Origin of the sequence: Nitrospirillum goiasense (genome assembly GCF_034427435.1) — a bacterium.
Classification (GTDB): domain Bacteria; phylum Pseudomonadota; class Alphaproteobacteria; order Azospirillales; family Azospirillaceae; genus Nitrospirillum.
Genome location: NZ_JAXQNP010000002.1, coordinates 1,232,501 through 1,290,171 on the forward strand (window position 1 = coordinate 1,232,501; position 57,671 = coordinate 1,290,171).

Below are 57,671 nucleotides of genomic sequence, written 5' to 3' on the forward strand. Positions count from 1 at the left end.
CCATTTCGGCAAGTCCGGACCTTGGTACCACGCCATCGCCCATGGCGAGGATCATCGACCCGTGGTGTCCGACCGCCCGCGCAAATCCTCCGGGTCCGAAACCACCTTCCTGGAGGATTTGACGGAGCCGGCGGCGGTAGAGCAGGGCGTGCTGTCCATGGCGGATGAGGTTTGGGCCTGGTGTGAGAAGGCCCAGGCCTTCGGCCGCACCGTGACGGTGAAGATCAAGTACGGCGACTTCCGCCAGGCCACGCGCAGCCGCACCCTGGCCGCCCCCGTGGTGTCGCAGGAGACGTTGCGCACCGTCAGCGTCGATCTGGTGCGCACCGTCTATCCCCTGCCCACCGGCGTCCGCCTGCTGGGTGTCACGGTATCCAGTTTCGAGGCGGCGGGCCCCCCGGCGCAGTTGGAGTTCGGGTTCTGACCCCCGCGCGTCCGCCCGCGCTGGGCGGGGCTTAGCCGGCCACAGCCGCGACCGCGTCCCCGATGACCTGGGCCACCGCGTCCGGCATCGACAGCAGGGACAGGTGGCTGGCCTTCAGCTCCGTGGTCTTGGCCTTCATCTGCAGGGCCAGCGTGCGCTGCAGTTCGACACTGACGATGCGATCCTCGCTGGAGACGATGTACCAAGTGGGACGGCTGGACCAGGCGGCCTGGGTGATGGTGTCGGTGAAGGTGCGGCCTGCCAGCGGCGGCTGAAGCACGGCCAGCACCCGGGCCTCCTCCTCCGGCAGGTCCTGGCCCACATCCTGCACCCAGCCGTCGACGCTCAAGGTCAGGAAGCCGGTGCCGTCATCAATGATCTTGCCCAGGGCTGGTGGGGCGGCATGCGCGCCGACCAGGTCGCCGGTGCTCTGGCCCACCCCCGGGGCGAAGGCGGCGACATAGACCAGCGCCTTCACCTTCGGGTCGTTGCCGGCTTCGGTGATCACCGTCCCGCCCCAGCTGTGCCCAACCAGTACGACGGGGCCGGGAAGGGTGTTCAGCACCCGCCGCGTCGCGGCCACATCGTCGGCGAGGGAGGTGGTGGGGTTCTGGACGGCCACGACGGGCAGGCCAGCCTTCAGCAGCCGACGGATGACAGGCTGCCAGCTTGAGCCGTCGGCCCAGGCGCCATGCACCAGCACGACGGTGGGGGCGCCAGTGGGGGTGGCGGCGGAGGAGGGGGGGATGGCCATGGGCGTCAACTCCTGGTCAAGGGCACCGCTTGGTGCGGTCGCCCCATCTCTAGGCGGAGGGTCGATCCCGGTATTGTCGAATCCTCAAGGCGTTGGTGTTTTCGTTTGCAATTTCGCGGGCGCAGGCTTCCTGGCGGATTATTACGCTGCTGACACTAATGAAGTGTCGAGTGTGGGAATTCTCCTCAAGAGCCGATTGAACGACCCTCTGGTCGTCAGCCCGGGAATGGACCCGGGCGCGAAATCGGGAACCAGATCATGAAGCTCTATCATCATCCCCTGTCGGGTCACGCGCACCGGGCGCGCTTGTTCCTGTCGCTGCTGGGCCAACCCCATGATCTGGTCGAGGTCGACCTGATGGCGGGCGCGCACAAGACGCCGGAATTCCTGGCGCTCAACCCCTTGGGCCAGGTGCCGGTGCTGGTGGATGAGGACACCGTCGTCTCCGACTCCAACGCCATCCTGGTCTATCTGGCCCGCAAGCTGGGCCGCACCGACTGGCTGCCGGAGGATGCCCAGGGGGCCGCCGCCGTCCAGCGCTGGCTGTCGGTCGCGGCGGGCGAGGTGGCCTATGGTCCGGCGGCCGCACGCCTCGTGACCCTTTTCGGCTCCAAGCACAATCCGGAGGAGGTCATCGGCCGGGCGCACGCCCTGTTGACGACGCTGGACGCCTGGCTGACCACCCGCGACTGGCTGGCGGCCAGCCATCCCACCATCGCCGATGTGGCGCTTTACAGCTACGTGGCCCGCGCGCCGGAGGGCAATGTCGACCTGTCGCCCTATCCCCGCGTCATCGCCTTCCTGCGCCGTATCGAGGCGCTGCCGGGCTTCGTCCCCTTTGCCGAGTCGGCGGTGGGGCTGTCGGCGGTGAAGTGATGGGGGCCAAGTGACGGATACATCCCGGGCGCGCCATCCGGCGCGCCCTCGGCGAGAGGGGGAGGCGACCATGGCTGGCAGGGCGACTGAGGGGGCGACTGACGGGACGTTGACCAAGCTGGCGGTTTGGCATGCCGGCGAACGCGCGATCCAGGAACGGGTGGGCGTGGCGGAGAGGATGGCGGCGGTGGGGCAACGGGTGATCCGCGACCACCTGCCCGACCAGCATCGCGACTTCTACGCCCAGCTCCCCTTCATCGTGGCGGGCAGTGTCGACCATCGTGGCGACACCTGGGCCACCCTGCTGGCCGGGCGGCCGGGCTTCATCACCGCGCCGACGCCCCGGTCGCTGGTGATCGACGCCCGCCCCGACCCCACGGACCCGGCCGCCGACGGTATCAGGGACGGGGAGGCCATCGGCCTGCTGGGCATCGAGCTGCACACCCGCCGCCGCAACCGGGTCAATGGCATTCTGCGGTCCGGCCCCGGCCCCTTCCATTTCCAGGTCGACCAGAGCTTCGGCAATTGCCCGCAATACATCCAGCTGCGCGACTATCGTTTCGTGCGCGACCCGGTCGACATGTTCACGGGCCCGGTGCTGGAGAGCGACGCGCTGGATGCCGAGGCACGGCGCATGATCGCGGCGGCCGACACCTTTTTCGTGGCCTCCTACGCCGAGCGGGACGACCGCCGTCAGGTTGACGTCTCGCATCGTGGCGGCAAGGCGGGCTTCGTCCGCGTGGCTGAGGACGGCACGCTGACCATTCCGGATTTCGCCGGCAATTTGTTCTTCGCCACGCTGGGCAACATCCTGGCGAACGGCAGGGCCGGGCTGGTGTTCATCGACTTCGACACCGGCGACATGCTGCAATTGAGCGGCGATGCCCAGGTGATCCTGGACGGTCCCGAGGTCGCGGCCTTCCAGGGGGCGGAGCGTTTGTGGACCTTCCGGGCCCGCCGGGTGGTGCGGCGGCCCGGCGCCTTCCCGCTGCGCTGGGATTTCCAGGAGGACGGCTGGTCGCCCAATGCGCTGATGACCGGCGACTGGGCCCAGGCCGCCGACCGGCTGCGCGCGGTGGACCTGGCCACGCGCTGGCGGCCGTTCACGGTCACCCGCATCGTGGAGGAGAGCGCCAGCATCCGCTCCTTCCATCTGATGCCGGCCGATGGCGCCGGCCTGATCCCGCACGCGGCGGGGCAGCACCTGCCCATCCGGCTCAGCCTGCCGGGCGCGGACAAGCCGGTGATCCGCACCTACACCCTGTCCGTGGCGCCGTCCGATACCGTCTATCGCATCAGCGTCAAGCGGGACGGCCTGGTTTCCAGCCACCTGCACGATCACGTCCAGGTGGGCGACATCATCGAGGCGCGGGCGCCCGCCGGTGCCTTCACCATCGACGCCCGGCAGACGCGACCCGCCGTGCTGCTGGGCGGCGGCGTGGGCATCACGCCCATGCTGGCCATGCTGCGCCATGTGGTTTACGAGGGCCTGCGGATGCGGGGCGTCCGGCCGACGACCCTGTTCCATGCCGCCCGGTCCAAGGCGGAGCGCCCCTTCGACACCGAACTGGCGGAGCTGGCGGCGGTGGCTCGCGGGGCGGTGCGCGTCGTCCGTGTGCTGAGTGACACCGCCGACGCGCAAGAGGGCGTGGACTATGACGCCGCCGGCCGCATCGACATGGCCCTGTTGGGCCGTGTCCTGCCCTTCAACGATTATGATTTCTACCTGTGCGGCCCGGGGCCCTTCATGCAGGCGCTCTATGACGGCCTGCGCGGCCTGAACGTCGCCGACGAGCGCATCTATGCCGAGGCGTTCGGCCCGTCCGCCCTGGTGAGGACGACGCCGGTCACCGCCCCCGTTCCGCCGCGCGCGCCGCCGGCGACCGCGCCCGTGCCGGTGGTCTTCACCCCGTCGGTGAAGGAGGCCCGCTGGACACCGGAGTCGGGGACCCTGCTGGAGTTGGCGGAGGCGCGCGGCCTCAGCCCCGCGTTCAGTTGCCGGTCCGGAACCTGCGGCAGTTGCCGGACCAAGGTGCTGTCGGGGGCGGTCAGCTATGTGACGGAGCCCACGGCGCCGGTGGCGGCGGATGAGGCGCTGATCTGCTGTTCCGTTCCGGCCGCGCCGGCCGAGGGCGCCGGGCCGCTTGAACTGGCGCTTTGATGCGCGGCTGGAGAATCACGAAGCTTTTCCTGCCGACGCCGGATGCCTCTAATGGAGCTGGCTTTGGTTCGGTTGATGGGGCGGCGGAGGACGGGGGCTATGGATCGCTGGCAGGCCATGCGTATCTTCGTGAGGGTGGCGGAGGCGGAGAGTTTCGCCGCCGCCGCGCGTGCCCTGCATCTCAGCGCCCCGGCGGTGACCCGCACCGTGGCGGCGCTGGAGGAAGCCATCGGCACCCGGCTGTTCGTGCGCACCACGCGGTCGGTCAAGTTGACGGAGGCGGGCGGCCGCTATCTGGATGATTGCCGGCGCATCCTGGCGGACATCGTGGAGGCGGAGGCCGCCGCCGCCGGGTCCTATGCCACACCCTCCGGAATGCTGACCGTCACGGCGTCCCTGCTGTTCGGGCAAATGTACGTGCTGCCCATCGTGACGGAATACCTGGACACCTATCCCGCCATGACGGCGCGCACCTTCTTCGTTGATCGCCCTGTGAACATCGTGGAGGAGGGCATCGACGTGGCTGTCCGCATCGGCCGCCTGCCGGATTCCGGTTTCACCGCCATCCGCGTGGGATCAGTCCGCCGGGTGATCTGCGGCGCGCCCGCCTACTTCGAAAAGCACGGGGTGCCCCGGACGCCGACCGACCTGAAGGACCACCGCATCGCCGCCTCCACCAGCGCCTGGGCGTCACCCGAATGGCGCTTCGCGGGGGACCAGCGCGTCCTCCTGCATCCCGTCCTGTCCTGCAACACCAACGAGGCGGCGATCACCGCCGCGACCGAGGGCTGGGGCCTGACCCGGGTGCTGCACTATCAGGTGGGGCCGGCGCTGCGGGAAGGCCGGCTGCGCACCGTGCTGGACGAGCATGAGGAGCCGCCACTGCCCATCCATGTGCTGCATCCCGAGGGGCGGCACGCGCCGGCCAAGGTCCGCGCCTTCATTGACCTGGCGGTGGACCGCCTGCGCGGCAATCGCCTGTTGAACTGATCCGGCACCTCAAAGCCCGCCGCGCCGCCGCAGTTCGTCGCGCTTGGCCGCCACCTCGGCGCGGGCGCGCTGCACAGCCTCCATCTCGGTCGCCGCCAGCAGCCCTTCGATGACGCGGCCCAGATGGTCGCGCATCGCGGCGCGGGCGGCTTGGCCATCGCGGGCGGCCAGGCTGTGCAGGATGCGCTGGTGCTCCTCCACCCTAGGCTGGTCGCCCACGGTGCGGGCGCGTTCCAGCATGGCCATGCACAGCGGCGACTGGTAGCGCATGTCCCACAACTGCTCGACCACCCCGACCAGCGCGGTGTTGCGCGTGGCGCGGGCGATCGCCAGGTGGAAGCGGCGGTCGGCCTGCTCCCCCACGGCGTTGCGCGCGTTCTCCTCCCCAATCTCGGCCACCAGGGCGGCGAGTTCCGTCAGCTCCTGGTCCGTGATGGTGGTGGCCGCCAGGGCGGCCACCTCGCCCTCCACCAGGCGCCGCGCCTCGGTCAGTTCGAAGGCGCCGATGTCCAGTTCCGCCGCCGCCTCGCTGGCCGGCGCCTGGTCGGTGACATAGATGCCGGAGCCGTGCCGCGCCTCCACCAGGCCCAGGATTTCCAGGGCGATCATGGCCTCGCGCACCGTGGGGCGGCTGACATCGAAGGTTTCCGCCAGGTCGCGTTCGGAGGGCAGGCGCTGGCCGGGGGCATGGACGCCCTGGCGGATATCGGCGGCGATGGCGTCGGCGACCTGGCGGTACAGCCGCGGGCCGCTGGCGGGAAGGGGCAGCATGGGGACGCTCTGACCGGATGAAGGACGGCGGAGGCCAGGATAGGGCAGGGGGCGTCCCCGGCGCCAGTCCAATTTCGCCATATTGACAGGCCTCTTTCCCTATGAAAGACATGATTGGTCAGGCCAATTTGCCGCTGAAGGGTGGACCCGATGTTGAAGATCAAGGACGCGCGGGTGGTGGTCACCTGCCCGGGCCGGAATTTCGTGACGCTGCGCATCGAGACGGCGGACGGCGTCTACGGCCTGGGCGACGCCACCTTGAACGGGCGGGAGCTGGCGGTGGCCAGCTATCTGACCGACCACGTCATCCCCTGCCTGATCGGCCGGGACGCCCACCAGATCGAGGACATCTGGCAGTACCTGTACAAGGGGGCCTATTGGCGCCGCGGTCCCGTGACCATGTCGGCCATCGCCGCGGTGGACATGGCGCTGTGGGACATCAAGGCCAAGGCGGCCAACATGCCCCTGTACCAATTGCTGGGCGGCGCCTGCCGCACCGGCATCATGGTCTATGGCCATGCCAACGGGCAGACCGTCGAGGAGACGGTGGAGGAGGCGCTGAAATACCGGGCCATGGGCTACAAGGCCATCCGCCTGCAATCCGGCGTGCCCGGTCTGCCGTCTACCTACGGCGTGTCGAAGGACAAGATGTTCTATGAGCCGGCGGACGGGGCGCTGCCGACCGAGACGGTCTGGTCCACCGCCAAGTACCTGCGCGCGGTGCCCCAACTGTTCGAGGCGGCGCGCCTGGCCCTGGGCGAGGATGTGCACTTGCTGCACGACGTGCACCATCGCCTGACGCCCATTGAGGCGGCGCGCCTGGGCAAGAGCCTGGAACCCTATCGCCTGTTCTGGATGGAAGACCCGACGCCGGCGGAAAACCAGGAGGCGTTCCGTCTCATCCGCCAGCACACGACCACCCCCCTGGCGGTGGGGGAGGTGTTCAACAGCATTTGGGACGCCAAGGATCTGATCCAGAATCAGCTGATCGACTATATCCGCGCCACGGTGGTGCATGCCGGCGGCATCACCCACCTGCGCCGCATCGCCAACCTTGCCGACCTGTACCAGATCCGCACCGGCTGCCACGGCGCCACCGACCTGTCGCCGGTGACCATGGCGGCGGCCCTGCACGTCGGCCTGTCCATCCCCAACTTCGGCATCCAGGAATACATGCGGCACACGGCGGAGACGGATGCCGTCTTCCCCCATGCCTACACCTTCCAGGATGGCTGCCTGCACCCGGGTGATGCGCCGGGCCTGGGTGTGGACATGGATGAGGCGTTGGCCGCGAAATACCCCTATAGCCGCGCCTTTCTGCCGGTGAACCGGCTGGAGGACGGCACCCTGCACAGCTGGTAAGGTCCTGGCGCCCTTTCCTTCGCCCCCCGGCGTTCTATCCTTTTAGCGGCGCGCCGAATGACAGGGGGGCACAAGGCGGTATCATCTGGTATGACCACTTCGCCGGCGCCGCCGTGGCGGCGATGGGCCGGCCGCCCGTTGGGAAGATGCCTGAGGAAGCAACCATGTCGTCTCGTACCCTCCGCCTGAATGCCACGCGCCTTCGCCGTATCCCGGCGGTGGCTGCCATCGTCCTGGGGGTGGTGAGCGGGGCGGCGAGCGGGGCCTGGGCGGCGGACCGGGCCGACCTGCCGCTGGGTGCCGGGTGGCGGTTCCATCAGGGTGACGTCGCACCGGGGAAGCAGGGGGGGCCAGAGGCGCCGGCCTTCAACGACAAGGGCTGGGCCACCGTCTCGCTGCCCCACACCTGGAACCATCTGGGAGGGACCGCGCGGCGCACGGCCGACTACAACGCCACCCGGGGGGCGGGCTGGTACCGCCTGCGCTTCACCCCGCCGGCCAGTTACGCGGGCCGCAAGGTCTGGCTGCAGTTCGACGGCGCCAGCATCAATGCCGAGGTTTGGCTGAACGGCGTGAAACTGGGCGCGCACCAGGGCGCCTTCGGCCGCTTCCGCTTCGACGCCACGGCGGCGCTGAAGCTGGGCAAGCCCAACGTCCTGGCCGTCCGCACGGATAACTCCAGCCCGGCGGTGGCGGGGTCGCCCACGGCGGAGGTCATTCCCATGTCGGGTGACTTCTTCCTGTTCGGCGGCCTGTACCGCGCGGTGTCGTTGATCGCCACCGATCCGGTGCACATCGACATGATGGATTCTGGCGGGCCGGGGGTCTATGCCCACACCGCCTCCCTCGATGGGGCCGCCGGCATTGAGGTGAACAGCCGGGTGAAGAACGACGGCGCCAAGCCGCAGCCGGTGGTGATGAAGACCGCCATCGTCGATGCCGCCGGCGCCACCGTGGCCAGCGACAGCCAGCCCTTGACCGTGGCGCCCGGCGCGGTGGCGGAACCGCAGCAGACCCTGACCGTGCCCAACCCGCACCTGTGGGACGGCCGCGGCGACCCCTACCTCTATCATGTGGTGACGCGGGTGGAGACGGCGCAGGGCCAACTGTTGGACCAGGTGACCCAGCCCCTGGGCATCCGCAGCTTCCGCTTCGACCCGGACCAGGGCTTTTTCCTGAACGGCAAGCATGTGGCGCTGCACGGCGTCTCGCGCCATCAGGACCGGCCGGGCAAGGGCTGGGCCATCAGCCCGGCCGACCAGGCGCAGGACATGGACATCATGCTGGACCTGGGCATCAACACCCTGCGACTGGCCCACTACCAGCACGACCAGGCCATCTACGACCTGGCGGACAAGGATGGGGTGGTCGTCTGGGCCGAGATTCCCCTGGTGAACCGCACCGCGCCGGAAACGCCGGAGGGGGACACGGGCGTGACATCGCCCGGCTTCGCCGCCAACGCCGAGAGCCAGCTGCGTGAGCTGATCAAGCAGAACTACAACCACCCCAGCGTCGTCACCTGGTCCATCGGCAACGAGGTGAACCTCATGGCCGCCGCCGGCCATGGCGTCAGTAACGCCCGGCCGCTGCTGACGCGCCTGAACCAGGCGGCGTATGAGCTGGACCACACCCGTCCCACCACCATGGCCGACTGTTGCGAGCCGTGGCCCGACCAGCCCAAGCCGGGCGTGGACGTGGTGGCGGAGATCACCGACCTCCTGGGCTACAACCGCTATCAGGGCTGGTACTACGACAAGGCGGAGGATTTGGGCCCGGTGCTGGACCGGCTGCACGCCCTGCACCCCCGCCTGCCGCTGGCGGTCAGCGAATACGGTGCCGGTGGCGCCCTGTCGCAGCATACCGACCAGGTGCAGGCCGGCGCCAGCCAAGGGGGCGTCGTCTATCCCAAGGGCCATTTCCATCCCGAGGACCTGGAAAGCCGCCTGCATGAGATCTGGTGGGCGCAGCTCAAGGCGCGTCCCTACCTCTGGGGCACCTTTATCTGGACCATGTTCGATTTCGCCAGCGACAGCCGGACGGAGGGCGACATGATCGACACCAACGACAAGGGCCTTGTGTCCTATGACCGCACGGTCAAGAAGGACGTGTTCTTCTTCTACAAGGCGGATTGGAGTGACCAGCCGGTGCTGCACCTGAACGGCCGCCGCTATGTCGACCGCGCCTATCCCGTGACCGACGTCGAGGCCTACAGCAACGCGGCGACTGCGCGCCTCACCCTGAACGGCCGCGATCTGGGGGCCGCGGCCTGCCCCGACCACGTCTGCCGCTGGCCGGCCGTACACCTGGACGCCGGCGACAACGTCTTGACCGCCATGGCCGAGATCGAGGGCCAATCGGTGAGCGACAGCATCACCTGGCGCTTCGCCGGCAAGCCGGACGAAATCCACATCCGGGCCGGCGCGTCGGCCGGTCTGACCAGTGCCACCGGCGCCCGCTATGGCTCCGACGCCTTCGCGACCGGGGGCGAGCCGCATGACCGCAACCCGGCGCCGGAGCAGGGACGGCCGGACAAGACCATTCCCCCGGTCACCGGCACGTCCGATCCTACGCTGTACGAAACCTATCGGGCGGGCGCGTTCGGCTATCGCGTCCCGGTGCCGGCCGGCCGCTATCAGGTCACGCTGCGCTTTGCCGAGCCCATGCTGGCGCCGGGTGCGCGCGTGTTCGACGTGGCCGCCAACGGCCATGTCGTGCTGCAGCACCTGGACGTGGCGGCGGAGGCCGGCGGCCCCCTGGCGGCGCTGGACCGGACCGTGACGGTCGAGGTGACGGGCGACGACGGCCTGGCCCTGGACTTCCGCCCCGTCACCGGCCCGGCGCTGGTGTCCGCCATCGACGTGGTGCCGGCGCGGTGAGCGGGGTGGAGACGCCCAGGCCCCGCCGGCGGCGGGCGGTGGCGGGCGACGGCCGGCTGGCCGTGGCTTCGGCCGTTCCAGAGGCTGGTGTCCCGGACATTCCGGCCTGGACACTGGCCCGGGCGCCCACCATCAACGACGTGGCGCGCCTGGCCAAGGTGTCGAAGAAGACGGTGTCGCGGGTCATCAACCAATCGCCCCACGTCCACGACGCCACCCGGGCGGTGGTGGACGCGGTGGTGGCCCGCATCGGCTATGTGCCCAGCCCGCAGGCGCGGGGTCTGGCCATCAACCGGTCCTTCCTGCTGGGCCTGATCTACGACAACCCCAACGCCCAGTACATCGTGAACGTCCAGGGCGGCATCCTGGAAGCCTGCCACCGCGAGGGGTTCGAGCTGGTGGTCCATCCCTGCCGCCAGGTGGCGCCCGGCTTCCTGGCGGAGGTGAAGACCTTCGTGCAACGGCAGAACCTGGACGGCGTCATCCTGGTGCCGCCCTTGTCGGAGGATGCGGCCCTGGTGGCCCTGCTTCGGGCCATCGGCTGTCGTTACATGCGCCTGATGTCGGTGCCGCTGGATGAGCCCGAGGCCATGGTGCTGCACACCGACCGCACCGGTGCCGCGGAGGTGGGCGCCCACCTGGCCCAGCTGGGCCATACCAAGGTGGCGCTGATCACCGGACCGCAGGGCTATCGCTCAACGCACGAGCGGCGCGAGGGCTTCCTGGGCGCCCTGGCCCAGCACGGCGTGACGGTGCCCGATCCCTGGATCGTGGAGGGCCTCTACACCTTCGAGACGGGAGAGGCGCGCGGGGTGGAACTGCTGGCGGGCCCCAACCGACCCACCGCCATCTTCGCCAGCAACGACGAGATGGCGGCCGGCGTCTACAAGGCCGCCTATCGCCTGGGCATCAGCATCCCGCGCGAGCTGACGGTGGTGGGCTTCGACGACACGCCCTTGGCGTCGCGCATGTGCCCGGCCCTGTCCACCGTGCGCCTGCCCATCCACGACATGGGCCGCCTGGCGGCGGAGCGCCTGATCGGCCGTATCAATGCGGCCGGAGAGGGCGGTGCCAAGGCTAAGCTGGCCCAGCCCCTTACCGTGACCCCCCGGCTGGTGGTGCGCGAGTCCTCGGCCAGCCCGATCTAAAAGTCGGTGCCCGGCAGGTCCACCGGCAGGCTGGCGGTGTCGCTCAAGTTGACGCGCAGGGCGCCGGACAGGGACGGGGCGGCCAGCGCCACCTCCGACTGGCCTTCGGCACGGGCGGTGGCCAAGGCGGCCTGGTTGAAACGGCGCACGCTGTCGCTGGCGGCATCCACCTGGGCGCCGCTGACGATGGGTCGGATATATTCCGCGCCGACGAGGACCTGCAGCGCCTGGATCTGGTCGGCGGCCGTCCACTCGTTCAGGGGCGGCACGCCCACCAGGTCGTCGTAGGTGGTGGCGCCGGCCGCCAGGCGATCCAGCAGCGGCCCGAAGATGCCTTCATGCAGGGCCACATCGCCGAAGGACCGCGGCACCACCATCGGGCAGTCATCCCGCCGGCGGGCCAGGGCATAGCGTGTCTCGCGGTGGGCGGCGACCAGGGCGTTCAGGCTCAGGGGCGCCAGGTCGCAGGCGTAGATGTCGCGGCGGAACTGGCGGTTCAGCGCCATGTCGCGCACGCCCTCGCGCAGCAGGGCCGTGGGCATGGCCGCCATCAGGGCGCGTGGCTTCTCCGGCACGGCCAGCAGGGGCACGTTGTCGGCGGCGGTGCCGGACCCGATGAAGCCGGCGCCATGGTTGGCCATGAAGGTCGCCATCTCCTTATGATAGAAGACGCGCCAGTATTCGTTCAGGTACTCGTGCACCACATAGGCGGCGTCCAGGGTCTCAATGGACTGCAACTGCTGTTCAATCGCCGGGTTGGAGTCGAAGTAGAGCGCACCCGTGTCGGCCAATTGCCGCAGGAAGGCGCGAACCTTGTTCACCCGTTCCTCCACCGTGCCGGTGGTGACGGCGTAAGCGTCCACCATCAGGGCGCGGATGGGCATCTTGCCGGCCCAGCCCGGCTGGCAGTTGTAGCTGGCGTAGACGATGCCGCCGGGCTTCAGCCGCCGGCGGATGACGGCGCCGATCTCCCGCCGCACCGTCTCGCTGACCCAGCTCATGATGCCGTGCATGACGATGAAGTCGCAGTCGGCGATGGGGCCGTTCTCCTCCGTCGCCAGGTCCTGGAAGCTGGAGGCGCTGAAACCGGCGTTGTCGATGCCGGCGGTGCGACGCAGGTTCTCGGCGCTGTGGATATGCACCGGGTTGAAGTCCACACCCATGAAGTGGCCCTGCGGGAACAGGCTGGCGAACAGCAGGGGGCTGTAGCCGTGGCCGCAGCCCAGGTCCAGGTAGCGGAAGGGCCGGTCCAGGCGGGGCGCCTGGTAGCCGCACTGCAGCGCGGCGTAGGCGATCGAGGCCGGGTTCAGTTCCTGGTAATAGCGGCGCAGATAGGCGATGCCCGTTATGTAGCGATGCACGTCGTCCTGCACGACGCCCTCGGGCGTGCCGCCACCGGGGATGGCCTTGTTGCCGCTCATAGACCGCGGTCCTTCGCGCTTAATGTTGATTCTTAAGGCAGACCTTGGCCCCAGGCGTTGGCGCTGTCGAGAATAAAAAGAGACCACCGCTCCAAAGCGCACCCGAAACATGGCCGGCCAGCGGATTCGGCGTATCACGTCAAAGGGTAACAGAGCGCTTATAAACTGTGACCCTATGGTTGAATACTGCGAGCTCGATAGCATTTACGGTGAATTTTATGAATCTCGCCCTCCGCCCCAAATTGTTGGCCGCCTTCGGTGGCCTGTTACTGCTGACCATCGTCATCAGTCTGCTTTCCTTGTGGAAGATCGGCACCATCAACAGCGCCGCGGTGGAGATCCGCACCCTGTGGCTGCCGTCCATCGACGCGATCGGTGACATGAAGGCCTACACCGCCCGCCAGCGCATCGCCGCCAGCCGGGTGGTGGTCGCGGCCGACGACGCGGCGCGGGGAGAGGCCATCAAGCTCTACGGCAAGCAGACGGCGGACCTGGCGGCGGCCCTGCAACGCTTCGACGCCATCGGCGTGACGGGAGAGGCGGCCGCCCTCTATGGCAAGTACCAGGCGCTGCGCGGGCCTTACGAAGCGGCCATGACCGCCGCCTTCGAGATTGCCAAGCAGAACCGCGAGCAGGCGGAAAAGGTCATGAACGGCGAGATCGTCCAGACCTTCCGCAAGGTGCAGGAGGCGTTGGAGGCGCTGGCCACCTACGACCGGCAGGGGGCGGCCAAGGCCAACGAGGTGGTGCAGACGGCCTACAGCCACGCGCTGTGGAGCATCGTGATCGCGGCGCTGGTGGCGGTGGCGCTGTCCATGGCCGCCGTGCTGTGGCTGGACCGGGATGTGGCGCAGCCGCTGGCCCGGCTGGCCAGAATCATGCGCCGCCTGGCCGACAAGGATTATGGTTTCGCCCTGGAGGGCACGGCCCGTGGGGATGAGGTGGGCGACATGGCCCGCGCCATCGACGTGTTCCGCACCGGCATGCGGCAGGTGGATGAGCTGGCCGCCGCCCAGGCGGCGGAGGCCGCGGCCAAGACCGAACGGGCCAACCGGGTGGACGCGCTGGTGCAGACCTTCGACACCGATGTCGCCCACACCCTGCAGTCGGTCAGCCAGGCCTCCACCGGCCTGCATGAGACGGCGGAGAACCTGACCCGCATCGCCGATACCGGCGCCCGCGACGCCGTGGCGGTGGCCAGCGCCTCGGAACAGGCGGCGGCCAATGTTCAGACGGTGGCCGTGGCGGCGGAGGAATTGGGCGCCAGCATCGGGGAAATCGGCCGCCAGGTGGCGGTGTCCGCCACCATCGCCGCCAAGGCGGTGGCGGAGGCGTCGCGCACCAACGTCGCCGTCAGCAGCTTGACGGAGGCCGCGCAGCAGATCGGCGCCGTGGTGGCGCTGATCAGCGACATCGCCGGCCAGACCAATCTGTTGGCCCTGAACGCCACCATCGAGGCGGCCCGCGCTGGCGAGGCGGGCAAGGGCTTCGCCGTCGTGGCCAGCGAGGTGAAGGCCCTGGCCAACCAGACGGAGCGGGCCACCAGCGACATCCGCCAGCAGATCGAATCCATGCAGGCCGCGACGGGGCAGGCCGCCGGCGCCATCGCCGCCATCGGCCAGACCATCGGGGAAATCGACCACATCACCACCACCATCGCCGCGGCGGTGGAGGAGCAGGGGGCCGCCACCCAGGAGATCGCCCGCAACGTGGCCGAGGCCGCCCGGGGCACCAGCGAGGTCAGCGCCGGCATGAACGGCGTGCGCGAGGTGGCCGGGGAAACCGGCAGCGTGGCGGGTGAGGTGCTGATGGCCGCCGACGACCTGTCCGCCCAGGCGGAAACCCTGCGCACCCGTGTTTCCACCTTCCTGGCGGCCCTGCGCGCCGCCTGATGAAAAGTCGGACCTTGAAAGGCCGGCGCTCCGGGTGGAATGGTTCGGCGACAACAGGATAAAGGCCCCCGCTTGCATTGCGGGGGCCTGGCAGAAGGATCAACGATGAAAGCCTGGCTCTCCACCCTCGCCCTCACCGCCGCCCTGTCGGTGGCGGGCGTGGCCGGTGCCGCCGACAGCACGCCCCCCAATCATCCCGGCTATCCCAACCAGATGGAGGGCGACGTCGTGGTCCGCGACTTCGCCCTGACCAATGGGGAGCATCTGGCCAACGCCAGGTTCCATTACATCGCGCTGGGCACGCCCCAGCGTGACGCCGCGGGCGCCATCACCAACGGGGTGCTGCTGCTGCACGGCACCACCGGCAGCGGCCGCAATTTCCTGAACCCCAGCCTGGGCGGGGAACTGTTCGGGCCGGGCCAGCCGCTGGACGCCGCCAAGTATTTCATCATCCTGGCCGACGGCATCGGCCACGGCGGCTCCTCCAAGCCGTCGGACGGGTTGAAGGGCCACTTCCCCCACTACGGCTATGTCGACGCGGTGGAGGGGCAATACCGCATCGTGACCGAAGGCCTGGGCATCAAGCACCTGAAGCTGGTCGCCGGCACGTCCATGGGCGGCATGCAGACCTGGATCTGGGGGGAACGGCATCCGGACATGATGGACGCGCTGATGCCCATCGCCTCGCAGCCCGTGGCCATCTCCGGCCGCAACATGCTGTGGCGCCAGCTCATCATCGAAGCCATCCGCAACGATCCGGAGTGGAAGGGCGGCGACTACGCGGCCCAGCCCACCGCCTATACCCGCGCGCTGCCCATTTTCCAGATCATGGTCAACAACGCCTCGGTGCTGCAACAGCAGGCCCCCAGCCGGGCGGCGGCGACCACCCTCTATGACCAGTGGGTGGCCGACTACGCCAAGACCGTGGACGCCAACGACTATCTCTACTGGTTCGAATCGTCCTACGACTACGACCCCAGCCCGGACCTGGAGAAGATCAAGGCCAAGCTGGTGGCCGTGAACTTCGCCGACGATTTGCTGAACCCGGCCGAGTTGGGCGTGATGGAAGCGGCCATGAAGCGCATTCCCCACGGCCGCTACGTCCTGATCCCGGCATCGGACCAGACGCGCGGCCACCAAACCCTGACCCAGGCCAAGGTGTGGAAGGGCGCCCTGGAGGAAGTGCTGAAGTAAGCGCCGGGGCGCGTCAGACTTTCCCGGCGTAGCGGTCCGTGGCGCGGATCAGCTGGTCCAGGATGCCGGGTTCGGCGTGGGCGTGGCCGGCGCCCTCGATCAGGTGGAAGTCCGCCTCCGGCCAGGCCTTGTGCAGGGCGTAGGCGTAGCGCGCGGGGCAGGGCATGTCATAGCGGCCGTGGACGATGGTCGCCGGGATGGAACGGATGCGGCCGACGTCGCGCACCAACTGCCCTTCGTCCAGCCAGGCGCCATGGACGAAGTAATGGTTCTCGATGCGGGCGAAGGCCAGGGCGAAGTGCCCATCCTTGAAGGGGGCCGAATACTCGGGATTGGGCAGCAGGGTGACCGTCTCGCCCTCCCAGATGGTCCAGGCCTTGGCGGCCTCCAGCTTGGCGGCTTCGTCATCGCCGGTCAGGCGGCGGTGATAGGCCGCCATCATGTCGTGGCGCTCCGCCTCCGGTATCGGCGCCTGGAAGCGCTCCCACTTGTCGGGGAACAGTTCCGACGCACCGAACTGGTAGTACCAGAGCAGCTCGCCCTTGGTCAGGGTGTAGATGCCGCGCAGCACCAGTTCGCTCACCCGCTCAGGATGCGTCTCGGCATAGGCCAGCGCCAGGGTCGACCCCCAGGAGCCGCCGAACACCAGCCACTGGTCCACGCCCACCTTTTCGCGCAGGCGCTCGATGTCCGCCACCAGGTGCCAGGTGGTGTTGGCCTCCAGGCTGGCATGCGGGGTGGACTTGCCGCAGCCGCGCTGGTCGAACAGCAGCACGTCGTACAGCGCCGGATCGAACAGCTGCCGGTGCCCCGGGCTGATACCGCCGCCGGGGCCGCCGTGCAGGAAGACGGCGGGCTTGGCGCCGGGGGTGCCGCACCGCTCGTAATGGATCACATGCCCGTCGCCCACATCCAGGGTGCCGGTCTCATAGGGCTCGATGGCGGGATACAGGGTGCGCAGCGCGGTCGCGGTCATGAGTGGGGCGCGTCCTCAGTTCGATGAGCCGCTGGTGGCGGCGCTGGCGGGCGGCTCGGCGTCCGCCGGAATCCAGCCGGTCTTGGGCGCGGTCGCCTCCGGCACCGGCTGGGCCGTGGGGGCGGGATCGGCCTTGGGCGGCTCTGCGGGCGTATCCGGCTTGGGCTCCACTGGCGGCTGGGCGCTGGGCTGCGCAGGGGCCTGTGCGGCGGGAGGTTGGGCAGCGGCGGGCTGCGGTGTCGGCTGCGCGGCGGGCATGGGCACCTGGGGCGCGGTCGATGGCGGGGATGCCGGGGGGGCCTCCGCCGGTGTCGTGGGTGCGGGCTCCGGCGTGGCGGTCGGGGCTGTGGCCGGTATGGCGGGCTGGGGCGCGGGGGCCTGGGGAGCTGACGTCACAGGCGACGGTGTCACCGGGGCCGGCGTCACTTCTGGGGCTGGCGCCACGGGCGCGGGGGCGGCCGGTGTCGGGGCGGGCTTGGCCGGCTTCTCCCGCTTCGCGTCGGCCTTGGGCTCCGGCTTCGGTTCAGGCTCGATGTTGACGGTATAGTCGGGAACGATGCGCGCCTGGCTGCCGGTGATGACCAGCACCTTCTGCCCCAGCGGGATGGGCGTGGGCTCGCGCTGGGTCACCGAGAGCAGGTCGCCGTTGGGCTTGCGCACGATGTATTCCCAGCCGGTGGTGTCGCCGGTCATGTGTTCCGCGCTGGTGCCGACGATGGTGCCCACCACGGTGCCGCCCACGGCGCCCAGGGCGCTGTTGGGGCCGATCTGGGAGCCCAGGATGCCGCCGGCCGCCCCGCCCGCCACGGCGCCCACCGTGCCGCTGGCGCTGATCGACACCTGGCGGAATCCGATGATCACGCCCGGCTCGGCCTTGTTGGCCTGCTGCACGGCGGTGGCGTTGTAGGTGTTGGGCGAATAGTCGGCGGCGCACCCGGCCAGCAGGGCGGGGGCGACAAGGGCGACAGCGGCCGTCAGGCCGAAGCGGAGGGATCGCGACACGGGGGGAACCATTCCCTGGAAACGACCGGGGCAGGGGATTGCCCCGGAGATGCGGCATGGAATAGCCCCGTGTCATAGGAGATCCGCCCCCGGGTGTCACTTGGCAATTTCATGGCGGCAATGTGGTCGACTTGCCATCATGGCCGTGCCCGCCCCCGTCTCACGGTCCATCGGACGCCCGCCCATGAAGCAGATCCGCCTCAACGCCTTCGATATGAACTGCGTCGGCCATATCCATCAGGGCCTGTGGCGCCACCCGCGCGACCGTTCGACGCAATACACCGACCTTGCCTATTGGATGGACCTGGCCCGCACACTGGAGCGCGGCCTGTTCGACGGCCTGTTCCTGGCGGACATCCTGGGGGTGTACGACGTCTACCAAGGCGGGCCGGACGCCGCGGTGCGCGCGGCGGTGCAGGTGCCGGTGGGCGATCCGCTGCTGCTGGTCCCGGCCATGGCGGCGGCCACCACCCATCTGGGCTTCGGCGTCACCGCCAATCTGAGTTACGAGCCGCCTTACACCTTCGCCCGCCGCATGAGCACGCTGGACCACCTGACGGGCGGCCGTGTCGGCTGGAACATCGTCACCGGCTATCTCGACAGCGCCGCCCGTGCCTTGGGCCTGGATGGTCAGGCGGCGCACGATGACCGCTATGCCGTGGCTGAGGAGTATATGGACGTCGTCTACCGACTGTGGGAAGGCAGTTGGGCGGACGACGCCGTGCAGCGGGATCGCGCGGCCGGCGTCTACGCCGATCCGGCCCGCGTCCGCCCCGTCCGCCACCACGGCCCCCATTTCCGGATGGAAGGCGCGCATCTGTGCGAGCCGTCGCCCCAGCGCACGCCGGTCCTGTACCAGGCGGGGTCGTCGGACCGGGGACGCCGGTTCGCCGCCGCCCATGCCGAGTGCGTCTTCGTCAATGGCGGTCCCAAGCCGCATGTCGCCCGCCTGGTGGCCGATCTGCGCGGCCTGGCCCGCCGCCTGGGGCGCGATCCCGCCGACCTGAAGGTGTTCGTCGGCGCCACGGTGGTGGTGGCGGAGACCGACGCCCTGGCCCAGGCCAAGCGGGCGGACTATGACCGCTGCGCCAGTGTGGAGGGCGCGCTGGCCCACGCCTCCGCCTCCCTGGGCATCGACTTCGCCGCCCGGGACTGGGACGAACCCATCCATGCCGGGCAAAGCCAGGCGGTGACCTCGAACATCGAGAACCAGGCCGCCCGCCGGCCGGACAAGGTGCTGACCCGGCGCGGTCTGGTGGAGGGGCTGAGCCTGGGCGGCCGGCAGGTTCCCATCGTCGGCGGGCCGGCCACGGTGGCGGATGAACTGATGGCCTGGGTGGAGGAGGCGGACGTGGACGGTTTCATCCTGGCGCGCACGGTGACGCCGGAATGCTTCGCCGATTTCATCGACCTGGTGGTGCCGGAGTTGCAGCGGCGCGGCGCCTACAAGACCGCCTACGCCCCCGGCACGTTGCGGGAAAAATTGTCCAGCCCCGGTGGCCGGTCACGCAGCCCCCGGCTGCCCGACACGCATCCCGGCGCCAGCCGGCGCTGGCGGGGTTAAGCCAGCGCGTCCGTCAGGAACAGGCCGGCGGCGTGGACCAGGCCCGCCTGGGCCTCCCGCCCCAGCGCCAGGTCGGGCTCGTCGCCCAGGGCGGCGGCCCCCTTCATCATCTGCAACAGGGTGACGGCCATGGTGGCCGCCCGCTCCGCCGGCAGGGCGCGGGACTTGGCGCGCAGGACGGCGGCGATGCCTTGGCGCAGGCGGGCGCGCAATTGCCCTTGTTGCGCCACCATGTCCGGCCGGGCGTCGATCAGGGCAAAGGCGGCGGCGCGTTCCACCTTCAGGCTGGGCAGCACGGCCAGGAGGGCCGCCGCCAGCGCGGCGGGGGACAGGGCGGCGGCGCGCGACTCCAGATCCGCCAGCAAGGCCACCAGCGCGTCGGCGTACCGGGCCAGCAGGGCATCGGCCAGCACGGCCTTGGTGGGAAAGAATTGGTAGAGCGAGCCGATGGGCGCGCCCGCCCGGGCCGCGATCTCCGTCATCGTGGCGGCGTCATAGCCCTTTTCCGCGAACACGGCGCTGGCGGCGGCCAGCAGGGCGGCCACGCGGGCACGGCCCCGCTCGCGGCTTGGCATCTTGGGTCCGGCGGGGGGCGTGCCTTCCGGCGATGCGGCAATAGGCGCGGCGGTGTCGGTGGTTGACTTTTGTGAGGACATTCTCATAAATCTTTTCATGAGGGTGTCCTCATATTTGCATTCCCGACACCCCGCCGTCCATCCCCGCCCCCCGCGAAGAGGTTGCCATGAGCATCAATCTGGACCCGAAGACCACCGCCCTGGTGCTGATCGATCTGCAGCACGGCATCATCAACCTGCCCCTGGCGCCGCACACCGGCGCGGATGTGCTGGCCCGGTCCAAGGCGCTGGCGGAGAAGTTTCGTGCGGCCGACGCGCCGGTGGTGCTGGTGCGCGTGGCTTTCGCGCCTGATTTCAGCGACGCGCCGCGCCAGCCCACGGACCAGGCCATGACCGTGCCGCCGGGCGGTTTCCCGGCCAACTGGGCCATGCTGGATGAGGATTTGGTGAAGCCGGGTGACATCATCGTCACCAAGCGCCAGTGGGGCGCTTTCTACGGCACGGATCTGGATCTGCAACTGCGCCGGCGGGGCATCACCACCATCGTCCTGGCCGGCATCGCCACCAACATCGGCGTTGAATCCACGGCGCGCGGCGCCTGGGAACATGGCTACGCCCTGGTGTTCCCGACCGACGCCATGACCACCTTCAGCGCCGAGATGCAGGACTTCGCCCTGACGACCATCTTCCCGCGCCTGGGCCGCTGCACCACCAGCGACGCCATCACCCTGGGCTGAGGCTGGGGGGGGGCGGCCCGCCCCTGCGTCAGGCTGCGACCAAAAACGCGAAGAGAAGGGGGCAGGTCTCATGAACCAAGGTGCGGATCTCCCCCTCCGTCACCCGATCCCGCGCCATCATCAGGCGCACGATGGGCTCGGCCAGCAACTCATCCAGCGTCGCTTCCGTCATCTCCGGCATCGGCATGGCAGGTCCCCTTCCGCCTCGGTGGAAACAGTGAGGCCAGATTACTGATATTAAGAATGACTCGCAATTAGCCTTTTCGCCGCTCCCCCTCCGGCATATGCGAAGGGGACGGGATCACCCTGGCATAAAGGGTTTCGCGCCGCCGCTGGCCAGCGATGGCGCGGATTGGTTTTAGAAACCGGCTGAAATCTTTACCAGTCTGCCAAAGGGCGCCGTCCGTGGTGCCTAAGCCTTAGGCCGGGGCGAAGCCGGATATTGTTCGGCCTATGCGGTGCCTTGACTGTCACCACCGCCTCTTAAGTAAAACGAATAGGCAGCGACTGCGGTCGCCGGAGCATTGCGGGGAGCGTCAGCGGACTGAAATGCGAGGATAGACAAGCCGCCGGATGGCGGCGCCGGCGCTTGAGGAAAGCGAATTAAGCCGCCTCTTGCCCTTCCAGGAACACCACCAGCTCCTCCAGCGCGTGGGTCAGGTGGGTGCTCAGCAGGTCGACGGCTTCGGCGCCCTTGCCGTCGCGGCACAGGGCCACCAGGCGCTCATGCTCATCCATGGACCGATCATGGATGGCGGGGGTCATGGACAGGTGCAGGCGGACATAGCGGTCCAGGCTGTCGTGGATGCGCTTCACCATGTCCAGCATCACCGGGCGCTGGGCCGGCTCGTACAAAGACTCATGCAACTGCCAGTTCAGGGCGCCCCAGCGGCCGGGCTCCGCGGCGTGCATGTCCTTCAGCACGGCCTCCGCCTTCTTGATCTGCTTCGCGGTCAGCTGCGGGATGGCGCGGCGCAGCAGGTCGGTTTCCAACAGCAGGCGCACCTCGAAATACTCGCGCACCTCGGCGGGCGACAACTGGGCCACGACCGACCCCTTGTAGGGGATGGTGGCCACCAGGCCCTCCGCCTCCAACTGTTGCAGCGCCTCGCGCACCGGAATGCGGCTGACGCCCAGCTTTTGCGCGATCTCATCCTGGCGCAACTGTGCGCCCAGCGCATATTCCCCGCTCAGGATCATCTGGCGCAGGGCGTCAACCACCTGGGCCGACAGCGATTTCCGTTCAATCTTGGCGCGTGCGATCATTTGGTGGCTTCTTGGCGGGGGTGCGGATTTGGAAGGCGGCCCTGTGAATTCGCTCTGAACAGCCTGAAATCGGCTGTAAAAGCAATTGATTTTCTAAATCACGCTAGACTGTTCGCGTGTACTGCACCATGGGTAGTTGGCGCATAGCCCGGTCTAGTTGTCGCTAACCCTCAAGGGGTGGTGATGATGTCGGTCGCGGGGCGCCGGGCTTGACAGTTTGGATATCGTATCCGATACGCTATCCCCTTGCCAGGGTCCGCCGAACGGCCGGCTCATCATTCAACGATAACGGGGACGATCGGGCATGGGGATAGCGACAGCGGGGGCAGGCGGGCCGGAGCGTGCCGGAACGCGCGATGCCCAGGATCAGGCCGGCGGCCATCCCCCCGGCCTCTACCTGCTGTTCGCGGTCGAGTTCTGGGAGCGGTTCTCCTATTACGGCCTGCAATCCATTCTGATCTTCTTCCTGCTGTGGCACCTGTCCATGGACAAGGTGTCGGCCTATGCCGAGCTGGGGGCCTTCGGCGTCCTGGTCTACATGTGCCCGGTCCTGGGCGGCTTTATCGCCGACCGCTGGGTGGGGGCGCGCCACGCCGTGCGCGCGGGCGCGGTCCTGCTGATGATGGGCCACGGCCTGATGGCCTGGCAGCCGGCGCAGACGGTGGAGCGGCTGGTGACCCCGGACGCGACCTACGACCTGAAGCGTCCCATCCTCTACCCGGCGGAGGGGGAGGAGGGCGCCCGCCAGGTGGTGGTGAACGGCACCGCCCAGGTCATCACCAGCCTGAGCAGCGTCCAGGGCGAGGACGCGGACGCCCGCGCGCTGACCTATGTCGGCCCCGATGGCGCCCCCGTCACGCTGCGCGGCCGGCTGGAAAAAACGCCGGACGCCGGCGGCCTGCGGCTGTTCTACCTGTCGCTGGCCCTGATCGCCGCCGGCGTGGGCATGCTGAAGCCCAACATCTCCGCCCTGGTCGGCCGGCTCTACGGCGACCGTCACGCGGCGCGCGATCGCGGCTTCCTGATCTTCTACCTGGGCATCAACGCCGGCGGCCTGATGGGCAGCATCGTCTGCGGCTGGCTGGGCGCCGTGCTGGGCTGGGAATGGGGCTTCGGGGCGGCCGGCATCGGCATGGCGGTGGCGCTGGCCACCTTCAGCCTGGGCCGCCGCCTGCTGCCGGACGAACTGCCGGTGGCCCAGGGGGGCCCGCGGGCCGCCGCCGGTCTGCCGGGCGGTTTCGCCGCCCTGGCCGGTGGTGTCGCCCTGGCGCTGGCCTGCTGGCTAATCGTCGACCGTCCGGCGGTGGTGGGCCATGTGCTGGACATCGCCGCCGTGGCGGGCCTGGCCGCCGTCTTCTGGTTCGCCCGCACCTGCGACGCGCGCCAGCGCCGCCACCTGGCGCTGCTGCTGCTGCTCATGCTGGTGTCGGTGCTGTACTGGACGCTGTTCTACCAGGGACCGGCCTCGTTGAACGTCTTCGCCGCCGAATGGACGGACCGCCACATCGGCCCGGTGCTGGTGCCCGCCCCCGTGCTGCAGTTCCCCGATAAGGCCTTCGTCATCCTGCTGGCCCTGCCCCTGGCCGCCCTGTGGCGCTGGCTGGATGGGCGGCGGCGCGCCCCGGGCCCCGTCACCAAGTTCGGCTTCGGCGTGCTGTTCGTCGGCCTGGGCTTCCTGGCCCTGGCCTTCGGCATCGAGGTCACGCCGGCCGGCCTGCGCGTGGGCGTGGCCTGGCTGCTGTCCCTCTACCTGCTGCAGGAAGTGGGGGAGCTGTGCCTGTCCCCCACCGGCCTGTCGGCCATCACCCGGCTGTCGCCGCCCGCCATCACCAGCCTGCTGGTCGGCCTGTGGTTCCTGTCCACGGCCTATGGCCAGCGTCTCAGCGCCCTGGTGGCGCAGGCGACGGTGGTTGACGGCAGCCTGCCGGCGGCGGTGCAATTGGCCTCGTACCAGGCGGTGTACCTGAAGGCGGGCCTGTGGTCCTGCGCCGCGGCCCTGCTGCTGTTGCTGCTGGTGGTGCCGCTGCGCCGCCTGAATGATTGATGTGTGATCCTAGAGAAACGGGTTTGAAACCATGACCAAGGGTGTAGGGGGGCTGTCGGCCCCGGCGGTGCTGTCGACCTTGAAGTCCCGGCGGGCGGCGGTGCAGCCCATCACGGCGGAGGAGTACCGCGCCCGGATCGAGGCGGTGCGGGCCCACATGGCGGCGCGCAAGGTGGATGCCCTGCTGCTGCCGGCGTCCAGCAACCTCCTTTATTTCACCGGCCTGGACTGGCACCCCAGCGAGCGTCTGACGGCGGCGCTGATCCTGAAGGACGGCGACCCCGTCTACGTCTGCCCGACGTTCGAGGAGCCCAAGCTGCGCGGCCATATCACCGTGGGGGATGAGGTCCGCACCTGGCAGGAGGATGAAAGCGCCTACGCCCTGGTGGCGGACCTGGTGCGGGCGCAGTCGGGCGCCTCCGCCACGGTGGCGGTCGACGCCCTGGGCTATGCCGGCGTGTTCTTCGACCTGGCCGCAAGCCTGCCCCAGGCCACCCTGGTGGACGCCCGCCCCCTGACGGAGGCCTGCCGCCGGGTGAAGTCGGCGCATGAGATCGCGCTGCTGTCCCATGCCAAGGCCATCACGCTGGAGGTCCACCGCCTGGCCGCCGGCATCCTGCACCCCGGCATCACCCCGGCGGAGGTGGTGGCCTTCATCGGCCAGGCCCACCGCGCGCTGGGCGCCGACGGCGGCAACACCTTCTGCGCCGTGCAGTTCGGCGAGGCCACGGCCTATCCCCATGGCGCCCCCGGCGAGTGGTTCCTGAAGGAGGGCGACCCCGTCCTGATCGACACCGGCTGCGCCATCGAGGGCTACAAGTCCGACATCACCCGCTGCTACACCTTCGGCCACGCCACCCCCGAATACCGCCGGGTGTGGGAGGATGAGCGCGACGCCCAGATGGCGGCCTTCAACGCCGCGAAGATCGGCGCCCCGTGCGAAGCGGTGGACCAGGCCGCCCGCAGCTTCCTGGAGTCCCGCGGCTACGGCCCCGGCTACCAGGTGCCGGGCTGCCCCCACCGCACCGGCCACGGCGTGGGCCTGGACCTGCATGAGCCCGCCTACATCGTCGGCGGCAACAAGCAGCCGCTGGAGGCCGGCCTGTGCTTCAGCGTGGAGCCCATGCTGTGCCTCTACGGCAAGTTCGGCGTGCGCTTCGAGGACCATGTCTACATGACCGAGGACGGTCCCCGCTGGTTCACCACCCCGCCGACGGATGTGGACAACCCTTTCAGTCTGCATCACTGAGGCGGCCGCCCATGGCGGACGGGTATCCGGAAGGCATCGACTGTCTGTGGGTGGCGACGGATCGGGAAGGGAAGGTGGGGGCGTTCATCACTGCGGGGGAGGGCCCCATTCCCGCCTTAGCCTTCGGCTTCGAGGCGTTCACGGCATTCTCTCTGGAAGAGATGCTTCTTGCACTTGAAGTTTCGACGCTCGCCACGGTCCTGGTAGATGTCCCTAGGCCAGACAGTTTCCTGGCCTTGGCAGGCCGGGGTGTCTTCGTCTACGACTGGGGTGAGTTTCATTCCAATCCCGTCGGCGACCGTCATTCATATCGGCTGGTCGCTGTTCCGAGAGAGCCTATCGTCGTCGCAGCGCTTCCGCCTGAGGTTGCGGGGATTGCGTCCACCATTTGTCTTTCAGACGGTCCCTTTGGACTCGCGCTGGTGATTGACCCGAGGGGTGCCATGGCGTGTAAGGAAAAGTTGGCTTGGACGCCGACTTGAGGCGGGCGGCCTTCATTCTCCACGCATAAAAGAAGGGCCGGTCCTTGCGGGCCGGCCCTTGAGGATGTGCCTTGGGAGGAAAAACCAGGGTCTAAGTCAGGCTCGGGACTTAGACCTGGAAGCCACGCCAGAACGGATCCTGGGTGGGGTCGACGTAAATGGTGTTGAGGCCGGTCTGCACCGCCCAGCCCTTGATGGACGGGCGGATGCTGGGGAAGTCGCCGAGATTGCCGGCGCTTTCCACGCGGCCTTCGAACAGGCTGCCGATGATGCTCTCATGCACGAAGCTCTGGCCGACGCCGAGCTTGCCCTGGGCGGCCAGGTGGGCCATGCGGGCGGAGGTGCCGGTGCCGCAGGGGGAGCGGTCGATGGCGCGGTCGCCATAGAACACGGCGTTGCGGCCGTGGGCGTCGGGGTGCTTGGGCCGGTCCACCCACATCACGTGGCTCAGGCCCCGGATGGTGCTGTCCAGCGGATGGACGGGGGTGATCTTCTCGCGCACGAGCTGCCGCACCAGGCCGCTGTAATGGATGATCTTCTGCGCCCCCAGGTGGTCGATGCCCTTGTAGGCGCCCTGCGGCTCGATGATGCCGTAGAAGTTGCCGCCGTAGCTGATGTCCAGGGTCAGGGGGCCCAGCTCCGGCACCTCGATGGTGACGCCCTTGGTGAACAGGAAGCTGTCGATGTTGAACAGCCGCACCCAGGTCACCTTGCCGGCGGTCATCTCATACTCAACGCCGATCTGGCCGGCGGGCACGTCCAGCACCAGCTTGCCGGGCGTGCGCGGGCGGATGAGGCCGTGCTCCAGCGCGAAGGTCACCATGCCGATGGTGCCGTGGCCGCACATGGGCAGGCAGCCCGAGGTCTCGATGAACAGGATGGAGGCGTCGGCCTCCGGGCTGCAGGGCGGGTAGACGAAACCGCCCGACATCATGTCGTGGCCGCGCGGCTCGAAACACAGCGCCGTGCGGATCCAGTCGAAGCGCGACAGGAAGTCCTGGCGCTTCTCGCTCATGGTGGCGCCCACCAGGGGCGGGTGGCCGCCCATGACCAGACGCACAGGGTTGCCGCAGGTGTGCCCGTCGATGCAGGCAAAGGTCTGGCGGCCGGTGGGCAGCACGGGATCGCCGGTCGGGGCACTGGGGGCGGTGGTCATGGGATCGGGCCTTGAGGCAGACGGTGGAATTAAGGACTACGCGTACTAGGACCTAGGGACTTAAGGGGACTCGCGAGGTTGGAACTGGTTCCCCAGTTCCAACCTCGCTAGCCCGCGACGGCGGGCGCCGGAGCGAGTACCGAAGGGCGCAGCGAGGATAGCCAAGGGGCGGATGCCCCGCCGGCGCTTGAGGCAACTACTTAAAGACTCGGACGGGTGGCCGCCGCCTTCTCGACCATGGCGATCACGTCGGCGCGGGTCTTGCCTTCCAGGATGTAGCGCGGCGGACGCACCCGCTCGGAGCCACGGCCCATGACCTGCTCGGCCAACTTGATGCTCTGCACCAGGTCGTGGCGGGCATCCAGGTGCAGCAGCGGCAGGAACCAGCGGTAGATGGCGCGGGCCTTGGCCAGGTCGCCGGCGACGACGGCGTCATAGAGGGCCACCGACTCCTTGGGGAAGGCGTTGGTCAGGCCGGAGATCCAGCCCTTAGCACCCAGCAGCAGGCCTTCCAGGGCGACGTCGTCCAGACCGGCCATCAGCATCATCTTCGACTCGTCGATGGCATTGGCCAGGTCGGTGAAGCGACGGGTGTCGGGGGCCGATTCCTTCAGCGCCACGATGGTCGGGATCTCCGCCAGGCGCTGCAGCAGCGACACGCTGATGTCCACGCGGTAGGCCGGCGGGTTGTTGTACAGCATGATGGGCAGGGCCGAGGCGCCGGCGACGGCGGCGAAGTGGCGGAACAGCTCTTCCTCGGTCGGCACGTAGACCATGGCGGGCAGCAGCATCAGGCCGTCGGCGCCGATCTTCTCCGCATCCTTGGCGTAGGCGACGGCGCGCGGCGTCGTCAGTTCCGACACGCCGGTGATCACGGGCACGCGGCCGGCGGTCACTTCCTTGGCGGCGGCCAGGACCTGGCGCTTCTCTTCCGGTTCCAGCGAGTTGTTTTCGCCCACCGTGCCCATGATGATCAGGCCGTGCACGCCGTCGCGGATCAGCCCGTCGATCACCCGCTGCGTTTCCGCCAGGTTGATGCTGAGGTCTTCGTTGAACTGCGTGGTCACCGCGGGGAACACACCGCGCCAGTTGGGCAGAGCCATCTCTTAAAACCTTTCACGATTCCGCATACGCGCTTGTCGGCAAGCGCTCCTGGCGATATTATAATGGGATATTGTATCCAATCAAGGGGCTCTGAACATGTCCTCCGTCGATGCCAGCAACCCACCCATGCCGTTCCGGCCCGGTTCCGGCACCATCGCGGTGGTGGGGGCGGGCGTGGTGGGCACGGCGACGGCGCTGGCCCTGGTGCGCGACGGCCATGATGTCATCCTTGTCGATCGGGATCAGCCGGGCATGGGCTGTTCTTACGGGAATGCCGGCCACATCGCCACGGAACAGTTGTTGCCCCTGGCGTCCTTCGCCACGCTGCGCCGCGTGCCGGGCCTGTTGCTGGACGCGACGGGGCCGCTGGGCATCCGCAAGGGGGCGCTGCCCATCCTGGCGCGGGGATGGGCCCGTGACTTCCTGGCCGCCTGCCTGCCCCGGGCCCATGCCCATGGCACGGCCGTGCTGTCCAGCCTGATCGAAACCGTCATCCAGGACTGGCGCACCCTGCTGGTGGGAACGGGCGCCGAGGGGCGCTTCCAGACGCGCGGCCACCATAGCGTCTGGGAAAGCGCCACCCCTGAGGCCGCCATCGCCGCGTCCATGGCCGCCGCCCGGGCCCTGGGCGTGCCCGTCGCCGCCTGGGGGGCGACCCCGGCTGACTGGCCGGACCTGCCGCCGGCGCTGCGCACCCGCGTCACCGGCGGGATGACCTATACCGGAACTGGCCACGTCGACGACCCCCATGGCCTCACCCAGGATCTGGCCGCCGCCTTCGTCGCCCGGGGCGGGCGCATCGAAAAGGCCGAAGTGCGCGCGCTGGAAACCGATGGCGGCCGGTGGCGCCTGCGCCATGACGGCGGCGTCATCGAGGCCGGGGCCGTCCTGGTGGCCATGGGCGTGGACTCCGGCGCGCTGCTGGAGCCGCTGGGCTACCGCGTGCCCCTGATCGCGGAGCGTGGCTACCATGTCGTCGTCCCTGGCGGGGTGCCGGAGGGCGGCCTGGACCGCCCGGTGGTGTTCGAGAACCGCACCGTCATCGTCACCCCCATGGCCATGGGCCTGCGCGCCACCAGCTTCACCGACTTCAGCGGGCCCAACGACGCGCCGGACCCCCGCCGCCCCGCCCTGTTGCGTCATCATTTGCGGGAGCTGGGCCTGATGGCGCCAGGGGCTGACAGTACCGAATGGACGGGCTGCCGGCCCAGCCTGCCGGACTATCTGCCCATCCTGGACGCCAGCCGACGCCATCCCGGCCTGTACGCCGCCTGTGGCCACCAGCACCTGGGCCTGACCCTGGCGGCGGTCAGCGCGCGCCGCATGGCGGATATCGTGGCCGGCCGCACGCCATCCGATCCCGCCATGGCGCTGGACCGTTTCTCCTGACCGTTTCCACCACTTCCGTCCTAAGACCGGAGGCGTAGTTCCCTATGGTCCGATATCGTATATCGTATCCCAAAATCGACACTGAACCCCAATGGCAGTTGGGTCCCTTTGCGCCGCCGGCGTCGCTCGCGGTGCCGTCACGCTTTGATGCGTGCGCTGAAAACTCAAAAATCAAAAACAGAGGGGCTTGAGCATGGTGCGCGATCTGGGAGACGGCCGTGGGGTATCCTTCGGCACCCCGTCCCGGCGGACGATTCTGCGTGGCGCCGCATCGGCCGCGGCCTTGATGGCGATGCCGGCGGTTGCGGCCCCCCTGGTGCCGCCGCTGGGCGCCGATACGGCCCAACCCTTTCCCCTGTCGGCGGTGCGGCTGAAGCCATCGCCCTTCAAGGCGGCGGTGGACGCCAACCTGGCCTATCTGCACAGCCTGGAGGCTGACCGCCTGCTGCACAACTTCCGCAGCGGCGCCGGGCTTCAGCCCAAGGGCGAGGTCTATGGCGGCTGGGAGGCCGACACCATCGCCGGCCACACCCTGGGCCATTATCTGAGCGCGCTGTCGCTCATGCACGCCCAGACCGGCGATGCGGAGTGCCAGCGGCGTGTGGATTACATCGTCGCCGAACTGGCGGAGTGCCAGAAGGCCCAGGGCGACGGCTATGTCGCGGGCTTCACCCGCAAGCGCGGCGACATCGTCGAGGACGGCAAGGTCGTGTTCGATGAGCTGCGGCGCGGCGAGATCCGCTCCGCCGGCTTCGACCTCAACGGCTGCTGGGTCCCGCTGTACAACTGGCACAAGCTCTACACCGGCTTGTTCGACGCCCAGACCCTGTGCGGCAACACCCAGGCCCTGGACGTGGCCGTCAAGCTGGGCGGCTACATCGATGAGGTGTTCAGCCACCTGAATGACGACCAGGTGCAGAAGGTGCTGGACTGCGAGCATGGCGGCATCAACGAGAGCTTCGCCGAGCTGTACGCCCGCACCGGCGACCGGCGCTGGCTGAAGCTGGCGGAGCGCCTCTACCATGCCAAGGTGTTGGTGCCCCTGTCGGAGGGGCGGGACGAGCTGGCCAACATCCACGCCAACACGCAGATCCCCAAGCTGATCGGCCTGGCCCGCCTGGCGGAGCTGACGGGGGCGGAACGCCATGCCAAGGCCTCCGCCTTCTTCTGGCAGACGGTCACCACCAACCATTCCTATGTCATCGGCGGCAATGCGGACCGCGAGTATTTCCAGGAACCGCGCAGCATTTCCCGCCACATCACCGAACAGACGTGCGAGGGCTGCAACAGCTACAACATGCTGAAGCTGACCCGCCTGCTGTACGCCCGCCAGGCCGACGCGCACTACTTCGATTTCTATGAGCGGGCGCACCTGAACCACGTGCTGGCGCAGCAGAACCCAGCCACCGGCATGTTCACCTACATGACGCCGCTGATGTCCGGCTCCGCACGCGAATTCTCCACCCCCACGGAGGATTTCTGGTGCTGTGTGGGCACCGGCATGGAAAGCCACGCCAAGCATGGCGAAAGCGTTTATTGGCGCCGGGGGGCGGAAGACCTGGCCGTCAACCTTTACATCCCGTCCACCCTGAATTGGGCGGAGCGGGGGGCGGTGGTCGACCTCGACACCCGCTATCCGGAAGGGGAGACGGTGCTGCTGACGCTGAAGGCGTTGAAGCGCCCGGCCGCCTTCGCCGTCAGCTTCCGCATCCCGGCCTGGTGCGCCGGCGCCACCCTGGCGGTGAACGGCAAGCCCCAGGACCTGGCGCTGCGGAACGGCTACGCCGTCGTGCGGCGGGAGTGGAGGGCGGGCGACGCCGTCGCCCTGCGCCTGCCCATGGCCCTGCGTTTGGAATCAACCAACGACGACGCCGACACCGTGGCCTTCCTGCACGGGCCCCTGGTGCTGGCGGCCGATCTGGGCCCGGCGCCCAAGAGCGAGGCGCCCACCGGCTCGCCCCAGCCCAGCCCGGTGTCTGAGGCCTTCCAGGGCCCGGCCCCGGCCTTGGTGTCCGCCTCCGTCCTGGACGGTTTCCAGCGGGCGACGCCCGACGCCCTGGTGTGGCGCACCGCCGGCATCGGCCGGCCGGGCGACATGGAGTTCAAGCCCTTCTACCAGCAATACACCCGCCGCACGGCCGTTTACTTCAAGCGCTACACCGAGGCGCAGTGGAAGACGGCCGAGGCGGCCCTGGCGCAGGAGGCCGCCCACCAGCGCGACATCCAGGCGCGCTCCGTCGACGTCATGCACCTGGGTGAGATGCAGCCGGAACGCGACCATGGGCTGGAGGCCAAGATCTCCTACCCCGTGACCTACCGGGGCCGGAACGGCCGCGATGCGCGCACCGGCGGCTTCTTCGAGTTCAAGGCCAAGGTCCGGCCCGGCGCCCTGGTGCTGCAGGCCACGTACTGGGGTGATGAGCGCAAGCGCCTGTTCCACATCCTGGTCGACGGCACCCGCATCGCCACACAAAAGCTGGACGCCGAGCGGCCGGGCGCGTTCTTTGATGTGGAATACCCCATCCCCGCCAACCTGACGGCGGGCAAGTCCACCGTCGTCGTCCGTTTCGAGCCGGAGACCGGCTATTCCGCGGGCCCCGTCTTCGGGTGCCGCGTCGTCGCAGCGTCAGCCTCTCAGGGAGCGCCTATCTGATGTACCGCCTGCCTTTCAACCGTTTGGCCGCCCGCTTGCTGGTCGGCACCGCCCTGTTCGCCGGTGTCCTGACAGTCGGCCAAATCACGGCGACCGCCCCTGTCATCGGCGTGGCCCACGCGGCGGCGACCGCCGCGGCCAGCAAGGCCGACGCCCAGTTCAAGGCCATCTACACCAAGGAATGGAAGTGGCGTCAGGAGGAGTTCAAGGGCGAGGATGACGAGGACAGCAGCGACACCGCCGCCAACCGCCTGCCCAAGGTCGATGCCGCCACCCAGGAAAAGCGCCTGAAGGTTTGGGAAGGCGTCATGAAGGAACTGGACGCCATACCCCAGGCCGACTTGTCGCCCGAGGCCAAGGTGAACTACGGCATCTACCGCGACCAGGTGGCGGTGCTGCTGGCCAGCCAGAAGTTCAAGGACTATGAGAAGCCGCTGAACGCCGACAGCTCCTTCTGGTCCAACATGGCCGGCGGGGCCCGCCGCACCCTGCACACGGTGGCGGAGTACAAGGCCGCCATCGGGCAGATGAACGATATGCCGCGTTATTTTGGCGAGCAGATCGTGAACATGCGCGCCGGCCTGAAGCGCGGCTTCACCCCGCCCAAGGTGACCCTGGCGGGCCGTGACAGCGGCATCGTGAACGTGGTCGAGGCCAAGACGCCGGAAGACAACGTCTACTACACCCCCTTCAAGACGATGCCGGACACCATCCCGGCCGCGACCCAGGCGGAACTGCGCGCGGCCGCGGTGGCCGCCATCACCAAGTCGGTGGTGCCCGCCCACCAGGCGCTGCTGAAGTTCATGCGCGAGGAATACATCCCCGGCGCCCGCACCGAACTGGCGGCGGAATCCCTGCCCGACGGCAAGGCCTATTACCAGTCCAAAATCAAGGAGTTCGCCACCGTCGACCTGACGGCGGACCAGATCCACAAGATCGGCCTGGAAGAGGTGGCCAAGATTCACGCCCAGATGCTGGACGTGATGAAGCAGGCCAACTTCCAGGGCGACTTCCCCGCCTTCCTGAAGTTCCTGCGCACCGATCCCCAGTTCTACGCCAAGACGCCGGAAGAGCTGTTGATGCGGGCGGCGTGGATCGCCAAGAAGTTCGACGGCAAGGCCGACCAGTATTTCGGTTATCTGCCGCGCCAGCGCTTCGCCATCATCCCGGTCCCGGCGGACATCGCGCCCTTCTACACCTCAGGGCGGGGTGGCCCGGGCGTCTACCTGGTCAATACCTATGACCTGCCGTCGCGCGGCCTGTATGCCCTGCCGGCCCTGACCCTGCACGAATCCGCCCCCGGCCACGCCTTCCAGATGCCCATCGCGGCGGAACAGAAGGACCAGCCGGAGTTCCGGCAGAAGGTCTACATCTCCGCCTATGGCGAAGGCTGGGCCCTGTACTGCGAGAAGCTGGGCGATGAGATGGGCATGTATGAGACGCCGTATGAGCGCTTCGGCATGCTGAGCTACCAGATGTGGCGCGCCGCCCGGCTGGTGGTGGACACCGGCATCCATTCCAAGGGCTGGACGCGCGAGCAGGCGCAGCAGTTCCTGCACGACAACACCGCCCTGGCCGATCACGAGATCGAGACCGAGGTCGACCGCTACATCGCCTGGCCGGGTCAGGCCCTGTCCTACTACCTGGGCGAGATGGCCATCCTGAAGGCCCGGGCCAAGGCGGAAAAGGCGCTGGGCGAGAAGTTCGACCTGCGCAACTTCCACGACACGGTGCTGAAGCTGGGCAGCGTTCCCCTGCCGGTGCTGGAGGCCCGCATCGACCGCTTCATCGCCGAGGGGGGCAAGAGCCCGTACCCGGCGCAGTGAGGTGCGCAGCGGCGTGGGATGCCCACGCCGCTATAGGCCCCGGCGACTGAGGGACCACGAAAAGGCGGGGGCGGATGGCGACATCCGTCCCCGTTTTGTTCTTATGATGCCTTTCCCTCAAGGGAATGTGGGTGTATCAAACCATGGCCCCATCTTCTTGAGTAGGACGCCGTTCCATGCCGCTTGACCTTGTTTCCCTGGCCCTTGGCTTCGTCGCGGCGCTGGTCGTGGCCCTGGTGGCCGCCCGCCTGGTGGGGGCCGGTGCCCGCGCGGAACAGGCGGAGCGGCTGGCCCTGCTGGAGGCCGACCTGGCCGCCCTGCGCGAGGCGAAGGCGGATGTCGACCGCCGCCTGGCGGTGGAGGGGGAACGGGCGTCGCGCGTCCCCCTGCTGGAGCGGGACCTGGCGGCCCTGCGCGAAGAGGGCGCCCGCCTGTCCCAGGCGCTGGCCGCGTCGAAAGAGGCGCTGGCGCGCGAGCTGCGGCAGGCGGATGAGAAGCTGGCCCTGCTGACCCAGGCGCGTGAAACCATGGCCAAGGAGTTCAAGGTTCTGGCCGATGAGGTCATGACCCGCCACGGCGAGACCTTCGCCAAGCAGAACCGCACCCAGCTGGACGGCCTGCTGGCCCCCTTACGCGACCGCATGGTGGAATTCCAGCAGGGCCTGCAACTGGCCCATACGGAAAGCGCCAAGGACCGGGCGGCGCTGGCGCAGCAAATCCGCCAGCTCACCGACACCAGCGCCCGCATGACCAGCGAGACGCACAACCTGACCCAGGCGCTGAAGGGCAAGGCCCAGACCCAGGGGGCCTGGGGCGAGATGATCCTGTCCACCATCCTGGAACGCTCCGGCCTGCGCGAGGGCGAGGAATATGTGACCCAGGAAAGCCGGACGGACGCCGATGGCGGCCGCCTGCGCCCCGATGTGGTGGTGAACCTGCCCGGCGGGCAGCGGGTGGTGATCGACGCCAAGGTGTCGCTGACGGCGTTCGAGGCGCATGTGAACGCCGCCGATGAGGTGGAACGCATGGCGGCGCTGGCCCGCCACGTCGTCTCCCTGCGCAGCCACATCAAGACCCTGGGCTCCAAGGATTACACCGGCGCCGTGGGCAGCGGCCTGGATTACGTCCTGATGTTCGTACCCATCGAGGGCGCGCTGGCCGTGGCGGTGCAGGAGGATCCGGCGCTGACGGCCTATGCCGCCGACATGAACGTGGCCATCGCCACCCCCACCACCCTGATGGTCGCCCTGCGCACCGTGGCCAACGTCTGGCAGGTGGAGCGCCGCAACCGCAACGCCGAGGCCATCGCCGACCGCGCCGGCAAGCTGTACGACAAGTTCGTCGGTTTCCTGGACGACATGCGCAGCCTGGGCACCCAGCTGGACCGGGTGCAGAAAAGCTACAGCGGCGCCATGACCAAACTCAGCACCGGCACCGGCAACCTGGTGCGGCAGGTGGAGCAACTGAAGGACATGGGCGCCAAGACGTCCAAGGCCATTCCCGCCGACCTGCGCGAGGATGGGCCGGAGGAAAAGGCGCTGGCCCTGGATCCCGGCGGCACCCTGTCCCTGACCTGACAAAACCTGTCCTCCCGGCCGCTCGACTACCCGAAAGGTTCAGCGAATTCAGGGTTGACAACGTTGTCTGATCCTGGGAACCTCGATCTATCCACCGGGGGTTGCGCTGATGGTCGCGCGCCGTACCCGGAATGATAAGCAGGGACGGGATCGCACCATCATGGCACCAGGATCAAAACCCACGTTTCCTTGCGGCCGTTGACGGCGGCGGCGCGGCGTGCCCGCGCGTGAGGGCGAGGATCTTGGTGCTGGCCGAGTAGGGGGTTGTTCTCCCAGAGCCCCCCGCCAGGCGGCCGCGTCGATTTTGAGGATTTCAGTCTGGGCACCCTCAAGCGACGCGGCCGTCTTTTTTTGATGCCGGTGTTTTAAGGCGCAGGGTTGCGGTGTTTACGCCGTATTACCCATGCCGGAGCATCGTCCGGTGCCGACCGGGACCCACGTCCATGCCCATCCTCTTCGTCCGCCTGGCCCGTCGCCTGAACGACCGGGGCCGTGGTTTCGACCTGGCGGTGCTGGCGGCGGTATGCGCCTTTCTGACGGCCGTGGTCTTGAGTTCCCCGCCCGACGCGACGGTGGACACCGCCGGGGCCGCCACACCCTCCCAGGTGGCCGACGGTCAGGCCGGCCACTGAGCCTGAAAGCCCGCCATCGGGTGTGGGGCGACGCGGCGGCGCCGCGAATAGTTCCCCACCCCTTCGCCCTGGGCGTTAAGCTGGCGGTTCCACCCTTGGGGAACCGCCCGCATGACCGTGACAGCCCCTACCGTGACAGCTTCTCCGGCCCGCCTTTGGGACATCAGCCAGCCTTTGCGCCCCGGCCTGCCGGTCTGGCCGGGCGATACGGCTTTTGGTGAAGAGCGGACCTGGTCCATCCAGCCGGGCTGTCCGGTGAACGTCAGCCGCCTGGTCATGTCCACCCACAGCGGCACCCACGTCGATGCACCCCTCCACTATGATGCCACGGGCCTGACGGCGGGGGCGTTGGACCTGGCCCCATATCTGGGGCCGGCACAGGTGATCACCGTGCCGCCCGGCGCGCCCTTCGCCACGGCGGATCACGTGGTGCCCCATTGGCGGCCCGGCGTGCCGCGCCTGTTGCTGCACAGTTATGACCGCTTTCCCCATGAGGCGTGGCGGTCGGACTACACCGCCATCGATCCGGCGCTCATCGATTGGCTGGCCGGGCAGGGCGGGGTCTTGCTGGGCACGGACGCGCCGTCGCTGGACCCGCAGGACAGCAAGGATCTGCCGGCCCATACCATGCTGAACCGCCATCGCCTGGCGGTGCTGGAGGGCTTGGTGCTCGATGCCGTGCCGGACGGGATTTACGAGCTGATCGCCCTGCCGCTGCCCCTCAGCAACGCCGACGCCTCGCCCGTGCGCGCCGTGCTGCGGGAATGGCCTCAGAGATAGGCCTTGGCGAAGAAGTACACGGTCATGGCGGTGCCGGTGACGATGACGAAGCGTCGGACATAATCCCCGGGCAGGCGCCGCGCCACGTCGGCGCCCAGATAGCCGCCGGCGATGGCCGACACCATCATGGCCAGGGCGGGCGCCCACACCACGCGGCCGCTGAGGGCGAAGGTCAGGGTGGCGATCGCGTTCAGGCTGCCGCTCAGCAGGGTTTTCCAGGCGTTCATGGCGTGCATGTCGCGCAGGCCGAACAGGGTCATGGCCGCCATGGACAGGATACCCACCCCGCCGCCGTAATAGCCGCCATAGATGGCGATGACGAATTGGCAGCACAGCAGGGCCGTGGGCGTCAGGCGCACGCTGCCCTCCAGCAGCGCCGCCAGGCGCCGACCGAAGGTGAATACCAGGGTCGCCATCAGCAGCAGCCACGGCACCAGGGCGACGAACACCGACTCCGGCGTCCACAGCAGCAGCAGGGCGCCGGCGACGCTGCCCACCAGGCTGACCGCCACCATGGGCACCATGCCCACGCCCTGGATGGGCTGGAACTCCCGCCTATAGGCATAGACGCTGGCGAAAGACCCGGGAAACAGGGCCACGGTGTTGGTGGCGTTGGCGGTCACGGGGGGCAGGCCGGCGAACACCAGGGCGGGGAAGCCCAGGAAGCTGCCGCCGCCGGCGACGGCATTCAGGATGCCGGCCACGAAGGCGGCACCGATCAGCAAGGCCCAGGTCCAAGGATCCATTGGAAATGTCCGTTCGGGGCGGCGGCGGCGTCCCCGAAGGCTTCGTCAGGGGGCCGAGGCCGGGGGCACGTCGTGCAGCACGCGATAGAGTTGGAAGCCCTTGCCCTCATGGACCAGATCGGCCAGGCCCGTCAATTCCCGATGCCCGGCTTCGGTGTTCAGCACCATGACGTAGTCATAGTCCCGCTGCCAGTCCTGCCAGAAGTAGGTGCCGGCGGGGAAGGGGCTGGCCACCGCCTTCATCATCTCGCCCGTGCTGGGCGGGTCGCCGTCCTCGCGGTCCACCCGCTCGGTATAGGCGGGCTTCACGGTCAGGATCTGCTTGCCGGCCACGCTGAAGGCGGTGCTGACCAGGCTCTGCCGGTCGATGATGGCCAGGCAGGGGGCATGGCTGAAGGCGGCGTTGAAGTTGACGTCACCCGTGGGCACTGTCGCCTCCGCCACCAGGATGGTCGACCCCGGTTCCACCGCCGCCATGGAGGCGCGCATGTCCTTGTAGACCTGGCTCAGGGGCATCCAGTCGCCGACGATGACCACGCTGCGGGCCACGATGATGCCCAGGATGGCGGCCAGCGCCGTCATGCGGCCCAGGCGGCCCCGGAACTCGAACCGGACGAAGCCCAGGCACAGGAACAGCAGCGCCACCGGCAGCCGTTCGTCGGCATAGGCGGAGCCGAACAGGATGGTGGGCATGGCGACGTAGGTGACGGCGCCGGTGGCCAGCAGCATCCACCCGGCGGCGTGCAGGTGCATGCGCCGCGTCGCCAGCAGGGCGGCGACGACGGCCAGGGCCACCCAGCCCAGCGGCACCTCCCAATTTTCATGGAAGGTGGTGACCAGAAGGCGCAAGCCCTCGCCCTTGCCCACCCAACTCCACACCACCTGGTCGGCCAGGCCCAGGGTGGGGCTGGCGGCCAGCAGGGGGAAGACCAGCAGGAAGGGCAGGGCCATCAGGCCCAGGTGGCGCAGGGCCTGGCGCCAGGGGCGGCGCAGCAGGCCGGGCGCCTCCAGGCAGAAGATGGCCATGCCATAGAGGCCGACGGCGAACAGATGACAGACGAACAGCACCAGCACGGTGGCCGTGGAGGCCAGCAGGCGCTGCAGGTGCGATCGGTTGCGCAGCGACAGGCGGATGGCCGTGCCCCACAGCGCCAGCCCGATGCCGAACAGGAAATTGGTGAAGCCCAGCAGGAAGATGCCGTTGTACATGAACGCCATGGCCAGCAGGGCGTTGGCGCCGCCGGGTCCGTGCTCCGTGCGGTGCAGGGCGCGGTGCAGGGCCCAGGTGCCGCTGACGATGCTGATGATGATGGCGGCGATGAACAGCTTGCCGGCCACGAACACGCCCACCAGGCGCACGAAGGGCGGCACCACCAGGTCCATGGCCAGGTTGGGGATGACCTGCCAGTCAATGGCGTAGAACCGCTGCAGCAGCGGCTCCTGCCCCAGCCGCGCGATGATGTCCATGCGCGCCAGGTGGTTGGCGTAGTCCGTCAGCGGCGGCACCAGCACGAAGAACAGCGGGGCCAGGACCACCGCCAAGGCGACAAGGCCCAGCACCGTCGCCACGGGCAGGTCCATGCTACGGGGGCGGGCATCGCTGCGCGCGCTGGCATCCAGGGCAACCATCATCCTCGCCAATTAACAGGCCGCTCTCGCAGTGCACAAGACAATCAAAAGAGGGACAGCCAGCGAAAGGGGAATACGGGATCCCCCGTTTATGCTGGCGCTACACTTTGCCTCACGCGCCGGGCTTCTGGAAGCGGGGCGCCGATGATCGCCGTTGCTGCGGCAAGATGGTCAGGCGGCTTGCCGGCGGCCCGGTGGCGCCCCGGCATTTCCGATTAAATTTTTTGACACGCTGTCGTTTTGTGATTCGGCTTGTGTCGCGATGCCGATTCCCCTAACGAAGCAGGCCAGAGAAATAGCGGGTGCGTCCCAGGAACGGGTGGCCCCGCGCGATGGACAACGGGTGGGCACATCCGCCGCGGCTTGGGGGCCGACGGCGGCAGGGCGGCGCGGGCGTGAATGGACAGGGTTCGCCGTATCCCGGCCAGGGACGGCGGGGCGCGTCCGTCCGGGCGGGACCGCGCAACGGGCACCATACTTTCCAAGGATTTGGGCATGCAGGCACAGGTCACGGCACGCGTTCGGCATCCGGTGGGTTTCTGGTTCGTCTTCTGGGGTGAGTTGGCCGAACGCGCCTGCTACTACGGCATGCGGACGCTGCTGGCGCTCTACATCACCTCGCAGCTGGGCTTCTCCGACAGCGACGCGGCCACCGTCATCCAGATTTTCATGGCGTCCTGCTACGCCTTGCCGCTTATCGGCGGCGTCATCGCCGACCGCTGGCTGGGCCGTTATCCCACCATCATCTTCTTCTCGTTCCCCTACATCTTCGGTCAGGTGGTCCTGGGCTTCGCCAGCAGCCCGTGGATGCTGTACGCCAGCCTCGCCATGCTGGCCATGGGCGCCGGCGCCATCAAACCCAACGTCAGCCCGCTGATGGCCCGCATGTACCAGGAGCAGGGCAAGGAAGCCCTGATGGACAAGGCCTTCAGCTATTTCTACGTGGCCATCAACATCGGCGGCTTCGTCACCTCCTACGCGCTGCCCTGGGTGCGCGACAAGGCGGGCTACCAGGTGGCGCTGATGCTGCCGGCCGCCCTGATGACGGTGGCCCTGGTGGTGTTCGCCGCCGGCAAGCGCTTCTATCCGCAGGAAAACGCGGCCGACCGCGCCGCGGCCCGCGCCAGCACCGGCCAGCCCGCCGCCAGCATGACGCCGGAGGAACGCACCCGCCTGGTGCGCATGCTGCTGGCCTTCCCCATGATCCTGGTGTTCTGGATGGCCTATGACCAGACGGCCACCACCTGGGTGTTCTTCGCCCGCGACTACATCGACCTGAATTTCTGGCCCTTCGGTTTCGAGCTGACCCCGGACCAGCTGCAGGCGGTCAACCCCCTGATGATCATCCTGCTCACCCCCATCTTCAACGCCTTCTGGGGTGGCGTGGACCGGCGGCGCGGCACCCTGACGCCGGCGCGCACCAAGGTGTTCGTGGGCTTCGGCATCACCGCCGTCTCCATCGCCATCATGGCGCTGGCCGGCCTGCTGGCGACCAAGGACCACCCGGTCAGCATCTGGTTCATGCTGGTGTCCAACATCGTGCTGGGCTTCGGCGAGCTGTGCATCAGCATGATCGGCCTGCAGTGGGCCTACATGGAAGCGCCGGCCCGGTTGAAATCCTCCATCACCGCCGTCTTCTACCTGACGGTCTTCGCCGGCGACATGGTGGGCGGGCTCTATGTCCAGCTGTATGACCGGCTCTCACCCGTCGCCTACTTCGGCGGGCAGGTGGCGCTGCTGGTCCTGGCCGGGGCGATCTTCTACGGTGTGGCCCTGCGGCGCCAGCGGGTGCCGGCCGTCGCCTGAACCACCCCGCGCTCGCGGTGAAGGGCCCCGACGTGACGGGGCTTGATGGACCGCAAAAGAAAAGGCCGCCGTCCCCTGCCTGGGACAGCGGCCTTTTTCTTGATCCTGCCGATTTTTTGTCCCGGTCAGGAGAGACGATGAGGGGTCAGGCGGCGCCCGCCGTCGGGGTAGCCTCGGTCAGCCCGTTGTTCAGGGCCCAGATGGCCGCCTGGGTGCGGTTGTTGCAGTTGATCTTGCGCAGCAGGCTCTTCAGGTGGACCTTCACCGTCGCCTCGGTGATGTGCAGGCCGTTGGCGATCACCTTGTTGCTCTCGCCCTTGACCAGGGCGCGCAGGATCTGGGTTTCGCGCATCGACAGGCCCTTGTGCGGACCGGTGGCGCCGACGGTGCCGGCGTGGTTCTGCTGGGTCAGCAGAAGCGCCAGGTCAGACGGGAACACCTTCTCACCCAGCATGACCAGGTGCAGCGACTGGATCAGCGCGTTGGAGGAGCGGTCCTTCGTCAGGTAGCCGTCGACCCCGGCCTCCAAGGCCATGCGCAGGCGCCCCGCGTCGAAGCCGTTGGTCAGGTAAACCAGCCGGGCCTCCGGGAACGCGGCGTGCAACTGGCTGACGGATGTCCTGAATTCCGCCGTGTCCGTCACGTCGAACAGGACCAGGGCGATATCCCGGGCGGACGGCTTGCCCCCCGGTGTATCATTTGGTGTAGGCGCGGCCAGCTCAGCGCGAGCGGCATCGGCATCACGCGCCTCCGCGACGACGCGGAAGTCCTGGGGCAGCAACTGTCTCAAGCCCTGGCGAAACAGGGTACTAGGGTCGATCACCAAAACATCATGGGTGGCCATGATCCAAACCTCCGACGCAGGTGCAACTAGCTCGGAGTGTTTAATATTGGCCCTTTCGCGTTATAAAACAACCCTCACTTGTGTCCTGTCGCTTTAGCCCTTTCGCGTATTCACCCCGCAGTAGCTAGCCAGGAAAGGGCTTGACGGGTTTCGAAAGGGGTGCCGGCTCAACGGCGGTAGCGCTTTTCCTGCATAATTTCCAGTTGTAGCTGCTGGATTTCCGTGAGTCGTTTCCATTGCCGCTGGATGAGATAGTCAATTTTTTCGTGTAAATGACGTATTTCCAGCTCAGCTTTCAGGTTCACCCGGTAATCGTTTTCCGACCGCAGGCGGTCCTTCGCCTCCTGCCGTTTCTGGCTCATCATGATGATGGGCGCCTGGATGGCGGCCAAGCAGGAGAGAATCAGGTTCAGCAGGATGAAGGGATAGGGATCGAACGACTTCTCGCCCTCGAAGCCGCTGAAGATCATCCAGGCGATCAGGAAGGCGCCGAAGGTGAGGATGAAGGTCCAACTGCCGCCGAAGCTGGCCAAATGGTCGGACATGCGCTCGCCCAGGGTGCGTTCCTCGGCGTAGCCTTCCTCGATGTTCTCCGCCAGGGTCTCATGGGTGGCGATGCTTTCCGCCACCTGACGGTCCAGTTCCGTCAGCTCGCCCTTCTCCTGCTGCAGCAGTTCCTCGACATAGAGGGAGCGATAGCGCGCCACCACCCCCCTGCTGACCAGGGCGTCGGCGGGCAGGCCGGGATGGTCCCGGCGGATGCGGACCGCCAGGCTGGGACGCAGGGTGTCCAGGCTGATCAGGTCGCGCTTGGGGCGCAGCTTGCCCGTGACCCCGCAGGCCACGCGCTTTCCACTGGCCGGGGCGGCGCTATCGGAGGCGGGCGCCCCGTCCAGGCCGGGCTCGTCTTCCATGCCGCCTTCGTCGTCGCCCTCATCACCAAGATCGATGTCGGCCAGTTCCTCGGCCTCGGCCGCCAGTTCGGCGGCCATGGCGGCTTCCTGCGCTTCGTCCCGTGCCGGTTGAGCCGTGCCCTGGTCTTGCGGGTTCATGCCGCCGCGCCCCTCTTCCATCGCACTTGTCCCTCTTGATCCTGGCTTTTGGCTGCTCAACCCCTGACGCCGGGGGCCACCGATATTGATAAGCGTTTCTATAACCGAACTATGACAATTTTCCGCGACCTCTGGATGGGATGATATGTCCCGCCCGGAGAACGGGCGTGTGGGGCAGGGTGCCGCAGCCAAAGAAAAACCCCGCCGGCGGACCGGCGGGGCTTCCCTTGAAGCAGGCTCTCCGCCCCCTGGGTGACCACCTCGGGTGACCCAGGGGAGAGAACGGCCAGCCTTAGAACGTGAACTGCATACGGCCGCCGAAGGACTGCCAGTTGTCGCCCACCTGGGTGTTGTTGGTGGCGGACGAGTACTTCTTCACGTCGATGAACTGGTAGTCCAGCATCATCTTGACGTTCGGCGTGGCGTACCAGTTCAGGCCCAGGGTCCAGACTTCCTGCTGGCCGCCGCGCACGCGGTTGGCGGTGTTGGTGGCCCAGGTGTCGGAGTTCAGGTTCAGGAAGCTGTAGCGCGCCACGGCTTCCCAAGTGCCCCAGTTGCCGGTCATCGGGTTGAAGGGCTTGTCCACCGTCGGGGCGCTGAAGGCGCCCTGGTTGGCGACGTAGTTGCGCTTCTGGCCGGTCAGCACCCAGCCGGCTTCGGCGTAGTAGCCGAAGAAGCTCGGGTCGTTGGTGGCGGCCGGGGTGAAGCGACGGGTCAGGTCGACCTGGTAGCCTTCGCCCTGCACCCAGAAGCTGTCGTAACGCACCGCGGCTTCACCGCCGTAGATGGTGACGTCGCTGACGTTGATGTTGCCGGTGTTCAGAATGGCGCCCAGGCCGCCGTAGCGGTTTTCCGGACGTTCGGACAGGGACACGACGTGCGCCTGGGCGGGCGTCACGCTGCCGGCGACCAGGTTGGTCTGCGGCGGGGCGTACAGATAGCCGATGTCGGCGCCCAGGTGGACGATGGTGTGCTCGTCGTTGACCGGGCGGTAGGCGGCGCGGGCGAACACGGCGTGCTGGTCGTCACCGGTGGTCTGGGCGCTGGTGTTGACGGTGTCGCCGGTCAGGTAGACGTCGGCGAAATAGTTATCGCCGAAGGTGCGGACGCCGGCGGACAGGCGGCCTTCGCTGGCCACCAGGCCGGTCACGACGTTGGTGATGCCGGGACGCTCGACTAGGCCAATGTCGTTGGAGCTGATGCTGTCTTCGAAGGTGAAGGCCGGCTGCATGGCGCCGACGTCGACGATCCAGCCCTTGAAGCCGTTGTACGACAGCTGCGCGGTCTGCAGACGTCCGCTGGCGTTGGTGCGGCCGGAGAAGTCGGCCGTGGCGTTGTAGGTCCAGTCATTGAACATCTTACCGGCGAAGCCGATGTAGGCGCGACGGAAGTTGAAGCCGTCGGTGATGTCCTTGTTGGAGCGGTTGTCCGGGTTCTTCGTGTCCTGCATGTTCCAGCCGTAGTCCAGCTGCATGCGGCCGACGGGCTGGAAGGTGAAAGCCTTGTCCGCGGACGAGAACGTCGGGATGCCGTTCGGGAAAGTGATGCTGGGCAGGTTCGCCGTGGCGGCGGTGGCGGAGGTGGCGGCCTTCTCGGCGGCGGCCTTGGACTCGGCTGCGGCCTTGTTGGCGGCGTCGGTCTGGGTCGCAATGGCCTGCAGCTGCGCCTGCAGCGCCTGGATCTGCTTGTTCAGCGCGTCGATCTGCGCCTGGGTGGCCAGCGGGGTGGCGGCCGCGGCGGCGGTGGCGGAGGCGGCGTTCGACTTCTTGGTTTCTGCAGCGGAGGCACCGGCGGCGGCGAAAGCCACGCCCAGCACCGTGCCAGCGAGCAACACGGTCTTCAGGTTCATTTCCTAGATTCTCCCATCATCCGGTCTACGGCATGCCGCCCAATCCCGGGTTTCGGGGCCGACGTCACGCGTTTGGAGCGTTTGGGCTGCGGCCCTCACGAAGCGCTCGGTAGCAATATAGCATGACAGCGAGACTGCTGAAGGTTGACAGATTTATTAAAGGGGCTGGCTGTGGCCGGGATGCAACAGTTCCGAGTCGGGTGTTTTAGCGGGCTTAAAGTAAGGCGGGCCAACAAATTACGGACTACCGTAGTAGAGCCGCGGCCAGGGGGACTCGGCGAAAAAAAAGCCGAGCACCCTCCATTGCATCTATAGTGTGGTGAATAGGGCGCACCGGGGTGCGTGCTTGCGGTGGCGGATGCTGCCGGGATGCGGGGGCAGAAAAAATCCGGTGGCGCCGCTGGTCCGGGCGCGCTTGAGAAGTATTTAAGAAACACCAAAAGCCCGCGAGCCCGGCCCGGCGGCGGCGGTGTTGCGCGTTGGCGGCGGGGTACGGGGCGTGAACGGGGGCGGGGCCTGCGACAATAGGCCCACAGTTTCACAAAACCGTAACATAGTCGTCACCAAAGGTTCAGGACCCGGAATCTAGGGTCCGCCCGTCGAGACGGGATCAGGAGCGGTCGCGGGGGCATACCCCCTGGGCGGACCGGCCGGGGCCCCGAGATGGTCGACTAAGACGTTCCAACCCGTGGGGGAATCCCGTGAACTTTCAACCGAAGAACCTGCTGAAGGGCATGGTTGCCGCCGCGGCCGCGGTGATGATGGTGGGCGCCGCCCAGGCCGCCGACATCAGCGGCGCCGGCGCCACCTTCCCGTACCCCATCTACGCCAAGTGGGCCGAGGCCTATAAGGCCAAGACCGGCGTGGGTCTGAACTACCAGTCCATCGGTTCCGGCGGCGGCATCAAGCAGATCAAGGCGAAGACGGTCACCTTCGGCGCCTCGGACATGCCCCTGAAGGCTGAAGAGCTGAAGGAAGCGGGCCTGCAGCAGTTCCCGATGATCATGGGCGGCGTCGTCCCGGTCATCAACGTGAAGGGCATTGCCCCCGGCCAGATCCAGCTGGACGGCCCGACCATCGCCAAGATCTACCTGGGCCAGATCGCCTCCTGGGACGACCCGGCCATCAAGGCGCTGAACCCCGGCCTGAACCTGCCCAAGACCTCCATCGTCCCGGTGTACCGTTCCGATGGGTCGGGCACGAACTTCCTGTGGACCACCTACCTGTCCAAGGAAGACAAGGAATTCTCCGAGCGCGTCGGCGCCAACACCTCGGTGCAGTGGGCCGCCGGCCTGGGCGCCAAGGGCAACGAAGGCGTTGCCAACATGGTGAAGCTGACCGACGGCGCTATCGGCTATGTCGAGTACGCCTACGCCAAGCAGAACACCTTGACCTTCACCAAGCTGAAGAACAAGGAAGGCAAGATCGTCAGCCCGGAAATCAAGGCCTTCCAGGCCGCCGCCGCCGGTGCCGACTGGGCCAACGCCCCGGGCTTCTACCTGGTGCTGGTCGACCAGCCGGGCGCCGACAGCTGGCCGATCACCGGCGCCAGCTTCATCCTGGTGTACAGCCAGCCGCAGGACGGTGCCGCCGTCGCCGAGGCCCTGAAGTTCTTCGATTGGGCCTACAACAACGGCCAGGCCGCCGCCGAGCAGCTGGACTACGTGCCGATGCCGGCCGCCGTGATCTCCCAGGTCGAGAAGTCCTGGTCCACGATTAAGACCGCCGACGGCAAGCCGGTCTGGTCGAAGTAACAGTACTCGGGTAAGAAGGATGCGCCCCCGGGGTCAGCCCCGGGGGACGGAGGTCGGGAGAGGGGTCGCCAACGGCTCCTCTCCCTCTCTGTCGGCTTCCTTCACGTACATCCGGGTTTTTTAGGTCATCGCGTTTTCGTTATCGCAGGGCCTATGGCCGGAGGGGTGCTTTGGTGGACATGGCGGTAAAGGCATCGGACATCAGCGCGGAAAGTCCGCGGGCGCGCACGCAGCGCCGCAACGACCTTCTGTTTCGCAGCGCCACCCTATTCTTCGCCCTCCTGGTGCTGACGCTCCTGGGCGGCGTGATCATCTCCCTCATCCATGGCGCGCTGCCGGCCTTGAAGGCCTTCGGCTTCGGCTTCGTCACGACCGAGATATGGAACCCGGTGACGGAGAAGTTCGGCGCGCTGGCCCCCATCTACGGCACGCTGGTCACCTCGGTCATCGCCATGCTGGTGGGTGTGCCCGTCAGCTTCGGCATCGCCATTTTCCTGACGGAACTGTGCCCCGCCTGGGCCAAGCGGCCCATCGGCATCGCGGTGGAGCTGCTGGCCGGCATCCCCAGCATCATTTACGGCATCTGGGGCCTGTTCGTGTTCGCGCCCTTCCTGCAGCGGACCGTGCAGCCTTTCCTGATCAACACGCTGGGCAACGTTCCGGGCATCGGCGCCTGGTTCAAGGGCCCGCCCTACGGCATCGGTGTTCTGACGGCCGGCCTGATCCTGGCCATCATGATCCTGCCCTTCATCACCTCCATCACCCGCGACGTGTTTGAGACCATGCCCGCCATGCTGCGCGAAAGCGCGTACGGCCTGGGCGCCACGACCTGGGAAGTGGTGCGGGACATCACCATCCCCTACACCCGTGTGGGCCTGGTGGGCGGCATCATGCTGGGCCTGGGCCGCGCGCTGGGTGAGACCATGGCCGTGACCTTCGTCATCGGCAACTCGCACCACATCGCTTCCTCCCTGTTGGCGCCGGGCACCACCATCTCGGCCGCCATCGCCAATGAATTCACCGAGGCGGTGGGCGACACCTACACCTCCTCGCTGATCGCGTTGGGCCTCGTCCTGTTCATCATCACCTTCATCGTGCTGTCGCTGGCCAAGCTTATGCTGGTGCGCATGAACCGCAAGGCGGGGACCTGATCCATGGCCATCACCGATATGTCCCCCGGCACGCCCGCCGGTTCGCCGCCTGGCACCAACTTCGCCATGGGCCGTTACAGGCGGCGCAAGGTCGGCAACACCATCACCATGGGCCTGGCCGTGGGCGCCGCCGTCTTCGGCCTGCTGTGGCTGGTCTGGATCCTGGCGGTGCTGCTGATCAACGGCCTCAGCGCCATCAGCCTGGGCCTGTTCACCCAGAACACCCCCCCGCCCGGTAGCACCGGCGGCCTGCTCAACGCCATCTTCGGCAGCCTGGTGATGACCGTGCTGGGCATGGTCATCGGCACGCCCATCGGCATCATGGCCGGCACCTACATGGCCGAATACGGCAAGGGCACCAAGCTGGCGGAGGTGACGCGCTTCATCAACGACATCCTGCTGTCGGCGCCGTCCATCATCGTCGGCCTGTTCATCTACACCATCGTCGTGGTCCCCATGGGCCACTTCTCGGCCTGGGCGGGCTCCATCTCGCTGGCCGTGCTGGTCATCCCTGTGGTGGTGCGCACGACCGAGGACATGCTGAACCTGGTCCCCGGCTCCCTGCGCGAGGCCGCCGCCGCCCTGGGCGCGCCGCGCTGGAAGGTCATCGTGCAGGTGACCTACCGCGCCGCGCGCAGCGGCATCATGACCGGCATCCTGCTGGCCGTGGCCCGCATCAGCGGCGAAACCGCCCCCCTGCTGTTCACCGCCCTGAACAATCAGTTCTGGAGCGTGAACATGAACGCCCCGATGGCGAACCTGCCGGTCACCATCTTCCAGTTCGCGCTCAGCCCCTATGAGGATTGGCAGCGGCTGGCCTGGGGTGGTTCGCTCCTCATCACGGTCGCCATCCTCGCCCTCAACATCGGCGCCCGCATGCTCGCTTCCATCGGCACCAAGAAAGGCCAGTGATCCCCATGACCGCGCTTTCCATGACGGCGGAACAGTCCCAGGCGGCCCTCGCCACCGACGGCGACATGCGCGAGAAGATCAGCGTCCGCAACCTGAACTTCTACTACGGCGGCTTCCACGCCCTGCGGAACATCAACCTGCCGCTGTTCGACAAGCGGGTGACGGCCTTCATCGGCCCGTCTGGCTGCGGCAAGTCCACGCTGCTGCGCATCCTGAACCGCATCTATGACCTCTACCCCAACCAGCGGGCGGAGGGTGAGGTGCTGCTGGACGGCGAGAACCTGCTGTCGCCCAAGCAGGACCTGAACCTGCTGCGTGCCCGCGTCGGCATGGTGTTCCAGAAGCCGACGCCCTTCCCCATGTCGATCTACGACAACGTCGCCTACGGCATCCGGCTGTATGAGAAGCTGAGCCGGGCCGACATGGACGTGCGCGTGGAAGAGGCCCTGCGCAAGACCGCGCTGTGGGGCGAGGTGAAGGACAAGCTGCGCCAGAGCGGCCTGTCGCTGTCCGGCGGTCAGCAGCAGCGCCTGTGCATCGCCCGCGCCGTGGCCGTGCGCCCGGCCGTGTTGCTGCTGGACGAGCCGACCTCGGCGCTGGACCCCATCTCCACCTCCAAGATCGAGGAGCTGGTGGATGAGCTGAAGCCCGACTACTGCATCGCCATCGTCACCCACAACATGCAGCAGGCGGCCCGCGTCTCCGACTTCACCGCCTTCATGTACCTGGGCGAACTGGTGGAATACGGCGCCACCGACACCATCTTCACGGCGCCCAAGGAAGAGAAGACGGAACAGTACATCACCGGCCGCTTCGGCTGATCCGGCGGGTGCTGGCGATGTGAAAGGAAGGGCGGCATCCTCGGGGATGGCCGCCCTTTTTCCATAGAAGTGCCGCTTTTGTCGCCCATATCGGCTTGGTGCCTGTTATCACCCTTGTCCTGACCGGTCGCGGCCCACATCTGCCAGATACCATGGATACCCACCCGCCTTCCTCACCCCCGCCGGCCGCCCCCCGGGCCCGGAGTCCGGGTCGGTCGGGGATGAGGCGGGGGCCGCGACGGCACAGCCGGCCGGTCCGCAGTCCTCCGGCGGGGGCCGCCGGCGCGCCGGGCGGCGCCTGCCCGTGGTCTGGCGCGCGCTGACCCACGCGCTGACGCCCAAGGGTTTGCGCTCCTCCGAACTGTCCCTGGCCCTGCTCAGCGTGCCGGTGGGCATCGGCGTCGGCCTGGTGGTGGCGGGGCTCCACGCCCTCGTGCTGGCGCTGCACAGCCTGGCCTTCAAGGTCCCATTCGGTGATCACGTCAGCAGCGCCCTGTTCATTCCCGCCACCCTGACCCTGGCCGTTCCGGTGGTGGGCGGTGCCGTGCTGGCGGGGTTGGCCCTGCTGTTCCGCCGCGCCCGCGACACCGTCGACCCCATCGAGGCCAACGCCCTCTATGGCGGCCGCATGTCCCTGCGCGACAGCTTGCGCCTGACCTTGTCCATCGTCGTGTCCCACGGCGCCGGCGGATCGGTGGGGATGGAGGCGGCGTTCACCCAGACAGGGGCCGGCCTCGCCTCCAACTTCGGCCGGCGGCTGAACCTGCGGCGCAACGACTTGCGCACCCTGGTGGGCTGCGGGGCCGCCGCCGCCATTTCCGCCGCCTTCACCGCGCCCCTGGCCGGCGCCTTCTACGCCTTCGAACTGGTCATCGGCACCTACACCCTGGCCACCCTGGCGCCCGTCTGCGTCGCCGCCGTGGTCGCCAACCAGGTGGCGCAGATGGTGCTCAACCGGCCGGCCCTGTTCATCCTGGCGGAACCGCCGGTCATCCGGGGCGGTGACTTCGTCACTTTCCTGCTGGTGGGCCTGGCTTCCGGCGCCGTGGCCATCCTCACCATGCAGGCCGTTACGTATGCGGAACGACTATTTCGCCAACTGCCGATTCCGCGCGCCGTCCACCCCATCCTGGGCGGGCTGTTGCTGGGACCCCTGGCGCTGGTGCTGCCGGGCGTGCTGGGTGGCGGGCAGGGGGCCTTGCAGTACGGCTTCGACCATGGCTACGGCCTGGGGCTGGCCTTCGTGATGCTGGTGGCCAAGGTGGTGGCCTCGGCCCTGTGCCTGGGCGCCGGTTTCCGCGGCGGCCTGTTCAGCGCCTCGCTGCTGTTGGGCAGCCTGTTCGGCAGCATGGTGTCCGATATCGGGACCATGCTGCCCGTGGATCTGGTGGCGCAGCGCTCCGCCGTCATGCTGGTGGGCATGGGCTCGCTGGCCGCCGCCGTGGTGGGCGCGCCCGTGACCATGGTGCTGCTGGTGCTGGAACTGACGGGGGATCTGCGCGCCTCCGCCGGCGTGCTCATGGGCGTCATCGCCTCCACCCTGCTGGTGCGCGAGACCTTCGGCTACTCCTTCGCCACCTGGCGCTTCCATCAGCGCGGCGTGCAGATCCGCGGCGGGCATGACATCGGCTGGGTCAAGGACATGACCGTGGGCCGGCTGATGCGCGGCGACCCCAAGACGGTGCCGGCGGACATCACCCTGGGCGCCCTGCGCGGGCACTACCCGCCGGGCAGCGCCAAGACGGTGTTCGCGCTGGACCCCGGCGGCGCCTTCGCCGGCCGGGTGGACATGAACGCCGTGCACGATCCCCAGCATGAGCTGCCGGCGGACCAGCGCGCGGCGGAACTGGCCCGGGATCGCGAGCATTTCCTGCTGCCCGACCAGTCGGTGCGCATGGCCCTCCAACGCTTCGCCGACTGGGACGCCGACAGCCTGCCGGTGCTGGACGGGGTGAGCAGCCGCCGCATCGTCGGCTACCTGACCGAAGCCTATGCCCTGCGCCGCTATTCCCAAGAATTGGAGCGACGGCGTGGCGATGAACTGGGCGTGCGCGACCTGTTCGGCGGCGTCTGACGCCCTATCTTTGCTCTCCCATGGTCGGGAACGACCGCGTTGGTCGCCTTAGGCGTTGCGCCCGCTGCGCCGATGTTGCATCACGGGGGCGGCCCCACGTTGGCGCGGCAGTCGGCGCGGCATCCGTCACCGGACCTGTCAGGCCCTTGAACCTTTCCGGGTGCCGCTTGCCTTACTTCTCAGGGAAAGTCCGCATTGTTCGATGATTTCGGCGTGTTGATCCGGGGGATCGTCCTGGGATTGGCCATCGCGGCGCCGGTCGGCCCCATTGGCCTGCTGTGCATCCGGCGGACGGTGGAGCGGGGCATCATCGCGGGTCTCGCCACCGGCTTCGGCTCCGCTTTGGCTGACGGCTTCTTCGGCGGCGTCGCGGCCTTCGGGGTCAACGCCATCCTGGACGCCCTGCTGGGCCATGTGAAGGAACTGCGCCTCATCGGCGGCGTCTTCCTGCTGGGGGCCGCCATCCATTCCTTCCTGAAGGAACCGCACGAGCGCAAGAACGCCCCGCCCGACGCCGGCAACCTGATCGGCTCCGTCGGCACCGGCCTGTTCCTGACGGTGACCAACCCCATCACCATCATGGGCATCATCACCGTGGTGGTGGGCTTCGGCGGCGCGCTGGACCATGCCAAGGCCGGCACCATGACCCTGGGCGTGTTCCTGGGCTCGCTGACCTGGTGGTCCATCCTGTGCGGCGGCACTTTCCTGATCCGCCACCACTTCACGCCGCGCACCGTGCTGTGGATCAACCGGGGCACCGGCGTGGTGCTGGGCGTCGTCGGCCTGATGGCCCTGCTCAGCTTCTTCTCCCTGGTGCCGGAGAACCTGCAGGACCTGGTCGGGGCGTTTATCAGTAAGTAGCCCTCAGGTGCCGGGCGCCGCCATTCGGCGTTTGGCTTCCTCGATTTCCAGTCCACTGCGGTCCCCGGAAATCTCCGGCGGACGCGGTCGCCTCCCACGGGCTTGGGGCCCGCTGGCGCTTGGCTTGGAGCGTAGCGAACAGGCCGCGACCACGGCCGCCGCAGCGAGCACCGCAGGGCGCAGCGAGGATAGCCAAGTGGCCGGATGGCCATGCCGGCGCCTGAGGAAAACGGACAGACTCTAATAATCCCACTGGTATTTCAGGCCCACGGTGTCGTCCGTGCTGCCGACGGCGCCGTTCAGGCGCAGGCGGGAGGTCAGGGCGTATTCCAGGGTGACGTTGGTGCCCGTGCCGCCCACCGATTGGCTGACGCCGATATAGGTGCGGCTGTTGATGTAGCGGCCGGCGGTGACCGTGCCGAAGGCGCTGGAGCCCACGGCGGCGCTGGAGAATTCCAGGCGGTCCACGCCCAGGCTCCGCTTCACGTTGTCCATGATGCCGGGACCGCTGCCCAGCACGCCCGACAGCTGGGCCACGCCCTGGGCCAGTTGCAGGGCCTCCAGGGCGCTGATCTGGCTGATGGGCCGGTCGAACAGCAGGCGGGACAGCACCTCGTCCTGCGGCCGGGGCGGGTCGGACGTCAGCGCCACCGTGGGCTTGGACAGGCGGCCGGTGATGTTCAGGATGGCCGTGAAGTCCGCCTTGGTGGAGGAGGCGGAAACGTCCAGCAAGGGGTCGCTGTCGCCGGTGAAGGTGATGTCGCTCTTGGTCAGGGTGAAGGTCTGGCCCTGTGCGCTGAAATCGCCCTTCACCAGATAGACGCGGCCGGTCAACTGGGGATCGGCGCTGGTGCCGCGCGCCTGCATGTCGGCGGCGAACTCCGCCGTCAGGCCGCGGCCTTGGACGTAGATGCGGTTGCGCGCCGTGATGTCCACCTTCAGGTGGATCAGCAACCCGCCGCCCGCCGCCGCCATCGGGGCCTGCGGCTGGCGGGGCCGGCCGTTGACGTAGCGCACCGGCAGGTCGGCCACGTCGGCCGGGGGCTTGTCCGGCAGGCCCACCCAGGTCTCGCGCAGGCGCACCGTGCCGGCCAGGTCGGGCTTGTTCATCAGCCCCTTCAGCGTCAGGTCGCTGTCCACCCAGGCGGTGATGGGGTCGGTGCGCAGCAGGCGGGCGTTGTCGGTGGTGACATGCAGGTCCAGGATCGGCGCCTTCTCCTGCGCGTTGGGGTCGCCCAGGTTGATGCGTCCGCCCAGGTCCACCGACCCGCCGTCGGCGGTGCTGCCGTGGAACTTCTCGATGGCCAGGCCGCGCGCGTCGCCCACCAGATGGGCGTTCAGGCCAAAGATCTGGGTGCCGGTGCCACCATTCTCATACTTGGCGTCCATCAGGTCGACCGCGCCGGTCACCTTGGGGTCGGCCACCGTGCCGGCGACGGCCAGGTCGACCGAGACCTTGCCGCCCATGCGCTGGGCGGAGGCCGCCATGAAGTCGTTGTAGCGCGACAGCTCCGTCCGGCCGTTGATCTTGGCGCTGACCGGCCCCTGGATCACCGGCGCCATCGTCTCGGGGTTCAGGGCCAGGGGGGTGTCGGCGTCGGCGGTCAGGTCCACGGCGCCGTCGGCGGTACGGGCGGCCAGGGTGCTGTGCAGCCGGCCGTTGCGCCAGGCGGCGGTCAGCGTGGCATCCGCGTTCAGCCGGCGGTCGGTGCTGTTCTTCACCTCCAGCATCTTTTTCTTCACCGGGGTGGTGTCGGTGCCGGTGGCGTTGGCCGGGTTGTTGGCGACGGTGGCGCTGACCACTGGCTTGCCATCGGCGTCGGCGGCCGCGCCCGGGGGCTGGGTCGCACCGCTGTCCAGGGTCACGGCCAGTTGCTGCATGGACAGGCCGTGGATGCTCAGGGTGGCGTCGGCGGTGGGGTTGGCGGCGGTGCCGTTGGCTGTGACCTTGGCATCCAGCGTGCCCGCCAGGGTCAGCGCCGGGTCGGCCAGGGCCGCCAGCGCCAGCGGCAGGGCCGTCGCCTCCACCTGGGCGGTCACCTCCTTGCCGTTCAGCGCCAGGTCGGCGCGGATGCGGCCGGTGCCCAGGGCCACGTCCAGCCCCTTCACCGCGATGCTGCCCTTGGCGACGGTGATGGTGGCCGGTGCCGCCAGCTTCAGCGTGGTCTGGTCCAGCCGGCCGTCCAACTGGTCCAGGCGGGCCAGGGTGGGCGCGCGGGCCGCCTTCGGCGACGCCGGCTCCGGCGGCTGCGTCAGGTGGCCGGCCGCCTCCACCTGGAAGGCGCGGCGGCGGCCGACGCTGCCCACGCCGGTGGTGCCGTCCACGGCTAGGGTCAGGTCGCCTTCCCCCAGGGTGCCGCGCCAGGCGGCCGCGACCTTGTTCACCAGGATCTGGCCGGCCTCGATGCCATCGGCCATCAGCGTGACATTGGGCCGGGGGCTGCCCAGCAGGTCGTCGATGCGGCCATCCAGGGTGGCCTGGTGGATGCGCTGGTCCTCCACCACCAGATCGTCCAGCGTCACCTTCAGGTCCACCGCCTGCCCGCCTTTGGGCCCGCTTGCGGTCGCCGTCGTGGTGGCGGGTGGGGCGGCGGTCGGGGCGGTTGGGCCCTTGCCGGTCTTGCCGGGCCGGGCTTTGGTCTGCCGGGCCGGCCGCACGGGCGCGCGGGTGGAGGCGCCCAGCACGATGTCGGCCTTGGCCCGGCCCGCCAGGCGCGTGCCGGCCAGCGCGCCCAGGCTGGACAGGTCGGGGAAGGTGGCCGCCAGCTTGCCGGTGGCCACCTGCCGGTCCAGGTCCGCCTCCAGCCCGCCTTGTAGGGTGTTGGGGCCCAGCGCGGCCGCCAGGTCGCGCACCGTCAGGTGGGGGCCGGTCTTGACCACATGGGCGGCGACGCTGGCGGGGTTGCCCACCACCTGGCCGTTGCCCTTCAGATCCGCCGTCAGGGTGTTGTCCTTCAGGGTGACGGTGCCGGACAGGTCCACGGCACCCGTGCGCACGGTCAGGGGCGACACCGCCACGTCCTTGCCGTCCAGGCTGGCGCGGACCCGGCCGTTGATCTCCGCCCGGCCGGCCAGCAGCGCGTCCTCCGTCGGCTGGCCGGTGCGCAGATCCGTCGCCTGCACCGCCAGGGTGCCGTCTACGACGCCGTCGGCCACCGTGCCCTCGACCGTGGCGGCCACGTGGCCGGTGATGGCGTCTTCTGGCGCGGGCTTGGCGTCCGGAGTGGCGGCGGGGGTGGCCTTGCCCACGCCTGTCAGGGCCATGAGGGTCGCCAGTTCGCCATCGGTCAGGCGCAGGCTGCCTTTCGCCTGGCGGCCCCAGCCCTGGGCGCTGCCGCTGCCGGTGACATGACCCATGCCACCCGTCAGGTCCAGCTTGTCCACCAGGATGTCGCCATTGGCGCGGTTCAGCGCGCCGGTCAGCGCCAGGTCGGCATGATCGGTCAGGGCCGGGGGCAGGCCCGGCGCGCTCAGGCCCTGCAGCTTGGCGGCCAGGTCCAGCAGCAGGCGGTTGCCATCCTCGCGCAGCGTGGTGGTCGCGGTCAGGTGGCGCACATGGGCGTCGTTGTAGCCCAGGTCCTCCACCGTCAGGTCGGCGCTGACGGTCCGTTGCCGCTTGGCGCCGGCCTTGCCCGCCGCCGGATCGGTGGTGTGCAGCACGGCGTCCAGCCCGCCCAGCGCCAGGCCGGGCGCCACCGGGGACAGGGCCCCGGGTGCGGCCGGCATCAGCCGCAGGGTCAGGTCGCCCCCCTTGTCCTTCAGGTTGCCCTTGGCCGTCAGGCGGCCGAAGGCGGCGCCCAGGTCCAGGCTTTCCAGGGTGATGGTGCCGTCATCGGCCAGGGTGGCGGCCGCCTGCACGGTGGCGGCGTCGCCGGCCATCTGCGCCAGGTTGTCGGCCAGCAGGCGGCCAGGCGCCGCCTTCAGGGCCAGCGTCATCCGCTTGGCCTTGCCCTGGGGCCGGGCCAGGCCCACGTCGGCCACCAGGGTGACCGCGCGCGGGGTGACGGTGGCGCCGTCGGCCGCCTTGTACGGCTGCGGCATCTCCTTCAATTCCAAATGGGCCTGGAAGCGATCCAGCGGCCCGTCGCCCTTCAGGCTCAGGGCCAGGGGGCCCAGTTCCGGGTGCCCCGCCAACCGGGCCACCAAGCCACCGGCCTCCTCCTGGCCTTGCAGTTCCAGCGTCAGGCTGCCGGGGCTGGTCAGGCCGGGGGCGGTGAAGCGGGCGGTCAGGTCGCCATGGGCGGCCCCGCCGTCCAGTTGGGTCAGCGTCAGCCGGCTGTCGCCATCCAGGGTGGGGCCCAGCCGCACGGTGCCGCTGGTGGACAGGGCGGCGCCCTGGCCGCCGGCCAGGTTGGGCGCCAGGTCGATGCGCGGCAGGTCCAGGCGGGCCAGGGTGATGCTGAAGGGCAGGGTCAGGGGATTGGCGTCGTCCTTGACCGTCCCGTCCGGCGGCGGCTCCAGCGACGGGGCCGGCTGGGCCACCCAGATGCGCTTGGCGCTCAGTGTGTCCACCGCCAGCTCGCGGTGGGCCAGGGGCAGCAGCCGCCAATCCAGCGCCGCGTCCTCCACCGTCAGCCAGGGCTTGCCCGTGATCACGTCCACCAGGGTGGCGCGCGTCACCCGGGGGTGGAAGGGCAGGCCGGCCAGTCCCTCCACCTTCAGGCCCGGCACGTTGGCCTCCGCCTGCCGCGTGGCGAAGGCGCGCCCCGAATCGGTGTCCATCCACCACAGGCCGATGCCGCCTGCGGCCGCCAAGCCGGCGATGACGCCCAGCGAGGCGAAGGCCGCGACATGACCCGCCGACAGCAGGCGCCGCCCCCAGGACCGTTTGGGCAGGGGGGAACCGGGCGATACGGGGCCGGGACCGGGCGTTTGGGGGGTGTCGGACATGCCGGGTTCCGTCAGAAGGACTGGCCGATGCTGACGTACAGCTGCCACATGCTGTCGCCGCTGCGGCGATCCAGCGGCACGCCCACGTCCAGGCGCAAGGGACCGAAGGAGGTGAAATAGCGCACGCCCAGGCCCGCACCCCAGCGCATGCCCTGGCTGAGGTCGGGGTAGGCGGATTCGAAGACGTTGCCGCCGTCGATGAAGGGCACCAGGCCGATGGTGTCGGTCAGGCGGATGCGCAGCTCGGCGCTGGTTTCGATCAGCGAGCGGCCGCCGGTGGGGTCGTTGTTGACGTCCAGGGGCCCGACCTTCTGGTAGGCGTAGCCGCGCACCGACCCGCCGCCGCCGGCGAAGAAGCGTTTGTCCGCCGGCACCTGGGCCAGCGACCCGCCATAGACCGC

At 68.5% G+C, this 57,671-nt stretch carries 44 protein-coding genes (2 of these 44 running past the window's edge); 27 read left to right on the plus strand and 17 right to left on the minus strand.

The genetic code is table 11. The features are described 5' to 3' along the window. Window positions 1-424, plus strand: the end of a protein-coding gene (gene dinB / locus ULB03_RS08180) for a DNA polymerase IV (protein WP_322482689.1). The gene continues 650 nt to the left of window position 1, outside the view; the window shows 424 of its 1,074 coding nt (coding positions 651-1,074); the start codon falls outside the window, past its left edge; it ends in the stop codon at window positions 422-424. Window positions 425-455: 31 nt separating this feature from the next. Here dinB and ULB03_RS08185 read toward each other — a convergent pair whose 3' ends face one another. Continuing rightward, a complete protein-coding gene (locus tag ULB03_RS08185; protein WP_322482690.1) occupies window positions 456-1,178 on the minus strand; it encodes an alpha/beta fold hydrolase in 723 nt (240 codons plus the stop codon). A 258-nt stretch (window positions 1,179-1,436) separates the two neighbouring features. On the opposite strand from ULB03_RS08185, the gene ULB03_RS08190 reads away from it, so the two are divergent. The 3 genes from ULB03_RS08190 to ULB03_RS08200 all read left to right on the plus strand — a co-directional run bounded on the left by ULB03_RS08190 (window position 1,437) and on the right by ULB03_RS08200 (window position 5,205). Then, window positions 1,437-2,054: a glutathione S-transferase family protein gene (locus ULB03_RS08190; protein ID WP_322482691.1), complete on the plus strand. Its 618-nt coding sequence runs from the start codon at window positions 1,437-1,439 to the stop codon at window positions 2,052-2,054. 70 nt (window positions 2,055-2,124) lie between these two features. Continuing rightward, window positions 2,125-4,215, plus strand: coding sequence for a 2Fe-2S iron-sulfur cluster-binding protein (locus ULB03_RS08195; protein WP_322482692.1), 2,091 nt, complete (start codon window positions 2,125-2,127; stop codon window positions 4,213-4,215). 117 nt (window positions 4,216-4,332) lie between these two features. After that, entirely contained in the window at window positions 4,333-5,205 is an 873-nt protein-coding gene (locus ULB03_RS08200; protein WP_322482693.1) for a LysR family transcriptional regulator, read from the plus strand. A 9-nt stretch (window positions 5,206-5,214) separates the two neighbouring features. On the opposite strand, the gene ULB03_RS08205 is transcribed toward ULB03_RS08200, so the two are convergent. Next, window positions 5,215-5,976 (minus strand): FadR/GntR family transcriptional regulator, encoded by a 762-nt coding sequence (locus ULB03_RS08205; protein ID WP_322482694.1) that lies wholly within the window; start codon window positions 5,974-5,976, stop codon window positions 5,215-5,217. 150 nt (window positions 5,977-6,126) lie between these two features. Between ULB03_RS08205 and manD the strand changes: the two genes are divergently transcribed. From manD to ULB03_RS08220, 3 genes are all read left to right on the plus strand, one after another. Further along, window positions 6,127-7,338: a D-mannonate dehydratase ManD gene (manD, locus tag ULB03_RS08210; RefSeq protein WP_322482695.1), complete on the plus strand. Its 1,212-nt coding sequence runs from the start codon at window positions 6,127-6,129 to the stop codon at window positions 7,336-7,338. Between the two features lie 164 nt (window positions 7,339-7,502). Further along, window positions 7,503-10,214: a glycoside hydrolase family 2 TIM barrel-domain containing protein gene (locus tag ULB03_RS08215; protein ID WP_322482696.1), complete on the plus strand. Its 2,712-nt coding sequence runs from the start codon at window positions 7,503-7,505 to the stop codon at window positions 10,212-10,214. After that, window positions 10,211-11,362, plus strand: coding sequence for a LacI family DNA-binding transcriptional regulator (locus ULB03_RS08220; RefSeq protein ID WP_322482697.1), 1,152 nt, complete (start codon window positions 10,211-10,213; stop codon window positions 11,360-11,362). Before ULB03_RS08215 ends, ULB03_RS08220 begins: the two co-directional genes overlap by 4 nt. Here ULB03_RS08220 and ULB03_RS08225 read toward each other — a convergent pair. Then, window positions 11,359-12,783 (minus strand): class I SAM-dependent methyltransferase, encoded by a 1,425-nt coding sequence (locus ULB03_RS08225; RefSeq protein WP_322482698.1) that lies wholly within the window; start codon window positions 12,781-12,783, stop codon window positions 11,359-11,361. The two genes, ULB03_RS08220 and ULB03_RS08225, sit on opposite strands and share 4 nt — an antisense overlap. Window positions 12,784-13,001: 218 nt before the next feature. On the opposite strand from ULB03_RS08225, the gene ULB03_RS08230 reads away from it, so the two are divergent. Both ULB03_RS08230 and ULB03_RS08235 read left to right on the plus strand, forming a co-directional pair. Further along, a complete protein-coding gene (locus tag ULB03_RS08230; RefSeq protein WP_322482699.1) occupies window positions 13,002-14,675 on the plus strand; it encodes a methyl-accepting chemotaxis protein in 1,674 nt (557 codons plus the stop codon). A 105-nt stretch (window positions 14,676-14,780) separates the two neighbouring features. After that, window positions 14,781-15,869, plus strand: coding sequence for an alpha/beta fold hydrolase (locus ULB03_RS08235; protein WP_322482700.1), 1,089 nt, complete (start codon window positions 14,781-14,783; stop codon window positions 15,867-15,869). A 13-nt stretch (window positions 15,870-15,882) separates the two neighbouring features. On the opposite strand, the gene pip is transcribed toward ULB03_RS08235, so the two are convergent. After that, the gene (gene pip / locus ULB03_RS08240; RefSeq protein ID WP_322482701.1) at window positions 15,883-16,845 is read right to left on the minus strand and encodes a prolyl aminopeptidase; all 963 of its coding nucleotides are present in this window, start codon (window positions 16,843-16,845) and stop codon (window positions 15,883-15,885) included. Between the two features lie 15 nt (window positions 16,846-16,860). Then, on the minus strand, window positions 16,861-17,847 hold the full coding sequence (locus ULB03_RS08245) for an outer membrane lipoprotein (RefSeq protein ID WP_322482702.1): 987 nt from the start codon (window positions 17,845-17,847) through the stop codon (window positions 16,861-16,863). Window positions 17,848-18,031: 184 nt separating this feature from the next. On the opposite strand from ULB03_RS08245, the gene ULB03_RS08250 reads away from it, so the two are divergent. Next, the gene (locus ULB03_RS08250; protein ID WP_322482703.1) at window positions 18,032-19,411 is read left to right on the plus strand and encodes an LLM class flavin-dependent oxidoreductase; all 1,380 of its coding nucleotides are present in this window, start codon (window positions 18,032-18,034) and stop codon (window positions 19,409-19,411) included. On the opposite strand, the gene ULB03_RS08255 is transcribed toward ULB03_RS08250, so the two are convergent. Next, window positions 19,408-20,067 (minus strand): TetR/AcrR family transcriptional regulator, encoded by a 660-nt coding sequence (locus tag ULB03_RS08255; protein WP_322482704.1) that lies wholly within the window; start codon window positions 20,065-20,067, stop codon window positions 19,408-19,410. The genes ULB03_RS08250 and ULB03_RS08255 overlap by 4 nt on opposite strands. Before the next feature lie 86 nt (window positions 20,068-20,153). Here ULB03_RS08255 and ULB03_RS08260 point away from each other — a divergent pair, with 86 nt between their 5' ends. Next, window positions 20,154-20,723 (plus strand): hydrolase, encoded by a 570-nt coding sequence (locus tag ULB03_RS08260; protein ID WP_322482705.1) that lies wholly within the window; start codon window positions 20,154-20,156, stop codon window positions 20,721-20,723. A 28-nt stretch (window positions 20,724-20,751) separates the two neighbouring features. Here ULB03_RS08260 and ULB03_RS08265 read toward each other — a convergent pair whose 3' ends face one another. Beyond that, entirely contained in the window at window positions 20,752-20,910 is a 159-nt protein-coding gene (locus tag ULB03_RS08265; RefSeq protein ID WP_322482706.1) for a hypothetical protein, read from the minus strand. Window positions 20,911-21,326: 416 nt separating this feature from the next. Further along, window positions 21,327-21,989 carry a GntR family transcriptional regulator gene (locus tag ULB03_RS08270; protein WP_322482707.1) on the minus strand — a complete coding sequence of 221 codons (663 nt, stop codon included), beginning with the start codon at window positions 21,987-21,989 and terminating at the stop codon, window positions 21,327-21,329. 304 nt (window positions 21,990-22,293) lie between these two features. On the opposite strand from ULB03_RS08270, the gene ULB03_RS08275 reads away from it, so the two are divergent. The 3 genes from ULB03_RS08275 to ULB03_RS08285 are packed head-to-tail and all read left to right on the plus strand — an operon-like array spanning window position 22,294 to window position 25,764. Continuing rightward, a complete protein-coding gene (locus ULB03_RS08275; protein ID WP_322482708.1) occupies window positions 22,294-24,033 on the plus strand; it encodes a peptide MFS transporter in 1,740 nt (579 codons plus the stop codon). A gap of 31 nt (window positions 24,034-24,064) precedes the next feature. Beyond that, a complete protein-coding gene (locus tag ULB03_RS08280; protein ID WP_322482709.1) occupies window positions 24,065-25,282 on the plus strand; it encodes a M24 family metallopeptidase in 1,218 nt (405 codons plus the stop codon). An 11-nt stretch (window positions 25,283-25,293) separates the two neighbouring features. After that, window positions 25,294-25,764 (plus strand): hypothetical protein, encoded by a 471-nt coding sequence (locus ULB03_RS08285; RefSeq protein WP_322482710.1) that lies wholly within the window; start codon window positions 25,294-25,296, stop codon window positions 25,762-25,764. A gap of 109 nt (window positions 25,765-25,873) precedes the next feature. Here ULB03_RS08285 and ULB03_RS08290 read toward each other — a convergent pair whose 3' ends face one another. Then, entirely contained in the window at window positions 25,874-26,920 is a 1,047-nt protein-coding gene (locus tag ULB03_RS08290; protein WP_322482711.1) for a 4-hydroxyproline epimerase, read from the minus strand. Window positions 26,921-27,120: 200 nt separating this feature from the next. Continuing rightward, window positions 27,121-28,023 carry a dihydrodipicolinate synthase family protein gene (locus ULB03_RS08295; RefSeq protein ID WP_322482712.1) on the minus strand — a complete coding sequence of 301 codons (903 nt, stop codon included), beginning with the start codon at window positions 28,021-28,023 and terminating at the stop codon, window positions 27,121-27,123. Between the two features lie 97 nt (window positions 28,024-28,120). Here ULB03_RS08295 and ULB03_RS08300 point away from each other — a divergent pair, with 97 nt between their 5' ends. From ULB03_RS08300 to kynB, 6 genes are all read left to right on the plus strand, one after another. Next, window positions 28,121-29,413, plus strand: coding sequence for an NAD(P)/FAD-dependent oxidoreductase (locus tag ULB03_RS08300; protein ID WP_322482713.1), 1,293 nt, complete (start codon window positions 28,121-28,123; stop codon window positions 29,411-29,413). A gap of 193 nt (window positions 29,414-29,606) precedes the next feature. Further along, complete coding sequence (locus ULB03_RS08305) at window positions 29,607-32,066, plus strand: glycoside hydrolase family 127 protein (protein WP_322482714.1); 2,460 nt, start codon at window positions 29,607-29,609, stop codon at window positions 32,064-32,066. Next, window positions 32,066-33,892 carry a DUF885 domain-containing protein gene (locus ULB03_RS08310; protein WP_322482715.1) on the plus strand — a complete coding sequence of 609 codons (1,827 nt, stop codon included), beginning with the start codon at window positions 32,066-32,068 and terminating at the stop codon, window positions 33,890-33,892. The genes ULB03_RS08305 and ULB03_RS08310 overlap by 1 nt, the downstream gene beginning before the upstream one ends. Window positions 33,893-34,068: 176 nt before the next feature. Continuing rightward, window positions 34,069-35,469 carry a DNA recombination protein RmuC gene (locus tag ULB03_RS08315; protein WP_322482716.1) on the plus strand — a complete coding sequence of 467 codons (1,401 nt, stop codon included), beginning with the start codon at window positions 34,069-34,071 and terminating at the stop codon, window positions 35,467-35,469. A 443-nt stretch (window positions 35,470-35,912) separates the two neighbouring features. Beyond that, a complete protein-coding gene (locus ULB03_RS08320) occupies window positions 35,913-36,101 on the plus strand; it encodes a hypothetical protein (RefSeq protein ID WP_322482717.1) in 189 nt (62 codons plus the stop codon). A gap of 111 nt (window positions 36,102-36,212) precedes the next feature. Beyond that, complete coding sequence (gene kynB / locus ULB03_RS08325; protein WP_322482718.1) at window positions 36,213-36,881, plus strand: arylformamidase; 669 nt, start codon at window positions 36,213-36,215, stop codon at window positions 36,879-36,881. On the opposite strand, the gene ULB03_RS08330 is transcribed toward kynB, so the two are convergent. Then, window positions 36,872-37,627, minus strand: a complete 756-nt coding sequence (locus ULB03_RS08330; RefSeq protein ID WP_322482719.1) for a sulfite exporter TauE/SafE family protein — start codon at window positions 37,625-37,627, stop codon at window positions 36,872-36,874. The genes kynB and ULB03_RS08330 overlap by 10 nt on opposite strands. A gap of 45 nt (window positions 37,628-37,672) precedes the next feature. After that, window positions 37,673-39,259, minus strand: coding sequence for a hypothetical protein (locus tag ULB03_RS08335; RefSeq protein WP_322482720.1), 1,587 nt, complete (start codon window positions 39,257-39,259; stop codon window positions 37,673-37,675). Between the two features lie 492 nt (window positions 39,260-39,751). Between ULB03_RS08335 and ULB03_RS08340 the strand changes: the two genes are divergently transcribed. Beyond that, entirely contained in the window at window positions 39,752-41,062 is a 1,311-nt protein-coding gene (locus tag ULB03_RS08340; RefSeq protein ID WP_322482721.1) for a peptide MFS transporter, read from the plus strand. 145 nt (window positions 41,063-41,207) lie between these two features. Here ULB03_RS08340 and ULB03_RS08345 read toward each other — a convergent pair whose 3' ends face one another. The 3 genes from ULB03_RS08345 to ULB03_RS08355 all read right to left on the minus strand — a co-directional run bounded on the left by ULB03_RS08345 (window position 41,208) and on the right by ULB03_RS08355 (window position 44,807). Further along, window positions 41,208-41,906: a response regulator transcription factor gene (locus tag ULB03_RS08345; protein WP_322482722.1), complete on the minus strand. Its 699-nt coding sequence runs from the start codon at window positions 41,904-41,906 to the stop codon at window positions 41,208-41,210. A gap of 167 nt (window positions 41,907-42,073) precedes the next feature. Further along, complete coding sequence (locus tag ULB03_RS08350) at window positions 42,074-42,958, minus strand: DUF1003 domain-containing protein (protein ID WP_322482723.1); 885 nt, start codon at window positions 42,956-42,958, stop codon at window positions 42,074-42,076. A gap of 292 nt (window positions 42,959-43,250) precedes the next feature. After that, the gene (locus ULB03_RS08355; protein ID WP_322482724.1) at window positions 43,251-44,807 is read right to left on the minus strand and encodes an OprO/OprP family phosphate-selective porin; all 1,557 of its coding nucleotides are present in this window, start codon (window positions 44,805-44,807) and stop codon (window positions 43,251-43,253) included. 701 nt (window positions 44,808-45,508) lie between these two features. Here ULB03_RS08355 and pstS point away from each other — a divergent pair. The 6 genes from pstS to ULB03_RS08385 all read left to right on the plus strand — a co-directional run bounded on the left by pstS (window position 45,509) and on the right by ULB03_RS08385 (window position 52,380). Further along, a complete protein-coding gene (gene pstS, locus ULB03_RS08360; RefSeq protein ID WP_322482725.1) occupies window positions 45,509-46,561 on the plus strand; it encodes a phosphate ABC transporter substrate-binding protein PstS in 1,053 nt (350 codons plus the stop codon). 179 nt (window positions 46,562-46,740) lie between these two features. Then, window positions 46,741-47,712, plus strand: coding sequence for a phosphate ABC transporter permease subunit PstC (gene pstC, locus ULB03_RS08365; protein ID WP_322483805.1), 972 nt, complete (start codon window positions 46,741-46,743; stop codon window positions 47,710-47,712). Window positions 47,713-47,715: 3 nt separating this feature from the next. Then, entirely contained in the window at window positions 47,716-48,624 is a 909-nt protein-coding gene (gene pstA / locus ULB03_RS08370) for a phosphate ABC transporter permease PstA (protein ID WP_322482726.1), read from the plus strand. A gap of 5 nt (window positions 48,625-48,629) precedes the next feature. Next, window positions 48,630-49,445: a phosphate ABC transporter ATP-binding protein PstB gene (gene pstB, locus ULB03_RS08375; RefSeq protein WP_186455605.1), complete on the plus strand. Its 816-nt coding sequence runs from the start codon at window positions 48,630-48,632 to the stop codon at window positions 49,443-49,445. Between the two features lie 304 nt (window positions 49,446-49,749). After that, complete coding sequence (locus ULB03_RS08380; RefSeq protein WP_322482727.1) at window positions 49,750-51,519, plus strand: chloride channel protein; 1,770 nt, start codon at window positions 49,750-49,752, stop codon at window positions 51,517-51,519. Between the two features lie 195 nt (window positions 51,520-51,714). Next, complete coding sequence (locus ULB03_RS08385) at window positions 51,715-52,380, plus strand: LysE/ArgO family amino acid transporter (RefSeq protein ID WP_322482728.1); 666 nt, start codon at window positions 51,715-51,717, stop codon at window positions 52,378-52,380. 240 nt (window positions 52,381-52,620) lie between these two features. On the opposite strand, the gene ULB03_RS08390 is transcribed toward ULB03_RS08385, so the two are convergent. Both ULB03_RS08390 and ULB03_RS08395 read right to left on the minus strand, forming a co-directional pair. Further along, entirely contained in the window at window positions 52,621-57,270 is a 4,650-nt protein-coding gene (locus ULB03_RS08390) for a translocation/assembly module TamB domain-containing protein (protein WP_322482729.1), read from the minus strand. 11 nt (window positions 57,271-57,281) lie between these two features. Then, window positions 57,282-57,671 carry the 3' end of an autotransporter assembly complex protein TamA gene (locus tag ULB03_RS08395; protein WP_322482730.1) on the minus strand. It continues 1,002 nt past the right edge of the window, so only the last 390 of its 1,392 coding nucleotides appear in the window; its start codon lies beyond the right edge, outside the window — the gene reads right to left on this strand; the stop codon is at window positions 57,282-57,284.

Bases quoted from the DNA above. Each gene is read 5' to 3' on its own strand.
- ULB03_RS08185 (WP_322482690.1), bottom strand. From the start codon at position 1,178: ATGGCCATCCCCCCCTCCTCCGCCGCCACCCCCACTGGCGCCCCCACC.
- ULB03_RS08190 (WP_322482691.1), top strand. From the start codon at position 1,437: ATGAAGCTCTATCATCATCCCCTGTCGGGTCACGCGCACCGGGCGCGC.
- ULB03_RS08195 (WP_322482692.1), top strand. From the start codon at position 2,125: ATGGCTGGCAGGGCGACTGAGGGGGCGACTGACGGGACGTTGACCAAG.
- ULB03_RS08200 (WP_322482693.1), top strand. From the start codon at position 4,333: ATGCGTATCTTCGTGAGGGTGGCGGAGGCGGAGAGTTTCGCCGCCGCC.
- ULB03_RS08205 (WP_322482694.1), bottom strand. From the start codon at position 5,976: ATGCTGCCCCTTCCCGCCAGCGGCCCGCGGCTGTACCGCCAGGTCGCC.
- manD (WP_322482695.1), top strand. From the start codon at position 6,127: ATGTTGAAGATCAAGGACGCGCGGGTGGTGGTCACCTGCCCGGGCCGG.
- ULB03_RS08215 (WP_322482696.1), top strand. From the start codon at position 7,503: ATGTCGTCTCGTACCCTCCGCCTGAATGCCACGCGCCTTCGCCGTATC.
- ULB03_RS08225 (WP_322482698.1), bottom strand. From the start codon at position 12,783: ATGAGCGGCAACAAGGCCATCCCCGGTGGCGGCACGCCCGAGGGCGTC.
- ULB03_RS08230 (WP_322482699.1), top strand. From the start codon at position 13,002: ATGAATCTCGCCCTCCGCCCCAAATTGTTGGCCGCCTTCGGTGGCCTG.
- ULB03_RS08235 (WP_322482700.1), top strand. From the start codon at position 14,781: ATGAAAGCCTGGCTCTCCACCCTCGCCCTCACCGCCGCCCTGTCGGTG.
- pip (WP_322482701.1), bottom strand. From the start codon at position 16,845: ATGACCGCGACCGCGCTGCGCACCCTGTATCCCGCCATCGAGCCCTAT.
- ULB03_RS08250 (WP_322482703.1), top strand. From the start codon at position 18,032: ATGAAGCAGATCCGCCTCAACGCCTTCGATATGAACTGCGTCGGCCAT.
- ULB03_RS08255 (WP_322482704.1), bottom strand. From the start codon at position 20,067: ATGTCCTCACAAAAGTCAACCACCGACACCGCCGCGCCTATTGCCGCA.
- ULB03_RS08260 (WP_322482705.1), top strand. From the start codon at position 20,154: ATGAGCATCAATCTGGACCCGAAGACCACCGCCCTGGTGCTGATCGAT.
- ULB03_RS08265 (WP_322482706.1), bottom strand. From the start codon at position 20,910: ATGCCGATGCCGGAGATGACGGAAGCGACGCTGGATGAGTTGCTGGCC.
- ULB03_RS08270 (WP_322482707.1), bottom strand. From the start codon at position 21,989: ATGATCGCACGCGCCAAGATTGAACGGAAATCGCTGTCGGCCCAGGTG.
- ULB03_RS08275 (WP_322482708.1), top strand. From the start codon at position 22,294: ATGGGGATAGCGACAGCGGGGGCAGGCGGGCCGGAGCGTGCCGGAACG.
- ULB03_RS08280 (WP_322482709.1), top strand. From the start codon at position 24,065: ATGACCAAGGGTGTAGGGGGGCTGTCGGCCCCGGCGGTGCTGTCGACC.
- ULB03_RS08285 (WP_322482710.1), top strand. From the start codon at position 25,294: ATGGCGGACGGGTATCCGGAAGGCATCGACTGTCTGTGGGTGGCGACG.
- ULB03_RS08290 (WP_322482711.1), bottom strand. From the start codon at position 26,920: ATGACCACCGCCCCCAGTGCCCCGACCGGCGATCCCGTGCTGCCCACC.
- ULB03_RS08295 (WP_322482712.1), bottom strand. From the start codon at position 28,023: ATGGCTCTGCCCAACTGGCGCGGTGTGTTCCCCGCGGTGACCACGCAG.
- ULB03_RS08300 (WP_322482713.1), top strand. From the start codon at position 28,121: ATGTCCTCCGTCGATGCCAGCAACCCACCCATGCCGTTCCGGCCCGGT.
- ULB03_RS08305 (WP_322482714.1), top strand. From the start codon at position 29,607: ATGGTGCGCGATCTGGGAGACGGCCGTGGGGTATCCTTCGGCACCCCG.
- ULB03_RS08310 (WP_322482715.1), top strand. From the start codon at position 32,066: ATGTACCGCCTGCCTTTCAACCGTTTGGCCGCCCGCTTGCTGGTCGGC.
- ULB03_RS08315 (WP_322482716.1), top strand. From the start codon at position 34,069: ATGCCGCTTGACCTTGTTTCCCTGGCCCTTGGCTTCGTCGCGGCGCTG.
- ULB03_RS08320 (WP_322482717.1), top strand. From the start codon at position 35,913: ATGCCCATCCTCTTCGTCCGCCTGGCCCGTCGCCTGAACGACCGGGGC.
- kynB (WP_322482718.1), top strand. From the start codon at position 36,213: ATGACCGTGACAGCCCCTACCGTGACAGCTTCTCCGGCCCGCCTTTGG.
- ULB03_RS08330 (WP_322482719.1), bottom strand. From the start codon at position 37,627: ATGGATCCTTGGACCTGGGCCTTGCTGATCGGTGCCGCCTTCGTGGCC.
- ULB03_RS08335 (WP_322482720.1), bottom strand. From the start codon at position 39,259: ATGATGGTTGCCCTGGATGCCAGCGCGCGCAGCGATGCCCGCCCCCGT.
- ULB03_RS08340 (WP_322482721.1), top strand. From the start codon at position 39,752: ATGCAGGCACAGGTCACGGCACGCGTTCGGCATCCGGTGGGTTTCTGG.
- ULB03_RS08345 (WP_322482722.1), bottom strand. From the start codon at position 41,906: ATGGCCACCCATGATGTTTTGGTGATCGACCCTAGTACCCTGTTTCGC.
- ULB03_RS08350 (WP_322482723.1), bottom strand. From the start codon at position 42,958: ATGAACCCGCAAGACCAGGGCACGGCTCAACCGGCACGGGACGAAGCG.
- ULB03_RS08355 (WP_322482724.1), bottom strand. From the start codon at position 44,807: ATGAACCTGAAGACCGTGTTGCTCGCTGGCACGGTGCTGGGCGTGGCT.
- pstC (WP_322483805.1), top strand. From the start codon at position 46,741: ATGGCGGTAAAGGCATCGGACATCAGCGCGGAAAGTCCGCGGGCGCGC.
- pstA (WP_322482726.1), top strand. From the start codon at position 47,716: ATGGCCATCACCGATATGTCCCCCGGCACGCCCGCCGGTTCGCCGCCT.
- pstB (WP_186455605.1), top strand. From the start codon at position 48,630: ATGACCGCGCTTTCCATGACGGCGGAACAGTCCCAGGCGGCCCTCGCC.
- ULB03_RS08390 (WP_322482729.1), bottom strand. From the start codon at position 57,270: ATGTCCGACACCCCCCAAACGCCCGGTCCCGGCCCCGTATCGCCCGGT.